This is a genomic window from Enterobacter sp. Bisph1 (assembly GCF_000814905.1).
Classification (GTDB): Bacteria; Pseudomonadota; Gammaproteobacteria; order Enterobacterales; family Enterobacteriaceae; genus Kosakonia.
Genome location: NZ_JXAG01000044.1, coordinates 1 through 56,926, shown reverse-complemented (window position 1 = coordinate 56,926; position 56,926 = coordinate 1). Strand labels below are relative to the sequence as shown.

Annotated in this window: 54 protein-coding genes, 3 tRNA genes, 1 pseudogene and 1 other annotated feature (1 of these 59 cut by a window edge); of the genes and pseudogenes, 31 read left to right on the top strand and 27 right to left on the bottom strand. The window is 53.6% G+C overall.

The window, feature by feature from the left end:
- Positions 1-1,974: the 5' portion of a carbon starvation CstA family protein gene (locus RW65_RS14940; RefSeq protein ID WP_039057573.1), read on the bottom strand. Its footprint begins 180 nt before the window's first position; the window shows 1,974 of its 2,154 coding nt (coding positions 1-1,974); its start codon is at positions 1,972-1,974; its stop codon lies beyond the left edge, outside the window.
- 347 nt (positions 1,975-2,321) lie between these two features.
- On the opposite strand from RW65_RS14940, the gene tsr reads away from it, so the two are divergent.
- On the top strand, positions 2,322-3,992 hold the full coding sequence (gene tsr, locus RW65_RS14935) for a methyl-accepting chemotaxis protein (protein ID WP_039057572.1): 1,671 nt from the start codon (positions 2,322-2,324) through the stop codon (positions 3,990-3,992).
- An 85-nt stretch (positions 3,993-4,077) separates the two neighbouring features.
- Positions 4,078-4,890 (top strand): GNAT family N-acetyltransferase, encoded by an 813-nt coding sequence (locus tag RW65_RS14930; protein WP_039057571.1) that lies wholly within the window; start codon positions 4,078-4,080, stop codon positions 4,888-4,890.
- A gap of 3 nt (positions 4,891-4,893) precedes the next feature.
- Here the strand turns inward: RW65_RS14930 and opgB are convergent, their stop codons facing one another.
- The 7 genes from opgB to hdeA all read right to left on the bottom strand — a co-directional run bounded on the left by opgB (position 4,894) and on the right by hdeA (position 12,252).
- Positions 4,894-7,182, bottom strand: coding sequence for a phosphatidylglycerol--membrane-oligosaccharide glycerophosphotransferase (opgB, locus tag RW65_RS14925; RefSeq protein WP_039057570.1), 2,289 nt, complete (start codon positions 7,180-7,182; stop codon positions 4,894-4,896).
- A 221-nt stretch (positions 7,183-7,403) separates the two neighbouring features.
- Entirely contained in the window at positions 7,404-7,901 is a 498-nt protein-coding gene (locus RW65_RS14920; protein WP_039057569.1) for a YjjA family protein, read from the bottom strand.
- A gap of 74 nt (positions 7,902-7,975) precedes the next feature.
- Positions 7,976-8,713, bottom strand: coding sequence for a replicative helicase loader DnaC (dnaC, locus tag RW65_RS14915; protein ID WP_039057568.1), 738 nt, complete (start codon positions 8,711-8,713; stop codon positions 7,976-7,978).
- Positions 8,714-8,715: 2 nt separating this feature from the next.
- Complete coding sequence (gene dnaT, locus RW65_RS14910) at positions 8,716-9,255, bottom strand: primosomal protein DnaT (protein WP_039057566.1); 540 nt, start codon at positions 9,253-9,255, stop codon at positions 8,716-8,718.
- A gap of 152 nt (positions 9,256-9,407) precedes the next feature.
- Complete coding sequence (adiC, locus tag RW65_RS14905) at positions 9,408-10,745, bottom strand: arginine/agmatine antiporter (protein ID WP_039057564.1); 1,338 nt, start codon at positions 10,743-10,745, stop codon at positions 9,408-9,410.
- A gap of 114 nt (positions 10,746-10,859) precedes the next feature.
- Positions 10,860-11,615 carry an AraC family transcriptional regulator gene (locus RW65_RS14900; RefSeq protein ID WP_039057563.1) on the bottom strand — a complete coding sequence of 252 codons (756 nt, stop codon included), beginning with the start codon at positions 11,613-11,615 and terminating at the stop codon, positions 10,860-10,862.
- Between the two features lie 322 nt (positions 11,616-11,937).
- On the bottom strand, positions 11,938-12,252 hold the full coding sequence (gene hdeA / locus RW65_RS14895; RefSeq protein ID WP_039057562.1) for an acid-activated periplasmic chaperone HdeA: 315 nt from the start codon (positions 12,250-12,252) through the stop codon (positions 11,938-11,940).
- 243 nt (positions 12,253-12,495) lie between these two features.
- Here hdeA and RW65_RS14890 point away from each other — a divergent pair, with 243 nt between their 5' ends.
- Positions 12,496-13,071, top strand: coding sequence for an HdeD family acid-resistance protein (locus RW65_RS14890; RefSeq protein ID WP_039057561.1), 576 nt, complete (start codon positions 12,496-12,498; stop codon positions 13,069-13,071).
- 42 nt (positions 13,072-13,113) lie between these two features.
- Here RW65_RS14890 and RW65_RS14885 read toward each other — a convergent pair whose 3' ends face one another.
- The 6 genes from RW65_RS14885 to RW65_RS14860 all read right to left on the bottom strand — a co-directional run bounded on the left by RW65_RS14885 (position 13,114) and on the right by RW65_RS14860 (position 18,756).
- Entirely contained in the window at positions 13,114-13,644 is a 531-nt protein-coding gene (locus RW65_RS14885; RefSeq protein WP_039057560.1) for a helix-turn-helix transcriptional regulator, read from the bottom strand.
- 273 nt (positions 13,645-13,917) lie between these two features.
- Positions 13,918-16,188 (bottom strand): arginine decarboxylase, encoded by a 2,271-nt coding sequence (gene adiA / locus RW65_RS14880; RefSeq protein ID WP_039057559.1) that lies wholly within the window; start codon positions 16,186-16,188, stop codon positions 13,918-13,920.
- A 174-nt stretch (positions 16,189-16,362) separates the two neighbouring features.
- Positions 16,363-16,791: an organic hydroperoxide resistance protein gene (locus tag RW65_RS14875; RefSeq protein ID WP_039057558.1), complete on the bottom strand. Its 429-nt coding sequence runs from the start codon at positions 16,789-16,791 to the stop codon at positions 16,363-16,365.
- An 81-nt stretch (positions 16,792-16,872) separates the two neighbouring features.
- Positions 16,873-17,328, bottom strand: coding sequence for a MarR family winged helix-turn-helix transcriptional regulator (locus RW65_RS14870; protein WP_039057557.1), 456 nt, complete (start codon positions 17,326-17,328; stop codon positions 16,873-16,875).
- A gap of 187 nt (positions 17,329-17,515) precedes the next feature.
- Complete coding sequence (locus RW65_RS14865) at positions 17,516-17,989, bottom strand: threonine/serine exporter (protein WP_039057556.1); 474 nt, start codon at positions 17,987-17,989, stop codon at positions 17,516-17,518.
- Positions 17,980-18,756, bottom strand: coding sequence for a threonine/serine exporter family protein (locus RW65_RS14860; RefSeq protein WP_039057555.1), 777 nt, complete (start codon positions 18,754-18,756; stop codon positions 17,980-17,982). The genes RW65_RS14865 and RW65_RS14860 overlap by 10 nt, the downstream gene beginning before the upstream one ends.
- A gap of 1,171 nt (positions 18,757-19,927) precedes the next feature.
- On the opposite strand from RW65_RS14860, the gene bglJ reads away from it, so the two are divergent.
- Entirely contained in the window at positions 19,928-20,542 is a 615-nt protein-coding gene (gene bglJ / locus RW65_RS14855) for a DNA-binding transcriptional activator BglJ (RefSeq protein ID WP_052250318.1), read from the top strand.
- A gap of 45 nt (positions 20,543-20,587) precedes the next feature.
- Here the strand turns inward: bglJ and RW65_RS14850 are convergent, their stop codons facing one another.
- Positions 20,588-21,046: a YbaK/EbsC family protein gene (locus RW65_RS14850; RefSeq protein WP_039057554.1), complete on the bottom strand. Its 459-nt coding sequence runs from the start codon at positions 21,044-21,046 to the stop codon at positions 20,588-20,590.
- A 338-nt stretch (positions 21,047-21,384) separates the two neighbouring features.
- Here RW65_RS14850 and RW65_RS14845 point away from each other — a divergent pair, with 338 nt between their 5' ends.
- A complete protein-coding gene (locus RW65_RS14845; RefSeq protein WP_039057553.1) occupies positions 21,385-22,725 on the top strand; it encodes a PTS sugar transporter subunit IIC in 1,341 nt (446 codons plus the stop codon).
- Positions 22,726-22,774: 49 nt separating this feature from the next.
- Here the strand turns inward: RW65_RS14845 and fhuF are convergent, their stop codons facing one another.
- Both fhuF and RW65_RS14835 read right to left on the bottom strand, forming a co-directional pair.
- Positions 22,775-23,563, bottom strand: a complete 789-nt coding sequence (fhuF, locus tag RW65_RS14840; protein ID WP_039057552.1) for a siderophore-iron reductase FhuF — start codon at positions 23,561-23,563, stop codon at positions 22,775-22,777.
- A gap of 102 nt (positions 23,564-23,665) precedes the next feature.
- On the bottom strand, positions 23,666-24,730 hold the full coding sequence (locus RW65_RS14835; RefSeq protein ID WP_039057551.1) for a GGDEF domain-containing protein: 1,065 nt from the start codon (positions 24,728-24,730) through the stop codon (positions 23,666-23,668).
- A 214-nt stretch (positions 24,731-24,944) separates the two neighbouring features.
- Here RW65_RS14835 and RW65_RS14830 point away from each other — a divergent pair, with 214 nt between their 5' ends.
- A complete protein-coding gene (locus tag RW65_RS14830) occupies positions 24,945-25,223 on the top strand; it encodes a DUF1435 domain-containing protein (RefSeq protein WP_039057588.1) in 279 nt (92 codons plus the stop codon).
- A 31-nt stretch (positions 25,224-25,254) separates the two neighbouring features.
- Here RW65_RS14830 and RW65_RS14825 read toward each other — a convergent pair.
- From RW65_RS14825 to rsmC, 4 genes are all read right to left on the bottom strand, one after another.
- Positions 25,255-25,341: transfer RNA gene (locus RW65_RS14825), tRNA-Leu, on the bottom strand.
- A gap of 29 nt (positions 25,342-25,370) precedes the next feature.
- Positions 25,371-25,457: transfer RNA gene (locus tag RW65_RS14820), tRNA-Leu, on the bottom strand.
- 28 nt (positions 25,458-25,485) lie between these two features.
- Positions 25,486-25,572: transfer RNA gene (locus RW65_RS14815), tRNA-Leu, on the bottom strand.
- A gap of 169 nt (positions 25,573-25,741) precedes the next feature.
- Complete coding sequence (gene rsmC, locus RW65_RS14810) at positions 25,742-26,770, bottom strand: 16S rRNA (guanine(1207)-N(2))-methyltransferase RsmC (protein ID WP_039057550.1); 1,029 nt, start codon at positions 26,768-26,770, stop codon at positions 25,742-25,744.
- Positions 26,771-26,904: 134 nt separating this feature from the next.
- Here rsmC and RW65_RS14805 point away from each other — a divergent pair, with 134 nt between their 5' ends.
- The 12 genes from RW65_RS14805 (at position 26,905) to deoD (ending at position 38,038) form a co-directional block, all read left to right on the top strand.
- Complete coding sequence (locus RW65_RS14805; protein WP_039057549.1) at positions 26,905-27,318, top strand: DNA polymerase III subunit psi; 414 nt, start codon at positions 26,905-26,907, stop codon at positions 27,316-27,318.
- The gene (gene rimI, locus RW65_RS14800; protein ID WP_039057548.1) at positions 27,287-27,727 is read left to right on the top strand and encodes a ribosomal protein S18-alanine N-acetyltransferase; all 441 of its coding nucleotides are present in this window, start codon (positions 27,287-27,289) and stop codon (positions 27,725-27,727) included. The genes RW65_RS14805 and rimI overlap by 32 nt, the downstream gene beginning before the upstream one ends.
- 12 nt (positions 27,728-27,739) lie before the next feature.
- Positions 27,740-28,417: a pyrimidine 5'-nucleotidase gene (yjjG, locus tag RW65_RS14795; RefSeq protein WP_039057547.1), complete on the top strand. Its 678-nt coding sequence runs from the start codon at positions 27,740-27,742 to the stop codon at positions 28,415-28,417.
- 91 nt (positions 28,418-28,508) lie between these two features.
- Positions 28,509-30,098 (top strand): peptide chain release factor 3, encoded by a 1,590-nt coding sequence (gene prfC, locus RW65_RS14790; RefSeq protein ID WP_039057546.1) that lies wholly within the window; start codon positions 28,509-28,511, stop codon positions 30,096-30,098.
- Positions 30,099-30,481: 383 nt separating this feature from the next.
- Positions 30,482-31,099: a molecular chaperone OsmY gene (gene osmY, locus RW65_RS14785; protein ID WP_039057545.1), complete on the top strand. Its 618-nt coding sequence runs from the start codon at positions 30,482-30,484 to the stop codon at positions 31,097-31,099.
- A gap of 128 nt (positions 31,100-31,227) precedes the next feature.
- A complete protein-coding gene (locus tag RW65_RS22070) occupies positions 31,228-31,389 on the top strand; it encodes a DUF1328 domain-containing protein (RefSeq protein WP_072037768.1) in 162 nt (53 codons plus the stop codon).
- Positions 31,390-31,509: 120 nt separating this feature from the next.
- Positions 31,510-32,580 carry a patatin-like phospholipase family protein gene (locus RW65_RS14780; RefSeq protein ID WP_039057544.1) on the top strand — a complete coding sequence of 357 codons (1,071 nt, stop codon included), beginning with the start codon at positions 31,510-31,512 and terminating at the stop codon, positions 32,578-32,580.
- Positions 32,577-33,353: a TatD family hydrolase gene (locus RW65_RS14775; RefSeq protein WP_039057543.1), complete on the top strand. Its 777-nt coding sequence runs from the start codon at positions 32,577-32,579 to the stop codon at positions 33,351-33,353. The genes RW65_RS14780 and RW65_RS14775 overlap by 4 nt, the downstream gene beginning before the upstream one ends.
- Positions 33,354-33,806: 453 nt before the next feature.
- On the top strand, positions 33,807-34,586 hold the full coding sequence (deoC, locus tag RW65_RS14770; RefSeq protein WP_039057542.1) for a deoxyribose-phosphate aldolase: 780 nt from the start codon (positions 33,807-33,809) through the stop codon (positions 34,584-34,586).
- Between the two features lie 70 nt (positions 34,587-34,656).
- Positions 34,657-35,979 (top strand): thymidine phosphorylase, encoded by a 1,323-nt coding sequence (deoA, locus tag RW65_RS14765; RefSeq protein ID WP_039057541.1) that lies wholly within the window; start codon positions 34,657-34,659, stop codon positions 35,977-35,979.
- A 51-nt stretch (positions 35,980-36,030) separates the two neighbouring features.
- Positions 36,031-37,254, top strand: a complete 1,224-nt coding sequence (gene deoB, locus RW65_RS14760; RefSeq protein WP_039057540.1) for a phosphopentomutase — start codon at positions 36,031-36,033, stop codon at positions 37,252-37,254.
- Positions 37,255-37,318: 64 nt separating this feature from the next.
- Complete coding sequence (deoD, locus tag RW65_RS14755; protein ID WP_039057539.1) at positions 37,319-38,038, top strand: purine-nucleoside phosphorylase; 720 nt, start codon at positions 37,319-37,321, stop codon at positions 38,036-38,038.
- A 90-nt stretch (positions 38,039-38,128) separates the two neighbouring features.
- Here deoD and lplA read toward each other — a convergent pair whose 3' ends face one another.
- Both lplA and RW65_RS14745 read right to left on the bottom strand, forming a co-directional pair.
- The gene (gene lplA / locus RW65_RS14750) at positions 38,129-39,145 is read right to left on the bottom strand and encodes a lipoate--protein ligase (RefSeq protein ID WP_039057538.1); all 1,017 of its coding nucleotides are present in this window, start codon (positions 39,143-39,145) and stop codon (positions 38,129-38,131) included.
- Positions 39,146-39,196: 51 nt separating this feature from the next.
- Positions 39,197-39,841, bottom strand: a complete 645-nt coding sequence (locus RW65_RS14745; RefSeq protein ID WP_039057537.1) for a YtjB family periplasmic protein — start codon at positions 39,839-39,841, stop codon at positions 39,197-39,199.
- A gap of 118 nt (positions 39,842-39,959) precedes the next feature.
- Between RW65_RS14745 and serB the strand changes: the two genes are divergently transcribed.
- From serB to nadR, 3 genes are read left to right on the top strand one after another with little or no spacing between them, the layout of a single operon-like run.
- A complete protein-coding gene (serB, locus tag RW65_RS14740) occupies positions 39,960-40,931 on the top strand; it encodes a phosphoserine phosphatase (protein ID WP_039057536.1) in 972 nt (323 codons plus the stop codon).
- 8 nt (positions 40,932-40,939) lie between these two features.
- On the top strand, positions 40,940-42,322 hold the full coding sequence (gene radA / locus RW65_RS14735) for a DNA repair protein RadA (RefSeq protein WP_039057587.1): 1,383 nt from the start codon (positions 40,940-40,942) through the stop codon (positions 42,320-42,322).
- A 30-nt stretch (positions 42,323-42,352) separates the two neighbouring features.
- Positions 42,353-43,579 carry a multifunctional transcriptional regulator/nicotinamide-nucleotide adenylyltransferase/ribosylnicotinamide kinase NadR gene (nadR, locus tag RW65_RS14730; RefSeq protein ID WP_039057535.1) on the top strand — a complete coding sequence of 409 codons (1,227 nt, stop codon included), beginning with the start codon at positions 42,353-42,355 and terminating at the stop codon, positions 43,577-43,579.
- 87 nt (positions 43,580-43,666) lie between these two features.
- Here nadR and ettA read toward each other — a convergent pair whose 3' ends face one another.
- Positions 43,667-45,334, bottom strand: a complete 1,668-nt coding sequence (gene ettA, locus RW65_RS14725) for an energy-dependent translational throttle protein EttA (protein WP_072037767.1) — start codon at positions 45,332-45,334, stop codon at positions 43,667-43,669.
- A gap of 213 nt (positions 45,335-45,547) precedes the next feature.
- Between ettA and sltY the strand changes: the two genes are divergently transcribed.
- Together sltY and trpR are read left to right on the top strand one after the other, a co-directional pair.
- Positions 45,548-47,488, top strand: a complete 1,941-nt coding sequence (sltY, locus tag RW65_RS14720; protein WP_039057533.1) for a murein transglycosylase — start codon at positions 45,548-45,550, stop codon at positions 47,486-47,488.
- A gap of 73 nt (positions 47,489-47,561) precedes the next feature.
- A complete protein-coding gene (gene trpR / locus RW65_RS14715; RefSeq protein WP_039057532.1) occupies positions 47,562-47,891 on the top strand; it encodes a trp operon repressor in 330 nt (109 codons plus the stop codon).
- Here trpR and yjjX read toward each other — a convergent pair.
- Positions 47,882-48,397 (bottom strand): inosine/xanthosine triphosphatase, encoded by a 516-nt coding sequence (yjjX, locus tag RW65_RS14710; RefSeq protein WP_039057531.1) that lies wholly within the window; start codon positions 48,395-48,397, stop codon positions 47,882-47,884. The genes trpR and yjjX overlap by 10 nt on opposite strands.
- 95 nt (positions 48,398-48,492) lie before the next feature.
- Here yjjX and gpmB point away from each other — a divergent pair, with 95 nt between their 5' ends.
- Positions 48,493-49,140 (top strand): 2,3-diphosphoglycerate-dependent phosphoglycerate mutase GpmB, encoded by a 648-nt coding sequence (gpmB, locus tag RW65_RS14705; RefSeq protein ID WP_039057530.1) that lies wholly within the window; start codon positions 48,493-48,495, stop codon positions 49,138-49,140.
- Here gpmB and robA read toward each other — a convergent pair.
- Entirely contained in the window at positions 49,137-50,012 is an 876-nt protein-coding gene (gene robA / locus RW65_RS14700) for an MDR efflux pump AcrAB transcriptional activator RobA (RefSeq protein WP_039057528.1), read from the bottom strand. The genes gpmB and robA overlap by 4 nt on opposite strands.
- A gap of 213 nt (positions 50,013-50,225) precedes the next feature.
- Between robA and creA the strand changes: the two genes are divergently transcribed.
- Positions 50,226-50,699 carry a protein CreA gene (creA, locus tag RW65_RS14695; RefSeq protein WP_039057527.1) on the top strand — a complete coding sequence of 158 codons (474 nt, stop codon included), beginning with the start codon at positions 50,226-50,228 and terminating at the stop codon, positions 50,697-50,699.
- A 62-nt stretch (positions 50,700-50,761) separates the two neighbouring features.
- Here the strand turns inward: creA and arcA are convergent, their stop codons facing one another.
- The gene (arcA, locus tag RW65_RS14690) at positions 50,762-51,478 is read right to left on the bottom strand and encodes a two-component system response regulator ArcA (protein ID WP_039057525.1); all 717 of its coding nucleotides are present in this window, start codon (positions 51,476-51,478) and stop codon (positions 50,762-50,764) included.
- Between the two features lie 94 nt (positions 51,479-51,572).
- Between arcA and yjjY the strand changes: the two genes are divergently transcribed.
- The 6 genes and pseudogenes from yjjY to RW65_RS14670 form a co-directional block, all read left to right on the top strand.
- A complete protein-coding gene (yjjY, locus tag RW65_RS22705) occupies positions 51,573-51,713 on the top strand; it encodes a YjjY family protein (RefSeq protein WP_156124008.1) in 141 nt (46 codons plus the stop codon).
- A 399-nt stretch (positions 51,714-52,112) separates the two neighbouring features.
- The gene (locus RW65_RS14685) at positions 52,113-52,799 is read left to right on the top strand and encodes a tRNA/rRNA methyltransferase (RefSeq protein ID WP_039057524.1); all 687 of its coding nucleotides are present in this window, start codon (positions 52,113-52,115) and stop codon (positions 52,797-52,799) included.
- A gap of 210 nt (positions 52,800-53,009) precedes the next feature.
- Positions 53,010-53,078: a thr operon leader peptide gene (gene thrL / locus RW65_RS22700; RefSeq protein ID WP_110093700.1), complete on the top strand. Its 69-nt coding sequence runs from the start codon at positions 53,010-53,012 to the stop codon at positions 53,076-53,078.
- Positions 53,017-53,134 (top strand) — a sequence feature (Thr leader region). (Overlaps the previous gene by 62 nt.)
- A gap of 24 nt (positions 53,135-53,158) precedes the next feature.
- Positions 53,159-55,621 (top strand): bifunctional aspartate kinase/homoserine dehydrogenase I, encoded by a 2,463-nt coding sequence (gene thrA / locus RW65_RS14680; RefSeq protein WP_039057523.1) that lies wholly within the window; start codon positions 53,159-53,161, stop codon positions 55,619-55,621.
- A 1-nt stretch (position 55,622) separates the two neighbouring features.
- On the top strand, positions 55,623-56,552 hold the full coding sequence (gene thrB / locus RW65_RS14675; RefSeq protein WP_039057522.1) for a homoserine kinase: 930 nt from the start codon (positions 55,623-55,625) through the stop codon (positions 56,550-56,552).
- A gap of 3 nt (positions 56,553-56,555) precedes the next feature.
- Positions 56,556-56,926, top strand: a pseudogene (locus RW65_RS14670) (threonine synthase); the annotation flags it as partial.

The window sequence follows — 56,926 nt, the reverse complement described above, 5'->3', positions numbered from 1 at the left end:
GATATGGTTCATATTCGCAATCTGCTGCGCGGTCAGCTCACCGCCGCCAGCGGCAATCTTCTCTTTGTACTGGTTAGCCATATACAGGAAGCCTTCCAGCTGCGGGTTGGTGCTGAACAGTTTCAGACCCAGCGCCCAGGTGGTGCACAGCAGCAGCCACATCGCCGGTACCACGGTGACCCAGATATATTTGGTGCGCTGCATTTTCACCAGCACTACCGTACCCAGCATCAGCGCCACGGCGGCCAGCATCTGGTTAGAGATACCGAACAGCGGCCACAGGCTCTTCACGCCGCCCAGCGGATCGACCACGCCCTGATACAGCAGGTAACCCCACAAGCCTACGCAGCCAGCGGTACCGATAATGCCTGCTACCAGCGAGTCGGTTTTCTTCAGGAACGGTACGAAATTACCGAGCAGATCCTGCAACATAAAGCGGCCTGCGCGGGTACCGGCATCCAGTGCCGTCAGGATAAACAGTGCTTCAAACAGAATACCGAAGTGGTACCAGAAGCCCATGTCTGCCATCGGCATGATTTTATGGAACACATGGGCAATACCCACCGCCAGGGTCGGTGCACCACCGGCGCGGTTCAGAACAGACGGCTCGCCAATATCTTTCGCGGTTTGCAGGATCTGTTCCGGCGTGATGACAAAGCCCCAGGAACTGACGGTCGCCGCCGCGTGGGCAGTGACATCTCTTAGCTGCGCCATAATCATCGGCGCGTTTTCGCCACCCAGCTCATGCAGGTTCGGCATGGTGATGCCAAGGGCCGCAGGCGGGGTATTCATCGCGAAGTAGAGGCCCGGTTCGATAATCGATGCGGCAACCAGCGCCATAATGGCGACAAAGGATTCCATCAGCATCGCGCCGTAACCAATCAGGCGTGCGTCGGTTTCGTTGGCCAGCAGTTTCGGCGTGGTGCCGGAAGCAATCAGCGCATGGAAGCCCGATACCGCGCCACAGGCGATGGTGATAAACAGGAACGGGAACAGCGCACCTTTCCACAGCGGACCGGTACCGTCGATGTACTGGGTTACCGCCGGCATTTTCAGTTCCGGGTTGAGGATAACAATCCCCAGCGCCAGACCGACGATCACGCCGATTTTCAGGAAGGTCGCCAGATAGTCGCGCGGGGCGAGGATCAGCCACACCGGCAGCAGGGCGGAGATAAAGGCATAGCCCACCAGCGCGAAGGTAATGGTGGTGTCTTTAAAGGTCAGCGCCGGGCCCCAGTAAGGATCGTGGGCGATAACGCCACCAAACCAGATGGAAGCCACCAGCAACACAATGCCGATAACTGAAATTTCACCCACGCGGCCAGGGCGCAGGAAGCGCATATAGATGCCCATAAACAGCGCAATCGGCACGGTAGAACAGACGGTAAAGACGCCCCACGGGCTTTCCGCCAGCGCTTTCACCACGATCAATGCCAGCACCGCGAGGATGATAATCATGATCAGGAAGCAGCCGAACAACGCAATGGTCCCCGGTACGCGTCCCATCTCCTCTTTGACCATCTCACCAAGAGAAGCGCCGTTACGGCGGGAAGAGATAAACAGCACCATAAAGTCCTGTACCGCACCGGCCAGCACGACGCCTGCCAGCAGCCACAGCGTACCCGGCAGGTAGCCCATCTGCGCGGCAAGCACCGGGCCCACCAGCGGGCCTGCGCCGGCGATAGCGGCAAAGTGGTGACCAAATAGTACATAGCGGTTGGTCGGCACATAGTTAAGGCCGTCGTTATTAATCACCGCCGGTGTTGCGCGGGTCGGATCGAGTTTCATCACCTTTTGGGCGATGTAGAGGCTGTAGTAGCGGTAAGCAACAAGATAAACAGAAACGGAAGCGACGACGATCCACAGGGCGCTAACGTGCTCGCCCCGACGTAATGCGACAACCGACAAACAGAAAGCACCGATAATCCCGAGGATCACCCAGGGTATGTGCTTGAAGAGCTTTTTAGTATCCATATCAAACCTGGTTTTGGCTAAAAAAGGGACGGAGTAAGAAACGTTGAAATGGTTGAAATGCTGGCAGCGATGATGACAAATTACGCGCGCGAATCGGTATTGATTTGCGTGAGTGGTTAGAAAACGACGCTAAGCGGTAACGGAGCCGCAATAAGCGGTTTTAGGCGCGGATGAGCGGGAAAAATTTGTGATGCCGGTCACTGTGACGCCTGTAATGACGCGGGATGCGAGAGAATTAGACCAGGCATAAAGCGATGGATAATTGATGAAAATTTAGCACGTTAAACCATAAAGTTTTGCCGGGGCAGGCCGAAAAACCAGTACCGACCTTTAGGGAAAGAGAAAAAATGTTGACTCGTATCAAACTTGTAACCAGCTTGTTGCTGGTATTGGTGTTATTTGGCTTATTACAACTCACATCTGGCGGTTTATTCTTCAACGCGCTGAAACACGACAAAGAAAACTTCACCGTTTTACAAACTATTCGTCAGCAGCAATCCACTTTGAACGGTAGCTGGGTGGCGCTGCTGCAAACCCGTAATACCCTCAACCGTGCGGGTATTCGCTACATGATGGATCAGAGCAATATCGGCAGCGGCGCGACGGTGAACGATCTGATGCAGATTGCCAGCACCTCGCTGAAACAGGCGGAAGTGAACTGGAATGCCTACCAGGCTCTGCCGCGCGATCCGCGCCAGAGCGAAGAAGCGGCGTCCGAGATCAAACGCAATTACGATATTTACCATAACGCTCTGGCGGAGCTGATCCAACTGCTGGGCGCAGGCAAGATCAATGATTTCTTCGATCAGCCGACGCAGCGCTATCAGGACGGTTTTGAGAAGCAGTACCTAAACTACTTGCAGCAAAACGATCATCTGTATGAAACCGCCGTGAATGACAGCGAAAGCTCTTACAGCTCCGCCGTATGGATCATTATCACCGTGCTGTTAGTGGTTCTGGCGGTGATCGTCTGCGTCTGGGTGGGTGTTAAAGCCGCGTTGATCAAACCCATCAATCACCTGGTCGATAATATTCGCCATATCGCCGGTGGCGATCTGGTACAGCGCATCGAGGTGCAGGGCGCGAGCGAAATGGGCGTGCTGGCAGAAAGCCTGCGTCATATGCAAAGCGAACTGGTGCGCACCGTCAGCGATGTACGTAACGGCGCAAACGCCATTTACAGCGGCGCGAGCGAAATTTCCGTCGGCAACAACGATCTCTCTTCGCGCACTGAGCAGCAGGCTGCCTCGCTGGAAGAGACCGCTGCCAGCATGGAAGAGCTGACAGCGACGGTGAAACAGAACGCTGAAAACGCCCGCCAGGCCAGCCATCTGGCGCTGAGCGCGTCGGAAACCGCGCAGAAAGGCGGTAAAGTGGTGGATAATGTCGTGCAAACGATGCGCGATATTACCTCCAGTTCGCAGAAAATCGCCGATATTATTAGCGTGATCGACGGTATTGCCTTCCAGACTAATATCCTGGCGCTCAACGCAGCCGTGGAAGCGGCGCGTGCGGGTGAGCAGGGACGCGGTTTTGCCGTGGTCGCGGGCGAAGTGCGTAACCTTGCCCAGCGCAGCGCGCAGGCGGCTCGTGAGATCAAAAGCCTGATTGAGGACTCCGTCAGCCGCGTTGAGGTAGGTTCTACGCTGGTGGAAAGCGCCGGTGAAACCATGGATGAGATCGTCAGCGCCGTCACCCGCGTGACCGATATCATGGGCGAAATCGCCTCGGCCTCTGATGAGCAGAGCCGCGGGATTGATCAGGTTGGGCTGGCGGTTTCCGAGATGGATCGCGTTACCCAGCAGAACGCCTCGCTGGTGGAAGAGTCGGCAGCCGCTGCTGCGGCGCTGGAAGAGCAGGCCAGTCGCCTGACGCAAGCCGTGGCGGTATTTCGCATTATGCAGGAACAGCGCAAAGGCACCAGCGCGAAGCCTGCAAGCCACGTGAAAGCTGAACCGTCAGCCGCGCAGCCGCGTAAAGCCGCGACCGACACCGGCGAAAACTGGGAAACCTTCTAACGGTTGTTTGCGCCCTGTCACGCAGGGCGCATTGCATCTGGCTTCTGCATGCTACTCTTAGTAGACACTCCCCTGGAGAAGCCCTATGAATCTCGTCGCTGTTCCTGCCATCCACTATAGTTGCGAAACCCTGGCCGCTATCGCCGCCGACTGTTTTGCTGGCTATAGCGTACCGTTTTCCCTGCCGCCCGCTGTTTTTGCCCAGCGCTTTCTGGCCGAAGATGTCAATCTGGTCGACTCCTGTGTCTGGCTGGAAAACGACGAGCCTGCCGCCGTGGCGCTGGTGGCCCGACGCGGTAATAGCGCCCGGCTGGCAGCGTTCGCCATTCGCCCGCAGTTTCGTGGCCAGGGCGCGGGCCGGCAGATCATGTTGTCGCTGATGGCGTCTTTGCGTGCCAAAGGGGTGAACGAAATGTGGCTGGAGGTCCTTAGCGATAATCAGGCCGCTTACGCCCTTTATCATGGGCTGGGCTTTACCACCGTTCAGCCGCTGTTGGGCTATCAGGGGGCCGCACAAGCCGGTGATGAGAGCTGCACCTTACAGCAGTGCGATCCGCTGGCGGTGGTGCGCAGCGCCATTGGCGAGAGCCATGAGCGGCTGCCGTGGCTGGTGGATCCGCTCTCTGCCGTCTCGTTACCGCTACAGGCTTTTGAGTACCGTAAACACGCCTATGGGCTGGTTTCCACCCTCGCCGACACGCCGCAGCTGCGCTTTATCTATGTCGAACCTGAGTACCGGCACAAAGGGTTTGGCCTCGAGCTGCTGCGGGCGCTGAACCAGCAGTTTCCAGCGCTTAGCACCACCGTGGCGGTGCCGGAGCGTTTCTCCCTGCTGTTCGAGCGCGCAGATTATGTCGCGCGGGCTCTCAGCCAGTATGAAATGAAAGCAACGTTTTAGCGTTTAGCCTGCGCCAGCGACCACTTTGATCTCTACCAGGCCAATGCCCAGTTTGCGCGGCGAATGGCCTAAAATATTGCCCTCGTTGGTCGACTGCGGCACCGGAGGCACAATCACCAGCCGTTTGCTGCGCGACGGGTTGCTAAAGTGCAGGGTGGTGGTTGTGAGTTCATTACCAAGCGTCAGGCTTTGCTGCGCATTGCCCACGCGCACCGGAATAGGTTGGCTGGCATTCGCGCCAAAGGCTTTGGCGGTGATCACCAGGTCGAACTGTTCCGGCAGCGGTTGGTTATATTCAATCGCCACTTCTTCGCCGAGATTGGCATTCGACCAGCGCCCCCAGCTTTCCGGGCGTGAGAGGCCGCTGAACTGTTTGACCTCTTCCGGCGCACCTGCGACGTTAAAGACAAAACTGTCGGCTTTGTAGCGAATGTTGTTATCGAGGATCTTCAGTTTATCGACGTTTTGTTGGTAGCGATCCGTGTCGATCACCGTCTGTTTAAAATCGGTTTTTCCTTTCCACTGCGCGGTATCTACATGCTGCACCTGCTGTGCGCCGCCCAGTTGCCCCTGGGACACGCACCAGTCGGTAGAGAGCGACAGGGCAGGCGACCATAAACGCGCCATTTTGTAGCAGCGATCGATCCACACGAAGTTATCGCGCGGGGCGAAGTCCGCTAACTGGAAACGCAGCGGCGCAGAATATTCACTTTCCGGCAGCGGTTCGACTTTATCCGCTACGCGCACCAGCAATGGCAGGCGGAACTGGCTGCCGGAGAAAGCCACCGTCTGTTTCGTCTGATCGATAGTGAACGCTTTCATCTCCTTCGGGAAATTCCACAGGCGAATAATGTCCGGCTTCCACGCCAGCACTTTGCTTTTCATATTGAGGAAAATTGCGGAAAGCGACTGCCCGGAAACGCTGCTGCGCCCGAGGCCGAGGAAATTATCGCCGCCGAGAATATCCAAAACCGTTGCGCCATTATCCAGCGTGCTGCGCTTGAGGCCGGAAATATCCTGCTGCGGTGCATCGCCGCGCAGCACAAAAAACAGATTGCTGCGATCGTGTTTATTCAGTTCATTCCAGGCGGTATTTTTCATCGCCAGGTGATCCGAGGAGACCACGATGACCGTATTTTTGAAGTATGGGGAGGCTTTGATCTTCTCGATAAGCTGCGCAATATGCTGCTGGCTGCAGCCGACGGCGCTAAAGGACTGATTAGCTTTGCCGTTAATGGCATAGCTTTTCCGCTGGCAACTGCGGGAGATAAACCCGTCCGGGTGATGGGTGTCGACCGTCAACGCAAACAGCGAGAAGCGTTTGCCGGAGCGGGAGAGCGCCTCGAATTTTTTCCAGGTTTCGTCCAGCACCGTATCGTCATAGAAGCCCCAGTCATTGCGATAAGCCGGGTCGGCAACGGTGGTTTTCAGCTCTTCGGCACCATACAAATGGTCGAAGCCGTGGGATTTAAGAAACACATCTTTACCGGCAAAGCGCAGATTGGCACCCTGCACAAAGTAGTTTTCGTAGCCGGAGTTTTTCAGGATATCGCCAAGACAGAGATTTTGCGGGAAAAAACTCGACATCGATGCCGACGCGTTGCCTTCAAAGGGCGCGAACAGCGGAATGCCGCACTGTGAAGCGACCATGCCGGCGATAGTGTAATCGGTGCCGGGCAGCTGTTCCGTATGGCTAAAATCGATCCCTTGTGCTTTTAACGCGCCAAGCTCCGGCGTCAGGCCGGGAAACGCCTGCACATTAAAATAGGTGCGCTCAAAGCTTTCGCCGTAGATATAAACCAGGTTCAGTTTGGGATGGGGGATCTGTTTTGCCGGGACTTTATAGTAAGTGGTGAAATCGGGATCGCCTTCGCGGGTTTGCGATTTGACCAGCTCGGTAATCTGGCGAAATGCCGGGCTGGCATCCACCGAACCGAGGGCCAGCGCCAGCGCCAGCAGGCTATAGCCGAAATGGTACGGCCGATGACGGCGGCGGCGCAGCACCCAGCCGAGGGCGCAAAACAGCACCACCAGCGCCAGAACCAGCCCGGCGCCGGGAAGCAGATATTTACCCAAGCCCGCGCCCGCCAGGCTATTGGTCAGGGTATATAACACCGCGTCGGTAATGCCATCGCCGGTAAAATAGTTACTGGCGAACAGGGTGATATTTAAAATGACAAACAGACCAAGCACCAGCAATGTGGCGCTAAACCACCAGCTATTGCGGCCCGCTTTGCAGGCGTAAATCACCACTGAGGCAAGAAACAGCGCGACAGAGAGCAACTCGGACAACCGTTATTCCTCATTATTGCCAGAATGCTGGCTAACTATGCACTTTTGTAACAAGGCGCATAATTTAATGGCGATGTCACATAGCTGCAATTGTAGTGACACTTTACGGTCGTTTATTCAGAATTGGTTTAGAAAGGCATATTAGTGATAGCCGTCGCATTCGCCGCGTCGCGCTTAGGGGGAGAGGGAACGCCGCGCTCTGAGCGAACGCGGCGCAGTCATCAAGAGAGGAAGTTTACGCCCTGTTTGAGAACGATATCGCAGGCTTTAGATTTCACTTTTTCCGCCAGCGGCGTATTACCGATATTGCTGAGGTTGAGCTGCTGTCCGTTTTTGGTGTTCAACATGCCCGTAATACCCTGCAGATAATTGGTGTCCTGCTTCTGCTGGCTCGCGCCGAGCCCCAGTTTATCCAGCACCTGGTTTTTCACATTTTCTGTATTGGTCAGGCTGGAGAGCTTGTTTTTCGCGCACCAGCTCATGACGCCCGCCGCATTGTTCATGGTATCGGCGCTCAGTGCCTGGTTACCGCCATTCAGCAGGCCCGTCAGGGAGGAGAGCGACAACCCGCCCTGCTGCGACGATGAACCGGCCGATTTCTGGCTCAGTTCACTGGCGGCGCTGGAAAGGGTATCTTGCCAGGAGGCGGCGTGAGCGAAACCGGTGAGAAACGCGCTACAAAGAGCGACACGGCAAAGCAGGCGTGGGGTGAATGTCATGGCGGCGGATCCTGATAGCGAAAAGAGAGGGGCATTATACACCCGGGCGCTGGCGCGCCACGGATGGAAAAATCTCAATACTCTTTGCCGGTAACGCGGCTGCGGTAACTGTCCCAGTTAAAGATAACCCACAGGCTGTTGCCAAGGCGCATCCTGTCCATTACCCGCTCTCCCAGCAGTTTGTTCATCTCTTCAACGTTGCTGTTGGTCAGCATTCCGGTTGGGCGTTTAGAGGACGAACGTCGGTCAACAATCTGATTAATAATCACTTTTTCGTAACGGGATTCGGTCTGCATCCCAATCTCGTCAATCACCAGCAGGTCAACGCTGCTTAAGTCATTAAGCAGCTGCTCTTCGCTGTTTTCCCGGTTGCCGAAGGTCTCTTTCATCGCCGACATAATGTCTGCAACGGTGATGATCAGTACCGATTTACCCCGCAGCAGCAGTTCGTTGCAAATGGCGGCGGCAAGGTGATTTTTGCCGGTTCCCGGTTTGCCGGAAAAGATAAAGCTGGCGATATTGCCGTCAAACTCTTCGACATATTGCCGCGCCTGGCTAAGGGCGCGCATCTGGCCTTCGCTTTCCACGCGATAATTATCGAAGGAGCAGTTTTGATGCAGGGGACGAATGCCGGAGCGGTTAAAGGTGCGCTGCATTTTCATGGCGCGGTTTTCGCGCTCCAGCGCCGCCGAACGGATTTCGCCTTGTTGCTTCTGCCAGGCCATCAGCTCTTCGCCCGTTTTAAACGCAGGCTGGGTGTTAGCAGGCATCATCTTTTGCAGTCGCTTCATCAATTCGCCGACGTTTTTCATCGTTATCCTCTAAAACCTGGTGGGATTTGATTATCCGGTTCAGACAGGGCATTGATATCCCGCTTCGCCGCGCCGTTCTGCGCGCTGCGGCCAATTTGCAGGCTGCGCGCCAGTTTCTGCTGCCATTGTACATGGTGAAAAACTTTGCCTTCAGCCTGCCAGTAAGCGACAAAGGCGGCAATCTCTTCAGCGGTAACAGGCTGCGCCAGCGCAATGCCCCACAGCCCCGCCAGCCGCTGAAAATCCGCATCAGGCTGCCAGCCCGCGTACATGGCGAATTTGCCCATCGGCACGGCAACCGGCGCGGCCGACGGCTCTTCGTAGAATTGCGTATCCAGCGTCACGTCGCTTGCCGGGCGCGACAGACGCGCCTCGATGTCCAAAAGCTGCGCCAGACGCGCCGGGGTAATGGCGTAAAACGCGGGGGCGTTATCGGCGAACACGGCAAGCGTGCCGCCTTCGGCGCTCGCCAGCACGCCGCGCGGATCGCTTATAAAGGCATCGATACCAGCAATGCTGGTCGTCAGGATTCTGCAGGACATAACACATTCTCTGATGGATAAGACAGGCGTACTTTGTCGCCTATGTTAGCACAGAGAAGATGGCGGGATCATGAGGGTTACTTATCACCCCGTTTACCTGAAACTTTTCACTGCTGCCGCCAGCGGCGGCGCAGTGAAAGGCGCTGGCAAGGTCAGACTTTCTTTTCAGGCGCATCAAGGGGGTAGGGATTTTTATGGATGCGGTTGTAGTTGAAGGTGTAGAGGGCAGTAATCACCATCAGCATGACGAACGACCACATCACCTCTTTCGCACCCGAGCCAATAACCGCCCAGATACAGTACAGAAAGGCGATAAAGATTATCACCAGGTACATCGTACGGGCATGCGCAAAGTGACCATGTCCGAGCAGCAGCAGCGCCGCACAGGTATAGAGGTAGGGCACCAGCGTAAAGATAACGGAAACGGAAGAAACCAGGCCAAACTCTTTCGCCGCGTTCGGCGAGATGCTGCTGAACTGGAAGATAGTCATTAAAACGCCAACGATAAGCAGCCCGGCAACGGGGGTGCCCGTTTTGTTGACGTGAGAAAAAATGGGTGGAAACAGGCCGTCGTCGGCCGCGGCTTTAGCGGTCTGGCCCGCAAGCAGCGTCCAGCCGCCCAGCGAACCCAGGCAGCCCGCCGCCGCACAGAACGAGACAATCGCTCCGGCGGTGTTCCCCAACGCCATGCGCGCCGCATCGCCAAAGGGGGAGGCTGAGACGCGCAAGGCGGCGTTGGGGATCATTCCCATAATAGCGGTGGTCGACAGCACGTAGCACACCGCGGCAATCAGGACCCCGCCGACAGTGGCGATGGGTACATTTCGTTGTGGATTTTTTACGACGCCCGCGGCAACCGAGGCGCTTTCAACGCCAATAAACGACCACAGCGTGACGCTCAGGGTGCTCTGGATAGCGCTAAAGGTGCCGAGCCCGCTGACGTTCCACGAGGCCATATAGGTTTCGCGATGAAACCAGAACCAGCCAAAAGCCGCTATCCCGACGATAGGCACCAGCGCCAGCACGGTGGCGACGGCCTGTACGCGGGTGATCATTTTCGGCCCGACAATATTCAGCAACACGAAGATCCACAGAAAGACCACGCAGGTTATGGTCAGCACCAGCGGATCTTTCAGAACGGGGAAAAAGTAGCTTAAGTAGCCGACCCCAATCACCACCATCGCAATATTCCCTATCCAGCAGGCGAGCCAGTACAGGACATTGGTCTGGTAGCCGAGAAACGGGCCAAAACAGCGGCGAGCGTAAGCGTAAGAACCGCCGGGACTGGGATCTAAGGACGACATTTTGGCGTACACCATCGACAGCGCAAGGGCGCCGATAATGGTGACAAGCCATCCGTAGATGGCAATCCCTCCGGTTGCCGCGAGGTTAGCCGGCAACAAAAACACCCCGGAGCCCATAATATTTCCTGAAACCATCAAGGTGACAGGAATAAGCCCCACTTTGTGCGCGTCAGCGTCCATTGCCATACTCTTTCTCCTTATTGTCCATTAAGGATCAATAATAACGCGCAACCTGCGGTTTATTCGGCGTCAAAGGGGGATATGGCTGTTGTCGCTACTAATAGAGCTAATGTTATAACCTTAGCGGGCCTCCCGATGTTGCACGACATAATGCAGCGGGGTAATACCGTACCAGGCTTTAAATACCGAGATAAAATAGGATGTACTGCGATAACCACATAACAGTGATACCTGCGAGATGTTTTTATCTTCGATTAACAGTTGATAAGCCGCGTAGCGCATCCGGCAATCGGTAACGATCTGGCTGTAGCTGGTCCCTTCATTCTTCAGCTTCTTTTTCAACAGGCTGGGGCTTAGATAAAGGGCGCTGGCGACCTTGCTTAAACTCCACTCCTTATTGATATCGCTCTGAATTATTTGATACACCCGGTCTTTTACGCTGCTGCGCAGCATATGCATCAGTAACGCAAGAAATCCATCCTGCTCGAGAAAATTGGAAAGTACGGTAAATAACAGCGCACGGGTTCGCTCAATTTCACAATTTTCTTTTGTTTTCATCACGCTCTGTAGCGCCGCCTGGCGGAAAACTTCAGGCGTTCGCCCAGGGCAGGCCAGGAGCGGCATTGCCTGGCGCGACCAGGGTGTAATGGTTGTCAGGTTTTTATTCAAAAACTGCAGGTAATCATTCAGTATTTCCCGGCTGGCATGGGCAACGAGCGAATTATTTAATGAGGTGAAATCAATGGCGTTATTATTACAGGCAATAATCGCAAGATAATTCGCCGGTAATCTATACGGGGGATGATCGTTGATTTTAATGTCGACATCCGTTTCTGTTAAAACTACGACGCAAGGTTCGCTGCTGCAAAGTCTCATACTCGCACTCCAGGAATATGAAAAGTGACTCGGGATAAGATAACTTGATTAAATATATTCGAGGTAATCGTCTGATGAAACCAAAGCAGTAAAAATTACACTGAAATACAATCATTTCAATTGGAAGAGAAAAATTAATTTTGTAAATAAAGCTTTGCAGAGATAGTACAAATAAAAATAAGGTGTTTTGCTGAATTGACATTAAATGGAAAATATACTCTATGTAAGCCTTTACCAGCAGGAGCAGCTGTTTACAGCGAACAAAAACCGCTCCTGTGGCGCAACCCGCCAGGCTTCGGGGGAATGACGTAAAGTATAACCATTACAGATGTGCTTTAAATTTGTCCCATTCGCCTGCTACTTTACTTTTAAAGCTGGCCGTTTTGTCTTCGGTACAGGCTTGTACAATCGCCGGTGTGACGGTTTCGATACCCTGCACATCGAGGACGGCATTTTCAGGTTTATCTTTATTATTCAACGCTTCCGCATAACCGATTGCCGTCGGCTGGAAAGTCGCGTTAAGTGCAAGAAAGTCTTCACAAGTCCAGCTATTAATGGGCTTCTGCATTTCTGTTGCCTGACTCATCACAGGGAGCAGTAATAAACTCGTGACAACAATGCCTGATATTTTCTTCATTTTTACTTCCTCGTTAATATTAAGTTATACGCCTGGTTGATTATATCACTATGTAATGAAGGGTACAGGAATTAGCAGAGTATCTGCTAAGGGCTATTTTGTTGGTAAATACAGATAAAACATTAAGATAAATCTTTTTCAGGAATTAAATATCAGAAACAGTTATTAAACTATTACTTATTGTAGCGGCGGTATTGAGCGTAAGTTTAGCGGGTGTTTTGACGAAACTTCTGGAGAGGTAAAATGTTAAATATCAGCCGTAATAGCGTTGCTAAACAGAATGTAAACGTAATAAGAAAACAGAAGAATCTTCTTGGCTTTATTGCTTGCCTTATGTTTATAAGCGGGATTCTGTTTATTGTGTTTCCTTTTTACTCAGAAGCCCTGCTGAGTGTTATTTTAGGCGGGGTATTGATATGCAGCAGTATTGCCTGGACAGCAATCATGTTGAAAAATCGCACGCATAATCTCTGGCCGGTCGTTTCCGGTGTGCTGGTCAGTATTGCCTATATGATGATGGGTTATTTTTTCATTACCTCCCCGGAGATAGGGATCTTTACTTTGGCAACCTTGCTGGCCGGTCTGTTTCTTATCGGCGGATTGATTCGTATTATGGCGTGGTTCAGGCAGCGTAAAGAGATGGGAAGAGAGATGCTACTTATCATTGGCGTGCTGGATCTGTTTATCGGCTGGTGTTTTATCAGCGCCACGCCGCAAGCATCGGTAGTGATGGTCTCATTTGTCGTGGGTATTGAGCTTATCGTCAGCGCCTGTAGCTGCTTTGCTCTGGCGCGGCAGTTAAGTAAATTGAGCGCCTGAAAAAAATGCCTGCCCAAACGGCAGGCATAAACAGGGAAGGGTTTAAAAATAGGGCGAGATATTCAGCGTGACGATATCACTCATTCGCCGCAGTTTAAGTTTGAACATAATATTAAACTTTTGGCTGCGTAAAGTCTGCTCGGTAATCTTCAACGCCGCAGCGATTTCATAGGGAAGTTCTTCATTAAGAAAATGGCTGACAATTTTAAACTGATTATGCGAAAACCCCATTCGCGGCTTGCGGTAAGGTATTTGTTTTTCCGTTAATAATGATAGCCAGCTTTCCATCGGCATCTTACGGTTGATGAAAAAAAGCGGCGAACGGTTTTTTAACTTACTGATATGAAACGGCGTCAAAACTATAATTGCCCCCACCTTTAACGTTTGCAGCGTGCTGACGGTAGCGTCATCAATCACATTATTATGATAAAGATCGATAATCACTTTCGTCGATGTATCGGTCGCGAGATGACTGATATCGGTTGTTTTCTCTATTTTTATTATATTTTCATCTTTTACCAGGCTGGTTATTCCAGACAAAAGGAACGTATCTTTGGTGACCATTAAAATCATGAACAGACTCCTTTCTGACACATATTATCTTGCCGAAAACCAATGAGTAGTATGGTAGGAGACGAAATAATAGCGCATGGACTTACAGCCTCTCTGCAACGGCTCGCCGATATGTCTTTTAATGATATTAATGTGGCTGATGTTGTAACCCCTGCTGTGCTTAGTAAGGGCAAAAAAAACGCGGGGGAGAAGCCCGCGAAAAGTATAAATCAAGGATATCAACTATTTAACTACGCCAAAGGTATTGCTCTTTGCCAGGGTAACAAATCCTGCTTACTCAGCCTTAATACACATAACGTGATACACGCCGTTAATAATCTCCGTGCCTTCGGTGTCGTGTTCGAAACCCGGAAACGCAAGATCCCAACACTGCAACGCGCGCAGGTAAGCAATGTGCGGACTGGTGCTGCCGCCGAAGTTTTCCCCCGATAACAACATCGGGATGCCTGGCGGGTAGGGGATTATAGAATTGGCGGCGATGCGGTTCTCTAGCCCATCGACAGCCACCATTTCAACATTATCTGCAACGATGGCCTGATATGCATCCCGCGGCGTCATCATCGCTTCCGGCAGGGAAGCATAGGCCGCATTCAGGCTGGCGCCCGGATGGTTGATTTTCAGCCAGCTAAACATGCTGTCGCCCAGGTCGCGAATGCCCATCCCGGCATAGATTTGCGGATAGCGGTTTGCCACCTCTGGCATCACCTGAAGCAACGGGGCGTTACTATCGTAATGACGTTTGAAAGAACACAATGTATTGAGCAACGTTCCCCATTTTCCGCGCGTAATGCCCATTGAAAAGAGAAACATTATCTGGAAATCTGTGGTACGCGTTGGCACGATGCCGTGCAGGCCAAGCCAGGCGGTGACCAGCGCGGCAGGTACGCCTTCAGGCAGCAAATTGCCGTCGTCGCCCATACCAGGGGTCAGAATGCTGACTTTAATCGGATCGAGCATGCTCCAGTTATCCGGCAGATCGGCAAATCCATGCCAGCTTTCGGCTGGACGCATGATCCAGCAATTCTGATCGTGCGTGAGCAGCTCGGCGGGCGCGTCGGCAAAGGCCCATTGCTGACCGCTTTGTGGGCACACCACGGTCTCTTTATTCCACGGTTTAAAGAACCAGTCGTTGTTAGTAGTAAATTCCCGATACAGGCGCGCTAACGCCTGACGAAAATCGACCGCTTCGTCAATCACTTCCTGGATCAGTGACTGGCCACTATTCCCGTCCATCATCGAAACTGCAATGTCATTGGAGGCGCAAATCGCGTACAGCGGCGAAGTAGTGGCATGCATCATATAGGCCTGGTTGAACCGGGAGAAATTGACCGCGCCGCGTCCGTCGCGAACATGAATATACGAGGCCTGCGAGAGCGCATTCAGCAGCTTGTGCGTGGAGTGGGTGGCAAATACCGTTGGTCCTGAACGATCGCCCGGATTGCCGCGCATAGCGTAGTGATCGGCATAGATCGGATTAAAACGCGCATAGCCATACCAGGCTTCGTCAAAATGGATACGGTCGCTGGTTTGTTCCAGCAGCGCCTGCGCATGTTTCGCGTTATAGCACACACCATCATAGGTGCAGTTGGTGACTACGCTGTAGGTGGGTTTATGGGCAGCCCGCTCGCGGGTCAGCGGGCTGGTATGAATTTTTTCCTGCAGCGTTGCCGGTTCCATCTCATGGGGATAGATAGGGCCGATAATGCCGTAGCGGTTACGGCTGGGCACCATATACACCGGTTTCGCGCCGGTGAGAATCAACCCTTGCTCAATCGATTTGTGGCAGTTTCGGTCAATGATCACCACGTCATTTTCGGTCATGCAGGCCTGCATAATGGTGCGGTTAGAGCCGGAGGTGCCAACAACGACGGACCAGGAACGATCTGCGCCGAACACCCGCGCCGCGTTCTTTTCGCTCTCGCCGAATGCGCCGGTGTGATCCAGCAGGGAACCTAACGATGCGCGTTCGATCCCCATATCGGTGCGAAACAAATTTTCGCCGTAGTAGTCATGATACAAACGACCCGCCGGCGTTTTGGTAAAGCCCACGCCGCCCTGATGGCCGGGTGCGGCCCAGGAGTATTCATGAATGCCATCATATTTCATCAGCGCCGAGAAGAGCGGCGGCAACATTTGCTGGCGGTAACGTTTCATCGTCGCCACCGCGCGACCGGCAATAAACTGTGCCGAGTCTTCAAGAATCCATGCGAACTCGTCGATAAGCTCCATCAACTGTAAATCGATCAGCGCCGTGGCCTTTTCGCGCTCTCCCAGCAAAAAAACGGGAACAGATTGTTGACGTTCATGAAGCTTATTAAGCAGTTGGCGCACGCGCAGATGCTCATCTTCCTCTTTCATCTGATAGCTGAACATCAGGCAATCAATGGCTTCGTTGGCGGCGACGATGGCGTATCCATCATCCAGAGAGGTGGACTGCAGCACCTCAATGTGCTGGCGACGAAGCGCTTCTGCCAGACGCGCAACCGCAGCGCCGACCCACGTGTCCTGGTGCAGAAATTCACTTTCTACAATAAGAATTTTCACGGGTTAATCCTCATAAATGGCGGCATGCGCTAAGTAATACGCCGCACGGCGAGGGGAGTAAATGGAGGGAGAAGCGTTATCGACAGAGGGGATATTTTTATGGCTGATCCTGATATCCATCAGGAAAACTCCCTCTACCCGCACGGGAAGAGGGAGCGATTATTCAGGTCGTTCTCAGGCAATAATATTCAGCGTGACATCGATATTGCCGCGGGTGGCGTTGGAGTAAGGGCAGACGATATGCGCGGCATCGACCAGTTTCTTAGCTTCAGCAGGATCCATACCTTCGACATGGATGTTCAGTTTCGCTTCAATACCGAAACCGGTCGGTAGCGGCCCGATGCCGACTTCGCCTTCAATAAATGCGTCTTTCGGCAGCGCGAATTTGTCGCGGCCAGCAACGAATTTCATGGCGCCGAGAAAACAGGCTGAATAGCCGGCTGCAAACAGCTGCTCCGGGTTGGTGGCTTCGCCGCCCGCGCCGCCCATCTCTTTCGGAACGCCCAGTTTCACGTCCAGAACGCCGTCGGATGAGGTTGCGCGGCCGTCACGGCCTCCGGTGGCTTTGGCTTTGGCAGTGTAGACAACTTTTTCTAAAGACATGGCAGGTTCCTTCTTATCTTGAGTGTATGCTATAAAATAGCGTGCTATTTTTATGGAGAATAAACGCCCCGCAAGGGGAGTTTATGCCCGATGAAACTGTTGGCGAAGCTGTTCCAGTTGCTGTTTGATATCGCCAAGGGTGGCGTTATCGCAGGCTATCGCACAGCGAATGGCTTCTGGAATCGTTGTTGCTTGCTGCTGCAACTCGCGACCGCTTGCGCTTAAGGTAATCACTACCTGACGTTCATCCTGCCTCGAACGCTGGCGATGGATAAGCCCGGCGCTCTCAAGACGCTTAAGCAGCGGCGTCAGGGTGGCAGAATCCAGGAACAGGCGCTCGCCAATTTCTGACACCGTAATATCGTCTTGCTCCCACAATACCAGCATCACCAGATATTGCGGGTAGGTGAGATTCATCGGCGCTAGCAGCTGCCGATAAAGCTTGTGCAGCGCCAGATTTGTTGAGTACAACGCAAAACAAAACTGGTTATCTAAGGCGAGCTGCGCATTCGCGGTTGGAGTCGATGTTTTCTTCATGAGATTGAATATAGGTAGTGCGCTATATTATTGCAAGCAATTTTTTAGGGAAGGGATAACATCGCATCCCTGCAGCGCTTTTGCCGGGCCATCAGATTGCGGTCTCTATCCCGACAGATCGGGCTGCCGGGAGGGCGTTAATCAGTGGCTTACAGCCGCTCTGTTAGCATCGTGGCAACACGCGTACTTAGACGCGCGGCCGTTTACGGTAGATCCACAGCCCCGGTATCGACAAACCGATAGAGAGCGCGCCGACAATCGATGATGCTTTGAGGAAATTGGTCAGCAGCAAAATCATCAGATCTTCGCTGTAGCCGAAGTGGCTGATTTTGACCGCTGAAATCATGGCGGTGTAGGCGGAGATGCCGGGAAACATCGGGATTACCGCCGCCACGGTAAATACTTTTGGATGCGCCAGATACCAGCGCGACCAGCGGATGCCCACGGAGCCGACCAGCATCGAGGCGGCAAACGTCGACCATTCAATATTGAAGCCCCAGTGCATCATCGCAAAGCGCGAACCGTGACCGATTGCGCCAAGCAGCGCGCACCACAAAAGCGCCCGCTGCGGGACGTTAAAGACCATCGCAAAGCCCACGGCGGGAATCGCCGCCAGCAGCATGTCCTGGATTAATGCCAGCATGAAATTAATCACATCCATCCGCGCAGCCCCCACAGCGTCATGGCCATCACTACGCCGATACAGGTGGCAAGGGTCAGTAAACTGGCCATTGCCCAGCGCGCAAGGCCGGTATTGATATGTCCTTTGAACATATCGGCGACGGCGTTAATCAGCGGAAAACCCGGCACTAAAAGCAACACGCTGGCGGCCATGGCGACGGTGGACGAGTGCACAAAGGTGGGCAGCGTGAGCAGTAAGCCGGACACGGTGGTAGCGACAAAGGCGGTAATGCAAAAGTTAATTTGCGGGTGCAGATGACGGCTTGCCAGCAACAGTCGCACATACATGGCGACGCTGCTGGCGCAAAAAGTAATAAAAGCGCCATCCCAGCCGCCATTATTAAGCTTACAAAAACAGGCGCAAGAGAGACCGACCATCAGCGTGACCAGCCAGCGCGGGTAACGCAACGGTTTAACCTGCGTAAAGCGTTTTTCAACGCCCTTCAAATCCAGCAGCTTATGTTCGGCGAGGATAACGATATGCTGTATTTCCGTCACTACATGCATATTGATGCCGCGATCGCTGTTTTTTCGCGTTGAGGTCAGGCAGGTGCCATCTTTAATGGTGGTCAGCACAATGGCGTTGGAAGAGATTAAGCTTTCAACACTGTCCATGCCTAGCGCCCGCCCCAGCCGCGTTGACAACTCTTCCACCAGCGCGCTCTCTGCACCGTGCTGTAACAAAAATAGGCCGCACTGAATACACAACCGTGTTATGGCCCGCTGTGATGACTGCTCTGTTTGCATGTTTACCCTGGCATGGTGACAACGACGCTCACAACAGTGGGAGCATAAAGCCTATTTTTAGCACAGGTGCAGGGCGGCATGGCGCTAAGGGAGATCAATAATTGTGCATTAAATCACGCTTACTCAGCGTAAAAACGCAATGATGCCCAACGTTAAGCCTCAGGTCCGCGCGTATGCGCACGCGTGAAAATTTTCCTTTTCATGGGAATTATTAATCTTAAATAAGATCTTAAATAGTATTTAAGATTATGCCGCTTATCTTACCGGGCCAGCCTTGAATTAGTATAAATTTCTTATTTTATTATTAATCCAGTACCACAGGGTTTAATGCGCACTATGCTATATTGACATGCTACCACCGAATATTATAATCCACCGCTATCGATTTAAGCACTATTTATAATTATATTATGACGATAATGGTCAAGGCAGAAAAACGTCCCAACGCGATATGTCTGGCGACAGAGACACTGCGAATAATAAAGGGCAGTTGAAAGCGCAAACGTAAGTGACGGTTTTAGGTTATTTCAAGGGACCGGACGGGGAGTGATTATCCAGAAAGCTCCCTTTACAGCTCCGGCTCTGGCCGAAAACTAAAGCGCATTTTCCAGAGGATGTCCGCAATTATTCTTCAGTACATAAAGCGGTTGCCCCTCTTACATTAAAAGGCATCCGTATCATAACCGCAGATTTACCCGGTGATCAGGGTTAGCTAACAGCAGGCTGCGATGTTTATCACTGCATGTGGCGATAGTGTGCGCGGGCAGCGGTGTGTCTCATGCACGCGCTGTGCTGGCTTTATAAATGTTGCCTGACGTGATGCCGTTTGCGAATGCAGGAACACCTGGCCGAGTAATGAGCTGGGTTATATACATCGGGCGTAAATATTGTCTAATAAATTAGCAAGCTGAGTAAATGTTTCGTGTTACGTCTTTTTGTAAAAGGTAATTAGCAAAATACTTACCGGGAAAAATGTAATCAAATACTCAGTGCGTAAAAGAAATTAAACGAAAGTAACGAGGCATTATCAGCGGCAGTAAATGCGTTTTGTTCACATCGTTTAATCGCGGCCAGGTAATGAAAAACGCGATTTTGATGCGGTAAACGGAGAAAATAATAAATGAAAAATAACAGCAAGAAAGCAAATATTGCTATTCTGGAAAAATGTGTAATGAGCGCGGCGGGGCTAAAATATTTATTTACTGAATCTGCGCTTAATCACTATTCTTTTCATTTTTTTAACGATCGTTATGCGTTTCGCCAGGCGCTGAAACAGACACCGTTTTTTTCCGTTATCTACTCCCTTTCCGGCCAGCGAAAAGAGCGGCTGGAATGCCTGATGGGGCTGCATCGGCTTTCCTTTTCCCATCCCGGCGTCCAGCGCATTGTGATAGCCGGTGACGATCGCGAAGCGCAGCTGGTAGGGCATCTCTCTCCTTCACGGTTTCATGGCATCCTGAGTAAACAGTCGCCCCTCGATACCCTCTTGCAGGAACTGGTTACGCTGTTTGGCGAGACGCGGCGCATCAACGAAAACATGATTAACCATTGGTATGTCAGCCAGTGTCGTATGCTCAGCCCGACAGAGCGGGAAATTTTAAACTATATGACGCAGGGCTTTTCGATGGCTGAGATCGCGTGCCAGCTGGACAGAAATGTCAAAACGATTCGCGCACATAAATTTAACGCGATGATCAAGCTGGGCGTGAGATCGGATGTCGGTCTGCTGGATGCGGCGGATATTTTGACCTGGACTTCCCCCCGCATCGAACCGTGTATTATTTGATGCCGTAAGGCGCAGCGGCAGGCAATGGCCGGTGCTGCATACCCCTCACAGGCACACATCAATCCATGTCGCGCGGGTCAGCTCGGCCATTCGTTCAGGAGAAATACGCACCGCACTGTGGATAGCGCCGGCCGCGGGCAATACTTCCTGATAATGTTTTAGCGAAACGTCGCAATACACTTTTAACGGATTTTCCAGCCCGAACGGGCACACGCCGCCAACCGGATGCCCGGTAATGGTCACCACTTCATCGCTGCTTAACATGCGGGCTTTAGCGCCAAAGGTTTTTTTAAGTTTTTGGTTATCCAGACGCGCGTCACCTTTCGCTACCACTAAAATCACTTCGTTCTGCACTTTTAACGACAGGGTTTTCGCGATTTGCCCCGGCTCGACATGATGCGCGGCGGCGGCAAGCTGCACGGTGGCCGTACTTTGATTTAATTCTATAATCCCGATGTCAGGGGCGTTGTCGGCAAAGAATTGCCGCACGGACTGCAAACTCATGATGTTCTCCTGCGAATGACCGCCATTAATCTGTCACAAGCCTGTTATCGCTGTAAATAACCCACCTGATAAACATTACGCAGCCAGATCCTGGATCCTCTTCACAATCGCGGAAACCGGTTACAGTAACCGGTTGCAGTGTTATCACACCGGGTTAATACTCATTTGGACATTTCCCTCTGTCCATAAAATTAAAAAAGAGCCTTCTATGAAACCTACTCAACGTCACTGTAATGTTGGTTCTCGTACCCGCATGGTTTCACCGCAAAAAAAAGGAACGACGCGCGGCATAACGGTTGCTGATGCGCTTACTCTGCTTGTCTGCACGGAGACTGACTATGTCTGCTAACCATGCTGCCTTTAACCTGATTTTCCGTTTTATCGAAAACTACGTCAGCCCCATCGCCGGACGTATCTCTTCCCAGCGTCATGTGATGGCGATTCGCGACGGATTTATCTCTGCGATGCCGTTTATGATTGTGGGCTCTTTCTTACTGGTATTTGCTTATCCGCCCTTCGCGCCGGATACCACCTGGGGCTTTGCCCGCGCGTGGCTGGATTTGGCGAAGCAGTATGAAGGGCGGATCCTGACGCCTTTTGATATGACGATGGGCATTATGTCTATCTATATCTGTGCGGCGATTGCTTACAACTTAGGCAAACACTATGTGAAGTCGCATCAGTTAGATCCCTTTATGTGCGCGATGCTGTCGCTGATGGCGTTTTTACTCGTGGCCGCGCCGAAAACTAACGGCACATTACCGGTGCATAGCCTCGGTGGCACCGGCATATTTACCGCTATCCTGGTCGCCATTTACTGCGTGGAGATGATGCGTTTCCTGAAGGCGCACAATATTGGCATCCGCTTGCCGGACCAGGTGCCGCCGATGATCAAAAACTCGTTTGATTTGCTGATCCCGGTATTGGTGGTGGTGCTAACGCTCTATCCGCTGAGTCTGTTCATCCAGACGCAATTTAATATGCTGATTCCGCAGGCGATTATGGCGCTGTTTAAACCGCTGGTTGCCGCCGCCGATTCTTTACCCGCCATTTTACTGGCGGTGATCATCGGGCATTTACTGTGGTTTGCGGGGATTCACGGCGCGGCGATCGTTTCCGGCATGCTGCAAATGTTCTGGCTAACCAATCTCGGTCTTAACCAGAGCGCGCTGGCGCAGTCCGCGCCGCTACCGCATATCTTTATGGAAGCGTTCTGGACCTTCTTTATCGTTATCGGCGGCTCAGGGGCGACGATGGGGCTGGTGATTTGCTATCTGCGCAGCCGATCGGTTCACTTGCGTTCGATTGGCCGGCTGAGCGTGGTGCCAAGCCTGTTCAACATTAACGAACCAGTCATTTTCGGCACGCCCATCGTGATGAACCCGGTCTTTTTTATCCCCTTCCTGCTGGCACCGACGCTTAATGCGATTATCGCCTGGGCGGCGATGAAGCTGGATCTGATTGGGCGGGTCATCTCTGTGGTGCCCTGGACGGCCCCCGCGCCGATTGGTGCTGCATGGGCATTGGGCTGGGATTTCCGTGCGGCGATCCTGGTAGTGATACTGGCCTGCGTTTCCGCAGTCATTTATTACCCGTTTTTCAAAGTGTATGAAAAACAGCTGCTGGAGCAGGAAGCGGAAGAGGCGCTGCGTGCGGGAGAGGAGAAACAGGTTGCCTAAAGCCGTGCAGGTCGTTTAAACGAGAAGAGGGCGCTTAGGCGCTCTCTTCTTATTTCAGCGTGCAGTCGCCGCACTGCTGAACATCCGGCAGGCGATAGCGTTGACAGCAGGTACGACGCACCAGCAGGCCGTCGCGCAGCACTACCGTACGCCACAGGGGATTGTCGCAGCCGTCGGCGAGTTGTTTTTCAAAAAAGCAGATTTGGCGCAGCGCAGCGACGCGCGTTTCCCCGAGCGTTGGTATCAGCTCGCCGAGATACCAGTTAATCAAGTAGCCCGTATTGCTCCAGATAAGCTTGCCGTTGATCTCGCCCGTCGCTTCCAGCGCCTGCACCACCGGCAGCATCGCCTGCGTTGTCAGGGCGCAGATGCGCTGCGCATCACCAACGGGCGTGAGCTGCCAATCCTGCTGAACATCAATCCAGAAACAGGCGGCACGACCCGTTTCATGAAATTCGACATGAAAATGTTCCGGCGACAGGTCGATAGCGCTTTTTTGCGTCAGCAACGTCAGCAACAGCGGCGGCACCAGTAACCCGAGATACCACTGCGCCCACAGCGAAAGCAGCGGTTTGTTTTCCCGCGGCTGAGTCGGCTGGTTACGGTAGATATGATCGGAATAGGTGGCAACAAGCGATGTAAATGCCGCAGGGCGCGACCATTCTGCCAGCGTCATCGCCCGCAACGGCGCGGGTTCGTTCAGCCGCAGGAAGTCGAGCAGATACTCGCGCGTGCTGGCGATAGTTTCCCGCATAGCATTCGCCAGCGAATCGCCATCCTCAACGGGGCGGCCTCGCCAGATAATGTTTTCAGTGATCGTTGCGTTACGGTAAGTCATCGCGCCAGCTAAAGTGGAATCTAAATGATAATGATTGCCAATCCTAGCCAGAGGTAAAATCGATAGCAAGATTTTTATCGTAAAGTGAGGGCTGAGCGTAAATCAGGCGACCTGCAGCTCGCCGCTCACTAAAATGTGGTTACGCCCTAAATGCTTGGCTTCATATAATGCGCTGTCGGCGAGGGAAAGGGCGGCTTCGATATCGCCATCGATAAAGGGCGCAATACCGATGCTAATAGTGACGTTGGTGGCGACGCTCTCATTGAACATATGCGGGATTTTTAAATCGTACACTTTCTGGCGGATCTGCTCGGCGATAACGCGCGCCTCTTCGACATTGACGTTATTCAGCAGGATCATAAATTCCTCGCCGCCAAAACGCGCGACGATATCACGGGAACGCACGGCGTCGCGTAGCGCGGCGGAGACGCGAATAAGCGCCTGATCGCCCATCATATGGCCGTAATGATCGTTATACGCTTTGAAGTGATCGATATCGAGCAACAGAACGAAACGCGAACTTTCATCCACCGCCAGCAGGTGCTGAAGCTTATGCTGTAAACCGCGCCGATTATATAAGCCGGTTAAGGGATCGAGCATGCTGAGATCGTTGAGGGTTTTACGCTCCTGAATCAGACGGTTCATCAGCGCCTGGGCAAAATTATCATTACGTCGTTGAATTACGTGCTGGATAGATATTCCCAGCACCGGCAGGGCGAACGTACATATCAGCCGCATACTGCTCTCTTCGCCGTTAAGCCACACACAGGTGGCAAATACGGGCAATGAGTGGACTAAAAAGGCGACAATATTATTTGAAAAGGCGATCGAGCCGATAAACAGAACGCTTAACAGAGCAATCAGCAAGAAACTTGCCGCATCGCCATCAAGGAGGCGGAATTTGTCGATCACATGCCACGCCCACAGGGAACCAAATATCAATGAAATGAATATGATATTGATTTTTACTTTTGGATAAAAACGTTGGATAAGCGGAAGCACAACGCTTAATACGACAATAAAGCAGATGGGAAGCGTAAACGCGCCCTGATTTCTCAGCGGCAGAATAATAGAGAACAAGGCTGAGAAAGCGTTGAGCAGTAAAAAGAGGCGTAGGGATAATCGATATCTCTTATTACAAAGAGATTGCCAGGTTTGTAATGTCATACCTTTAAATCTTTATTTATCCGCACGAGATCGCTGCGCTATGAGTCAAAAGAAAAAAGTAACGCAATGAAACTGTCACTGCGAAAAATTAGCGTTTTAGATTTTAATTTAAGCGACGCTTAATTTATCACCTTACTGAATGCCTGTCATTAGATGATGAGTAATGTTCATACGACGAGGCGGCGGAGTGCTGACAATTGAGAAAAGATATCATATGATATTGGTTATCATTATCACTATAAGAGATGAAACCATGTTGCGGCGAGCGTTGGAGAGTGGCTGGGGAATCGTGGTGCCGGGAATCATTGTTGCTGTATTGTCGCTGGCGGATTTGTCGGTTGATGCATGGCGAGGTGTGATTGTTCTGGGTCTGCTTTTAACACCGGTTATGCTCTACCACAAACGCTGGCGGCATTTTGTCTTATTGCCTTCGGGCGTCGCGCTGGTAGGCGCAATGATGTTAATGCTGGTGAATTTGAAAATGATGCTGTAGCACGAGAGAAGCAGGGAGAGAATAAGATATCTGGTGCGAGGGGGGGGACTTGAACCCCCACGTCCGTAAGGACACTAACACCTGAAGCTAGCGCGTCTACCAATTCCGCCACCTTCGCACAGTCATCTTAATTTGATATCGCCTCGTTGGTGCGAGGGGGGGGACTTGAACCCCCACGTCCGTAAGAACACTAACACCTGAAGCTAGCGCGTCTACCAATTCCGCCACCTTCGCACAGTGCGAGCGATATCTGCGTGGTTTATGGTGCGAGGGGGGGGACTTGAACCCCCACGTCCGTAAGGACACTAACACCTGAAGCTAGCGCGTCTACCAATTCCGCCACCTTCGCATACCATCGATACAGTTTAAGTATCGTTACCACGGAGGCGCATTCTAGATGTTTTCAACATTTCGTCAATAGTTAATTGCAGGGACGTAGGCTGATTGCTGTAAAAATGGGCGCAGTGTTGCAAGGCTGGGGAGTGAACCCGGTGCAGGATGTCCACCGGGTTTGGCGATTACTTCAACGCCTGGCGCGTCATTACCGTACGGTAGACTTTAAAGCGGCCGGTTTGGGCGATCACTTCATGGAAACCAAACGTTTGATCCAGCACGGCGGGATAAGGCAGAAAGGCGTTGGCAACAATGCGCAACTCGCCGCCGCTGTTCAGATGGCGTACCGCACCGCGAATCAGGGTTTGCGCAGCTTCAAGGCTGGTTTGTAAGCCATCGTGGAACGGGGGATTAGAGATAATCATATCAAAGCGCCCGCTCACTTCTGAGAAGACGTTGCTGGCGAAAACCTCCCCTTCAAAGCCGTTCGCCGCAAGGGTGGCGCGGCTGGCTTCTACCGCCGGTGCGGAGACATCGCACAGCGTCAGGCGTACTTTTGGTGAGTGGCTCGCCAGCACCGCCGCGAGCACGCCCGCGCCGCAGCCAACATCCAGCACTTTGCCTTTGGTATGCGGCGTCAGGGTGGAGAGCAGCAGCTGACTGCCCACGTCCAGGCCATCGCGGCTAAATACCCCCGGCAGGGTTTTGATGCTCAGATTACCCAGCGCGTACTCGCCCCAGAAACTGTTGGCATCAAACGCAGGTTGCTTGTCCAGACGGCCGTGATACAGACCGCAGCGGCGCGCGCTGTCGACTTTATTCAGCGTGCAAAACTCCGCCAGCATCTGCTCGGCGCTGCGTACACCGCTGCGGTTTTCGCCGACAACAAAAATATCGCTACCCACCGGCAGCAGCGACAGCAAGTTCATTAACTGGAACTGCGCTTCCGGTTTGTTCTTCGGCCAGTAGTAGATAAGCGTGTCGCAGTCGCCAATCATGGCGCTATCCGCCACCAGGCTGTAATGGGCGCGCTCGCCCATTTGCTGGTTTAAGGTTTGCCACTGGTGGAGCTGCTGTGTCCAGGCGCGGCTGTCGGCCGTCTCCAGACGCGCGGGCAGGTCATCCTGCAAATCACCGGCAAAGAAAATACGGTTGGGTTCGAAATCGTCACTGTGGCGCAGCAAGACTTCACTTGCCGGGGTAAAAGCAGACATGATGGGTTCCTCTTTAAACTAAGGCGGCGATTATACACATAATCGTGCGAACTGCCTCGTGCTTGCCTGCGTGTTGATGGCGCATTTTCGTCGAGTTTGCTATATTTGCGCGCCTGATACAGGAGTGTTTCACGATGACTTCCCGACGCGACTGGCAATTACAACAGCTGGGCATTACCCAGTGGGCTCTGCGGCGCCCTGCGGCATTGCAGGGTGAAATTGCTATTTCGCTACCCGCGCATATTCGGCTGGTGATGGTTGCGCCCACGCTGCCTGCTCTTAGCGACCCGCTGGTGAGCGATGTGCTGCATGCCTTAACGGTGACGGAAGACCAGGTGCTGCAGCTCACGCCAGATCGTGTCCCGATGCTGCCGCCCGAAAGCCACTGCAACAGCTGGTGGCTGGGTGTTGAAACGCAGGCGGCACTGACGGGCGCACAGGTGACTACCCCGGCGGTTGACGAACTGCGCGCAAACCCTGCGGCTCGCGCCGCGCTATGGCGACAAATTTGCGAACATGAACACGATTTCTTCCCTCAGCACGACTGATTTAGCCCGCGCTTATGACATCGAAACCCGCGCGCACGCCTTTCCCTGGAGCGAAAAAACGCTGGTCAGCAATCAGGGCGAACGCTATCTCAACTACCGCTTGATGGTGGGGGATGAAATGGCCGCTTTTGCCATTACCCAGGTGGTGCTCGACGAAGCCACCCTCTTTAATATCGCCGTCGATCCGCGTTGGCAGCGAAAAGGGCTGGGGCGCCAGTTGCTGGAACATCTGATTGCTGAACTGGAAAAGCGTGATGTGCTCACGCTGTGGCTGGAAGTGCGCGCCTCCAATCGTGGCGCTATCGCACTGTATGAAAGTTTAGGCTTTAACGAAGCCACGATCCGCCGTAACTACTATCCCACCGCTGGCGGGCGTGAAGATGCGATCGTGATGGCTTTATCAATTTAAAAAGGTGATGTAATGAAATGGGACTGGATACTCTTTGATGCTGACGAAACGCTGTTTACCTTTGATGCGTTTGGCGGCTTACAACGGATGTTTCTTGACTATAGCGTGACATTCACCGATCAGGATTTCTTAGAATATCAATCCGTTAATAAACCGCTGTGGGTCGATTACCAGAACGGTGCCATCAGCGCATTGCAGTTGCAGACGCAGCGCTTTCAGAGCTGGTCCGAGCGCCTGAAGGTGCCCGCAGGTTCGCTAAATGAAGCGTTTCTCAACGCGATGGCGGAAATTTGCGCGCCGCTGCCGGGTGCGGTCTCTTTGCTGAATAGCCTTAAGGGCAAAGTGAAAATCGGCATCATTACCAACGGCTTTACCGCTTTGCAGCAAATTCGCCTGGAGCGTACCGGCCTTCGCGACTATTTTGATCTGTTAGTGATTTCTGAACAGGTTGGCGTTGCGAAGCCCGACGCGAGAATTTTTGATTATGCGCTGCGTCAGGCCGGTAATCCGGATCGCGCTCGCGTGCTGATGGTGGGTGACACGGCGGAATCCGATATTCTCGGCGGCAATAACGCCGGAATAGCCACCTGCTGGCTGAACGCGCACGGTCGTGCGCTGCCGGAGGGGATTAACCCCACCTGGACCGTTACCTCCCTGAACGAACTGGAGCAACTCCTGTGTAAACATTGATTGTCTGCACTCAGCCGTTGAGTACAATAGCCGCATTTTTCGTATTTCATCGCGAGGCATCTGGCCGCGCAATTACACAGAAGATTTGATTATGACGTTGTCTCCTTATTACCAAGAGGTAGCGAAGCGCCGCACGTTCGCTATTATCTCGCACCCCGATGCCGGTAAAACCACCATCACCGAGAAGGTGCTGCTGTTCGGACAGGCTATTCAGACCGCCGGTACGGTAAAAGGCCGCGGCTCCAACCAGCATGCAAAATCCGACTGGATGGAGATGGAAAAGCAGCGCGGTATTTCTATTACTACTTCCGTGATGCAGTTCCCGTACCGTGAAAGCCTGGTCAACCTGCTGGATACCCCGGGGCACGAAGACTTCTCTGAAGATACTTATCGTACCCTTACCGCCGTTGACTGCTGTTTGATGGTTATCGATGCGGCAAAAGGTGTTGAAGACCGCACGCGCAAGCTGATGGAAGTGACTCGTCTGCGCGATACGCCGATCCTCACCTTTATGAACAAACTCGACCGTGATATCCGCGATCCGATGGAGCTGCTGGATGAAGTGGAAAACGAGCTGAAAATTGCCTGTGCGCCGATTACCTGGCCGATTGGCTGCGGTAAATTGTTCAAGGGCGTTTACCACCTGTATAAAGATGAAACCTACCTGTATCAAACGGGCAAGGGCCACACCATTCAGGAAGTGCGCATCGTTAAAGGGCTGCAGAATCCCGATCTGGACAGCGCCGTAGGCGAAGATCTGGCCCAGCAACTGCGTGATGAGCTGGAGCTGGTGCAGGGCGCGTCGAACGAGTTCGATCAAGAGCTATTCCTTGGCGGCGAACTGACGCCGGTGTTCTTTGGTACCGCGCTGGGTAACTTTGGCGTCGATCATATGCTCGATGGCCTGGTGGAGTGGGCGCCTGCGCCGATGCCGCGTAAAACCGATACCCGTGAAGTGAAAGCGGATGATGAGAAATTCACCGGCTTCGTCTTTAAGATCCAGGCCAACATGGATCCGAAACACCGTGACCGCGTGGCGTTTATGCGTGTGGTCTCCGGTAAATATGAGAAAGGCATGAAGCTGCGCCAGGTGCGTACCGGCAAAGATGTGGTGATTTCTGATGCGCTGACCTTTATGGCCGGCGACCGTTCTCATGTGGAAGAAGCCTACCCAGGCGATATTATTGGTCTGCACAACCACGGCACGATTCAGATTGGCGACACCTTCACGCAGGGTGAGATGATGAAGTTTACCGGCATCCCGAACTTTGCACCGGAACTGTTTCGCCGCATTCGCCTGCGCGATCCGCTGAAGCAGAAACAGCTATTAAAAGGGCTGGTTCAGCTTTCGGAAGAGGGGGCTGTTCAGGTGTTTCGCCCAATAGCGAACAACGACCTGATTGTTGGCGCGGTGGGCGTGCTGCAGTTTGACGTGGTGGTTTCGCGTTTGAAGAGCGAGTACAACGTCGAAGCCGTGTATGAGTCCGTCAACGTGGCGACGGCGCGCTGGGTTGAAAGCAAGGACGTGAAGAAATTCGAAGAGTTCAAGCGTAAGAATGAGATGCAGCTGGCCCTTGATGGCGGGGATAACCTTACCTACATCGCGCCGACGATGGTAAATCTCAACCTCACGCAAGAACGCTACCCGGAAGTCACTTTCCACAAAACTCGCGAGCACTAATCTTCTCAGAAGCCCGGTAACCGCCGGGCTTCGTCACTTTTCCTGTCTTATTAGCCCCTTGCGGAATGTTCTTAAAACCCGCCTTTCCACCTCCATTTGTTCGTTTTTTACCCGTTCAGCGATGATCTTTATCGAATGTGATCTATATTTAACAAAGTGATGACAAGTCGGGTGCGTAAAAGTCCTGTTCAATGCGTGAAATGTGGTCTTTTATCCACCCATCTCTTCACTGAGTAATATTAATAACTGCTTCAGCACGATGGGCGACGGGATTGTAAACACGCTTTCAACGGCTGAATTAGGTGGTTTTCATCACAGCAGTAGAGCGGTACATGTTGCCGCTTGTCGCCCTAATTGTGGGCAAACTTACAGGAAGAACATCGATGACTATGAAAAAACAGACGATTTCCAAAACTCTGCTGGCCGTCATGCTGGGCTCCGTCCTGGCAAGTGGTTCCGTTATCGCTGCGGAGACGACGACTGACAAGGCGCAAAATGCGGCTTCCAGCGCTGGAAACTCAATTGATAGCTCAATGAACAAAGTCGGTGGTTTCATGGATGACAGCTCCATCACGGCGAAAGTGAAAGCGGCGCTGGTGGATCATGACAACATTAAAAGCACTGATATTTCCGTAAAAACAGACAAAAAAGTGGTTACGCTGAGCGGCTTTGTTGAAAGCCAGGCGCAGGCGGAACAGGCTGTTTCCGTGGCGAAAAGCGTAGAGGGCGTAGCTTCCGTAAGCGATAAGCTCCACGTCCGTGACGGTAAAGATAAAACCATGAAAGGTTATGCGGGTGATACCGCGACAACCAGTGAAATCAAAGCAAAACTGCTGGCCGATGATATTGTCCCTTCCCGCAAGGTGAAAGTGGAAACCACCGATGGCGTGGTGCAGTTGTCCGGTACGGTAGAGTCTAAGGCTCAAAGTGAGCGCGCTGAAAGTATCGCCAAAGCAATCGACGGCGTTAAAAGCGTGAAGAACGATCTTAAAGTGAAGTAAAGATCCTGAAAACGTCACCACCCGGCATGAGCCGGGTATGACAAGTACGTACCAGGAAAACATCGCCGGTGGGCAACCTGAGCGCTCACCTTAAGCGGTCGACATTAACTATGGTAAAGGAGAGTTTTATGTTTCGTTGGGGCATTATATTTCTGGTTATCGCGTTAATTGCCGCCGCGCTGGGCTTCGGTGGTCTTGCGGGTACGGCAGCATGGGCCGCGAAAATTGTGTTTATCGTCGGTATCATCCTGTTCCTCGTCAGCCTGTTTATGGGCCGTCGACGTCCGTAGCGCAATACTGCCTTAAATTTCGCTTACATTAAAGCCAGTCTTCGTGACTGGCTTTGCTGTTTCGGCTACGGAAAAATTGCGTTACTTTGAAAGACTAAACGCATCTATAAGGAAAGTAGGGTGGGACAGCATATTCCCGTTACGCTCGGCAACATAGCGCCGCTGGCGCTTAAACCATTCCGTGCAGGCCGTCTGGCGTTAGTCTGCGAGGGCGGAGGCCAGCGCGGCATTTTCACCGCCGGGGTGCTGGACGAGTTTATGCGCGCGCAATTCAACCCTTTTGATCTCTACTTCGGTACTTCTGCCGGAGCGCAAAACCTTTCCGCTTACCTTTGTAACCAGCCGGGCTATGCGCGCAAAGTCATTATGCGCTACACCACGTCGGGTGAATTTTTTAACCCGCTGCGCTTTGTGCGCGGCGGGAACCTTATCGATCTCGACTGGCTGGTGACATCCACCGCCAACGAGATGCCGTTGGCAATGGACTACGCGGCGCGTGTATTCGAGACGGGTAAAGAGTTTTATATCTGCGCCTGTCGGCAGGATGATTACTCCGCGGCCTATTTTGCGCCTACCCATCAGACCTGGCTTGATTTGATCCGCGCGTCCAGTGCGATTCCCGGTTTTTACCGTCCCGGCGTTCAGCTTGAGGGTATTAATTATCTTGACGGCGGCGTGAGCGATGCGATTCCGGTACAGGAAGCGGCAAAACGCGGCGCGGATACGATTGTGGTGATTCGCACCGTGCCGTCGCAGATGTACTATACGCCGCAGTGGTTTAAACGTATGGAGCGCTGGTTGGGCGAGAGCAGCCTGCAAACGCTGGTCAATTTGGTGCAGCACCATGAAAAAAGCTACATGGCTATCCAGCACTTTATTGAATCCCCGCCGGGTAACCTGCGGATCTTTGAAATTTACCCACCGAAGCTGTTAAAAAGCATGGCGCTCGGCAGCCGCGTACCGGCCCTGCGCGAAGATTATAAAATCGGCCGTTTGTGCGGCCGCTACTTCCTGGCAACGGTGGGCAAACTGCTGGCGGAAACCCCGCCTTTGCTGCGCCATTCGCCGATTATCACCCCTGCAACGCGGGTGGTTCCACCGGCACCCGTCGCTAACGATGCGCTGGATACGCCGCTGGTAAACGCCGTGCAGGCGAACGACTTACCCATAAATAAAGAGGATACGGCGTGAGTTGGCGCTTTATCGATACCCACTGTCATTTTGATTTCCCTCCCTTTGCCGGTGATGAAGTGGCAAGCATCGCCCGCGCTGCGGATGCCGGTGTTGAGGGCATTATTGTCCCGGCGATTGCCGCCCGCTACTTTGATCGCGTGTGTGATTTAGCGCAACAGCATGGTGCGCTGTACGCGGCGCTGGGGCTGCATCCCATCGTGATTGAAGAGCACGCTGACGAGAGCCTGCAGCAGCTTGAGCGCGCGCTTGCCGCCCGGCCGGAAAAAGTGGTGGCGATAGGCGAAATTGGTCTCGATCTCTATCGGGAAGATCCCCAATTTGATCGTCAGCAGTGGCTGCTTGATGCGCAGTTAGCGCTGGCGAAACGCTTTAACCTGCCGGTTATCCTCCATTCGCGCCGCACCCATGACACACTGGCGATGCACCTGAAAAGGCACGATTTACCGCGTCGCGGCGTGGTCCACGGTTTCGCCGGTAGCCTGCAACAGGCGCAGCGCTTTGTGGAGCTGGGCTACTGCATCGGCGTTGGGGGCACTATCACCTATCCGCGCGCCAGTAAAACCCGCAATGTGATGGCGCAGCTGCCACTTTCTGCTTTGCTTTTGGAAACGGATGCGCCGGATATGCCGCTAAACGGTTTTCAGGGGCAGCCCAATCGCCCGGAGCGGGCGGCGCAGGTTTTCGAAACCCTGTGCGAGCTGCGTCCGGAAGCGCCGGAAGCCATTGCCGGGGCGCTGCTGGAAAATACCCGACGGTTGTTCGCACTGTAACATTCGGGCAGTATGCTTTTCACTTCACTTATCCTTAATACCAGCGCCTCTTTGGCGCGGCTTTACCCACGCACCAGCACGTTTTTGCGCCTAATAATTTCTCATTGTGTTAGAATTTTCACATATACAGGCGGTTTTTTTAGCCATCTTGCCGTATCGCCCCGCTCTTGATGTTACTTACGGAGCAAAGCGACAGAGAATGGGGCGAACAGAGCGCGAAGCTTTGGATAACGCCGCCGTTGCTGCATTACCTGCGCTTAAGGCGAACGCCGCCGCTGCGTACACAATCGTAACGGCTCTGTATACAAAAGTTTGATTAATGTCTCATTACGGTTCTGCAATCATGAATTTAGTTTTCAGTAACTGTGATGAGTGTCGAAGTGTGAAAGCGGGTTGATGTTAAAATAGTAACAAGCCCGAACAGAGAACCGGCATTACGCCGTCGGAGAGAATATGAGTGATTTAACTGCCAGCAGCCTGCGTGCGCTGAAACTGATGGATCTGACCACCCTGAACGAGGATGACACCAACGAGAAAGTCATCGCCTTGTGCCATCAGGCGAAGACCCCGGTTGGTAATACCGCCGCTATCTGCATCTATCCGCGTTTTATCCCGATTGCGCGTAAAACCCTTAACGCCCAGGGCACACCGGATGTGCGTATTGCCACGGTAACCAACTTCCCGCACGGTAACGATGATATCGATATCGCCCTGGCCGAAACCCGTGCCGCCATCGCTTACGGTGCGGATGAAGTGGATGTGGTATTCCCGTATCGCGCGCTGATCGCTGGTAACGAGCAGGTAGGTTTTGAACTGGTTAAAGCCTGTAAAGAGGCCTGTGCCGCGGCGAACGTTCTGCTGAAAGTGATTATCGAAACCGGGGAATTGAAAGAGGAAGCGCTGATCCGTAAAGCGTCTGAAATCGCCATTAAAGCCGGTGCAGATTTTATCAAAACCTCAACCGGTAAAGTGCCGGTAAACGCCACGCCGGAAAGCGCGCGCATTATGCTGGAAGTGATCCGCGATATGGGCGTAGAAAAAACCGTTGGCTTTAAACCGGCGGGCGGCGTGCGCAGCGCGGAAGATGCGCAACAGTATCTGGCCATTGCCGATGAACTGTTTGGCGCCGACTGGGCCGATGCTCGCCACTACCGTTTTGGCGCGTCCAGCCTGCTGGCAAGCCTGCTGAAAGCGCTGGGTCACGGCGACGGTAAGAGCGCCAGCAGCTATTAATCTGTTATTGCCGGGCGGCGATCGTCGCCCGGTTCACTGGAATGTCTGGCGTTAATCCTCAGGGGGTACCATGTTTCTCGCTCAAGAAATTATTCGAAAAAAACGCGATGGTCTCGCGCTGAGTGATGAAGAAATCCGTTTCTTTATCAACGGAATACGTGATAACACCATCTCAGAAGGTCAGATTGCCGCGCTGGCGATGACCATTTTCTTTCATGATATGACGATGCCGGAGCGCGTTTCGCTGACTATGGCGATGCGGGATTCCGGAACCGTTCTCGACTGGCAGCAGCTCGATCTTAACGGCCCGGTAGTCGATAAACATTCGACCGGCGGTGTAGGGGATGTCACTTCGCTAATGCTTGGCCCGATGGTGGCGGCCTGCGGCGGGTATATTCCGATGATTTCCGGGCGCGGCCTGGGTCATACCGGCGGCACCCTCGACAAACTGGAAGCGATTCCGGGATTTGATATCTATCCTGCGGATAGCCGCTTCCGTGACATTATTAAAGATGTCGGCGTGGCGATTATCGGCCAGACCAACTCCCTTGCCCCGGCGGATAAGCGCTTCTATGCCACCCGCGATATTACGGCGACGGTGGACTCTATACCGCTTATCACCGCCTCGATCCTTGCCAAAAAACTGGCGGAAGGCCTCGATGCGCTGGTCATGGATGTCAAAGTGGGTAGCGGTGCGTTTATGCCGACCTATGCCCTTTCTGAACAGCTGGCGGAAGCGATTGTTGGCGTCGCCAACGGCGCGGGCGTGCGCACCACCGCGCTGCTGACGGATATGAATCAGGTGCTGGCCTCCAGCGCAGGTAACGCGGTGGAAGTGCGCGAAGCGGTGCAGTTCCTGACGGGGGAATACCGCAACCCACGTCTATTTGAAGTGACGATGGCGCTGTGCGTAGAGATGTTAATCTCCGGCAAACTGGCGACCGATGACGCCGACGCGCGGGCGAAGCTGCAAGCGGTGCTCGACAACGGCAAAGCGGCTGAGATCTTTGGCCGCATGGTGGCGGCGCAAAAAGGGCCGACGGATTTTGTGGAAAATTACGCGCACTACCTGCCGACGGCGACGCTGAGTAAGGCGGTGTATGCCGATGATGAAGGGTTTATCACCGCGATGGATACCCGCGCGCTGGGCATGGCGGTGGTCTCGATGGGCGGCGGTCGTCGCCAGGCTTCGGACAATATCGATTACAGCGTCGGCTTAACCGATATGGTACGCCTCGGTGACAGCGTTGATGGACAACGCCCGTTGGCGGTGATCCACGCCAAAGATGAAGCCAGCTGGCAAGAAGCCGCGCAGGCGGTGAAAGCGGCCATTACCATGGGCGACAGCGCACCAAAAGAGACACCGACCGTCTATCGCCGCATTACTGAATAGCGGTATACTGATCTGATCGCTTTTTTACAAAGCACAAGGTACGGAGAATATATGAAACGTGCATTTATTATGGTGCTGGACTCTTTTGGCATCGGCGCGACCGAAGACGCGGAGCGCTTTGGCGACGTCGGTTCCGATACCCTCGGCCACATCGCTGAAGCCTGTGCGAAAGGCGAAGCCGATAACGGGCGTAAAGGCCCGCTGAATTTACCCAATCTGACCCGTCTGGGTCTGGCAAAGGCTCATGAAGGCGCAACCGGCGCTATTCCAGCCGGGATGGACGCTAATGCGGAAATCACCGGCGCTTACGCATGGGCCCATGAACTCTCTTCCGGGAAAGATACGCCGTCAGGACACTGGGAAATCGCCGGTGTGCCGGTGCTGTTTGACTGGGGTTACTTTAGCGATACCGAAAACAGCTTCCCGCAGGAATTGCTGGATAAGCTGGTTAAGCGCGCCAATCTGCCCGGCTATCTCGGCAACTGCCACTCTTCCGGCACGGTGATCCTCGACCAACTCGGCGAAGAGCATATGAAAACCGGCAAGCCGATTTTCTATACCTCGGCGGACTCGGTGTTCCAGATTGCCTGTCATGAAGAGACCTTTGGTCTGGACAAGCTCTATGAGCTGTGCGAAATCGCCCGTGAAGAGCTGACGGAAGGCGGTTATAACATCGGTCGCGTTATCGCCCGTCCGTTTGTCGGTGATAAGGCGGGTAACTTCCAGCGTACCGGTAACCGCCACGATCTGGCCGTTGAACCGCCGTCAGCCACCGTGTTGCAAAAGCTGGTGGAAGAGAAGGACGGTCACGTTGTTTCGGTGGGTAAAATCGCCGATATCTACGCTAACTGCGGCATCACCAAAAAAGTCAAAGCAACCGGGCTGGATGCGCTGTTTGACGCCACGGTAAAAGAGATGAAAGAAGCCGGTGATAAGACCATCGTCTTTACCAACTTCGTCGACTTTGACTCCTCCTGGGGCCATCGCCGCGATGTGGCCGGTTATGCCGCCGGGCTTGAGCTGTTCGATCGCCGTCTGCCGGAGCTGATGGAACTGGTCGGCGAAGATGACATTCTGATCCTCACCGCCGATCACGGCTGCGATCCGACCTGGAAAGGCACCGATCATACCCGTGAGCACATTCCGGTACTGGTTTACGGCCCGAAAGTGAAACCGGGTTCTCTTGGCCACCGTGATACCTTCGCGGATATTGGTCAGACGATCGCGAAGTACTTCGGCGTCTCTGATATGGAATATGGCAAGGCCATGTTTTGATGAATTTGGGCGGGATTTTCCCGCCCTTGCTGTTCTAACGACAACGACATGAAAGGAACTGACGATGGCAACCCCACATATTAATGCAGAAATGGGCGATTTCGCTGACGTAGTGTTGATGCCGGGCGATCCGCTGCGTGCTAAACACATTGCGGAAACCTTCCTCGAAGATTATCGCGAAGTGAACAATGTGCGCGGCATGCTGGGCTACACCGGCACCTATAAAGGCCGCAAAATTTCTGTGATGGGTCACGGTATGGGGATCCCGTCCTGCTCCATTTACACCAAAGAGCTGATCACCGATTTCGGCGTGAAGAAAATCATCCGCGTCGGTTCCTGCGGTGCGGTACGGATGGACGTACAGCTGCGCGACATCGTTATCGGCATGGGCGCGTGCACCGACTCCAAAGTCAACCGCATGCGTTTTAAAGATCATGATTTCGCGGCGATTGCGGATTTTGAGATGGTGCGTAACGCCGTTGACGCAGCGAAAGCGCTGGGCGTTGATGCGCGCGTAGGTAACCTCTTCTCCGCCGATCTGTTCTACTCCCCGGACGGTGAGATGTTCGATGTGATGGAAAAATACGGCATTCTCGGCGTGGAAATGGAAGCGGCGGGGATTTATGGCGTGGCGGCGGAATTTGGTGCGAAAGCGCTGACCATCTGCACCGTTTCCGACCATATTCGTACCCACGAACAGACCACCTCTGCTGAGCGTCAAACGACCTTCAACGATATGATCAAAATCGCGCTGGAATCTGTTCTGCTGGGCGATAAGGCGTAACCAACGCTGTTTTATCTCAAAGGGCAGCTTCGCTGCCCTTATGCCGTTTTAAAACCTTTAACGCTTTGATACATAGAGCCTGCGCTCACCTCAGCGCACCGCCCCGGCAATCCACGCCGAAAGCTCGCGTAACTCTTGTTCCTGCGCCGGAAAATCCGCGATTAACGCCTCGCATACTTGCGCCAGCGCGTCCGCGCGATATAGGCAACCCTGCAGGCGCGCCGCCAGCGTTTCCAGCGGAGTGGGGTTCAGGCTGTCGGTAAAGACCTGGCAGCGGGTGATATGCCCCTTTTCCACATCAAAATGCAGCTCCACGCCGCCCCAGGTAAAACGCTCATCCAGTAAATGGCTAAAGGCGGGAGCCTGACCGAAGTTCCACTCCCAACTGCTTTGACGGGCAAAAGTCTCGGCAAAATTGGGCAGATCCGGCGTCTTATCCGGTGAAATCACTTCAGCGGCGACGCCCTCGCCGTAATGGGCAAAAAAGGCTTCCGTTACCGCGTCGCAAATTTGTTGATGGGTAATGCCCGGCAGCAGATCCACCAGGTTTGCCACGCGCCCGCGCACCGAGGTGATCCCTTTGGCCTGCAGCTTTTTCTTATCCGGGTTGAGGTAATTAGCCAGCCGGCTGAGATCGGCGTTTAACAGCAGCGTGCCATGATGGAAACCGCGATCCGGCGTTTCACGGTAGGCGGAACCGGAGACTTTACGGTCGCCGTCAGCGGTTTTCACCACCAGATCGTTACGCCCGGAGGCTTCTGCCGTGACGCCAAGGGCGTTGAGGGCGTTAAGCACAATGGCGGTGGAGACGGTTTTATCGTACTCCGGTTTTCCGGCCATAAAGGTAAAGCAGGTATTACCGAGATCGTGAAATACCGCGCCGCCGCCGCTGCTGCGTCGTGCCAGCCGCACATTGTCTTCTTCCATGCGGCGGGTATTGCACTCTTTCCACGGGTTTTGCGCCCGTCCAATTACCACCGTATCGGCGTTGCGCCATAAAAACAGCACGCGCTGGGTAGCGGGCATCTGGCGAAAAATAGACTCTTCCACCGCCAGATTGAACCACGGATCGTAAGAGTCAGAGATAAGCAGACGAAGCGTCGACATAGCGGATTTCCTTGCTAAAACCTGAAGATATCGTACCGGGAGCGGCAAGCGTTACTCTCTCTTTTCGTGCTCTTCTTCTTCCGGTACGGATTTATTGGCCGTCAGCAAAAACGGCGACTGCTGCCAGCGCGTACGCTTGCCTTGCAGCAGGGTGCGCGTTAGGACTACGCCAATCGCCAGCGACAGCAGCAGCATCAGGCGCAAAATATTGGTGGTGTTATCCACCTGTTTGGCTTCCGTCGCCAGCGTATGGGTATCCAGCGTCATGCGCAGATAGCCCAGCGGACCGCTTTTACCCTGGATAGGCTCAACGACTTGCTGGTTGAAATAACCGCCCGCTTTTTTGCCATCCAGCGCCAGTCGGTCGCGCACATCTATGCTTTCCCCGGATCGCGCAATTAAGTTGCCCTGCGCGTCGTAGACCCCGGCATCGAGAATGCGGCTCTCTTCCGTCAGCTGCTGGAGAACCACCGTGATGCGTTTCTCATCCGGGGTTTCTGTGCGCATCAGCGGTGTCAGATTGAGCGTGACCTGCCGCGCCAGCGTTCTTGCCAGTTCTTCAAACTGCGGATTGCGCTGGCGCTGATGGTTTTGGCTGAACCAGGATGCGCCCTGCATCAGCGCGACCAATAAGGCCAGACAGATAAGCACGATTACAGCGCGATGCAGCCGAAATTTAAGTTTTGCGCGAGCCATATTCCACCTGTTGAAAATTTGAAGCTTAATGTTGCCAGAAGCGCTGGATACAAGGTAGCCTCATGCGTTATTTTCCCCTCCGATGTTTTCAGGCGCCAACGTTTTTACAGGAGCTGTAATGCCTAATAGTCTGACCTGGTGCGATCTGCCCGATGATGTTTCTCAGTGGCCAGGATTGCCGCTCTCTTTAAGTGGTGATGAGGTGATGCCTCTGGACTATCACGCCGGCCGCAGCGGCTGGTTGCTGTATGCACGCAATCTCGATAAACAGCGTTTGACCACCTATCAGCGCAAACTCGGCGCGGCGATGGTGATTGTCTCGGCGTGGAGCGTGGATGAGTACCAGGTGATTCGTCTTGCGGGTTCGTTGACGCCGCGCGCGACGCGTCTGGCCCATGATGAAGGCATGGATGTCGCGCCGCTGGGGAAAATCCCGCATCTGCGCTCGCCGGGGCTGCTGGTGATGGATATGGACTCCACCGCCATTCAGATTGAGTGTATTGATGAGATAGCCAAACTTGCCGGCACCGGCGACATGGTTGCGGAAGTGACCGAGCGCGCGATGCGCGGCGAACTCGATTTTACCGCCAGCCTGCGCAGCCGCGTGGCGACGCTGGAAGGGGCCGATGCCAATATCCTGCTGCAGGTACGGGAGAAGCTGCCGTTAATGCCAGGGCTGGTGCAGCTGGTATTGAAGCTGGAAACCCTCGGCTGGAAAGTGGCGATTGCCTCCGGCGGCTTTACCTTTTTTGCCGATTATCTGCGTGAAAAACTGCATCTGACGGCGGCGGTCGCCAACGAGCTGGAGATCATGGATGGTAAATTCACCGGCAAGGTGCTGGGCGATATCGTCGATGCGCAGTTCAAAGCCAGTACCCTTAAGCAACTGGCTGAAAAATATGAGATCCCCATCGCGCAAACCGTAGCGATTGGCGATGGTGCGAACGATTTACCGATGATCAAAGCCGCCGGGCTGGGCATCGCGTTTCATGCAAAACCGAAAGTGAACGAGAAGGCGGAAGTCACCATTCGCCATGCCGATTTAATGGGCGTATTTTGTATTCTTTCTGGCAGCATTAATAAGAAGTAGAGGTGATTGTGGCGAAAGCTCCCAAACGTGCGTTTGTCTGTAATGAATGCGGCGCGGATTATCCGCGCTGGCAGGGGCAGTGCAGCGCCTGTCACGCATGGAATACCATTACTGAAGTGCGCGTTGCCGCTTCGCCGACCGTGGCGCGTAACGAGCGCCTTGCGGGTTACGCGGGCAGCGCAGGCGTGTCGAAAGTGCAGAAGCTTGCGGATATCAGCCTCGAAGAGCTGCCCCGTTTTTCCACCGGTTTTAAAGAGTTTGACCGCGTTCTCGGCGGCGGTGTCGTTCCCGGCAGCGCCATTCTGATAGGCGGTAACCCCGGTGCCGGGAAATCCACGCTGCTGCTGCAAACCCTGTGTAAGCTCGCCGAGCAGATGAAAACGCTCTACGTTACCGGCGAAGAGTCATTACAGCAGGTGGCTATGCGCGCCCATCGGCTGGGGCTGCCGACGGCGAATCTCAATATGCTGTCGGAAACCAGCATCGAGCAAATCTGCATGATTGCCGATGAGGAGCAGCCGAGGCTGATGGTGATCGACTCGATTCAGGTCATGCATATGGCCGATATTCAGTCGTCGCCCGGCAGCGTAGCGCAGGTGCGCGAAACGGCGGCCTATTTGACGCGGTTTGCCAAAACCCGCGGCGTAGCGATTGTGATGGTCGGCCACGTAACGAAAGACGGTTCGCTGGCGGGGCCGAAAGTGCTTGAACACTGTATTGACTGTTCGGTACTGCTTGACGGCGATGCGGATTCCCGTTTCCGCACCCTGCGCAGCCATAAAAACCGTTTCGGCGCGGTGAACGAGCTTGGCGTGTTCGCGATGACCGAGCAGGGGCTGCGGGAAGTGAGCAACCCCTCGGCCATTTTCCTTAGCCGCGGCGATGAAGTCACCTCCGGCAGTTCGGTGATGGTGGTGTGGGAAGGGACGCGCCCGCTGTTAGTCGAAATTCAGGCGCTGGTGGATCACTCAATGATGTCTAACCCGCGCCGCGTGGCGGTGGGGCTTGAGCAGAACCGTCTGGCGATTTTACTGGCGGTGCTGCATCGCCACGGCGGCTTGCAGATGGCGGATCAGGATGTGTTCGTCAACGTCGTCGGCGGGGTAAAAGTGACCGAAACCAGCGCCGATTTGGCGCTGATGATGGCGATGGTCTCCAGCCTGCGCGACAGGCCGCTGCCGCAGGATTTAGTGGTCTTTGGCGAAGTGGGGCTGGCCGGTGAGATTCGCCCGGTACCGAGCGGCCAGGAGCGCATTTCGGAAGCGGCGAAGCATGGCTTTCGTCGCGCCATTGTCCCGGCGGCGAACGTGCCGAAAAAAGTGCCGGAAGGAATGCAGATTTTTGGCGTGAAGAAGCTCGCAGATGCGCTAAACGTCTTTGACGACTTATAATTGGCAAATGATTTTTTGCAGGAGGCAACAATGTCGTCGTTCGACTACTTAAAAACCGCCATTCGCCAGAAAGGCTGTACCTTACAGCAGGTGGCGGATGCCAGCGGGATGACTAAAGGCTATTTGAGCCAGCTGCTGAATGCCAAAATTAAAAGCCCCAGCGCGCAAAAGCTGGAGGCGCTGCATCGCTTTCTCGATCTTGAGTTTCCCCGTCGGCAGAAGAGTATTGGCGTGGTGTTCGGTAAGTTTTATCCACTGCACACCGGCCATATTTATCTGATTCAGCGCGCCTGTAGCCAGGTTGACGAGCTGCATATCATTCTCGGCTATGACGAGACGCGCGACCGCGCACTGTTTGAAGATAGCGCGATGTCGCAGCAGCCAACGGTCAGCGATCGGCTGCGCTGGCTGCTGCAAACCTTTAAGTATCAGAAAAATATCCGTATTCATGCCTTTAATGAAGAGGGCATGGAACCCTATCCCCACGGCTGGGATGTGTGGAGTAAAGGCATCAAAGCCTTTATGACGGAAAAAGGCATCACTCCGGACTGGATTTACACCTCTGAAGAGAGCGATGCGCCGCAGTACCGGCAACATCTTGGCATTGACGCGGTGCTGGTGGATCCTAAGCGTACCTTTATGAATATCAGCGGTACGCAAATCCGTGAAAACCCCTTTCGCTACTGGGATTATATTCCAACGGAAGTGAAGCCCTTTTTTGTGCGCACGGTAGCGATCCTCGGCGGGGAATCCAGCGGTAAATCAACGCTGGTAAATAAGCTCGCCAATATTTTTAATACCACCAGCGCATGGGAATTTGGCCGTGATTATGTCTTTTCCCATCTCGGCGGCGACGAAATGGCCCTGCAATATTCCGACTATGACAAAATTGCCCTTGGTCATGCGCAATATATTGATTTCGCCGTGAAGTACGCCAATAAAGTGGCCTTTATCGACACCGATTTTGTGACAACCCAGGCGTTTTGCAAAAAATATGAAGGGCGTGAACACCCCTTTGTGCAGGCGCTGATTGACGAATATCGTTTTGACCTGGTGATTCTGCTGGAAAATAACACGCCGTGGGTGAACGATGGCCTGCGAAGCCTTGGCAGCTCCGTCGATCGCAAAGAGTTTCAGGACTTATTAGTCTCGATGCTGGATGAGAACAAGATTGAGTATGTGCGTGTGGAAGAGGCGGATTATGATGCGCGGTTTTTACAGTGCGTTGAGCTGGTGAAACAGCTGATGGGGCCGTAGGCCGCAGCCATTTATCTTCGTCATCACCCCATAACAGGCAGCTTTGCCGGTAAAGCGAATGGGTTTCCCCATTCGCTTTGGTAGCGCTTATTTAGTAATACGTTTGTACTTAATCCGTTTCGGCTCCAGCGCATCGGCGCCCAGCGTACGTTTCTTATACTCTTCGTATTCCGTAAAGTTACCTTCGAAGAACTCCACTTTACCTTCATCCTGATAATCCAGAATGTGCGTGGCGATACGGTCGAGGAACCAGCGGTCGTGCGAGATAACCATCGCGCAGCCCGGGAACTCCAGCAGGGCGTTTTCCAGCGCGCGCAGGGTTTCGATATCCAGGTCGTTGGTCGGTTCATCGAGCAGCAGCATGTTGCCGCCAACCTGCAGCAGCTTCGCCAGGTGCAGACGACCGCGTTCACCGCCGGAGAGTTCGCCGACGCGTTTACCCTGATCGGTGCCTTTAAAGTTAAAGCGGCCAACGTAGGCGCGGCTTGGCATTTCGGTGTTGCCGATACGCATAATATCCAGCCCGCCGGAAACTTCTTCCCACACGGTTTTGCTGTTATCCATTGCGTCACGGAACTGATCGACGGAAGCCAGTTTTACCGTTTCACCCAGCGTAATGGTGCCGCCATCGGGCTGCTCCTGACCAGACATCATGCGGAACAGGGTGGATTTACCCGCGCCGTTCGGACCGATAATGCCGACAATCGCGCCTTTCGGCACCGAGAAGGAGAGACCATCAATCAGCTGGCGATCGCCGTAAGCTTTGCTGAGATTGCTGACTTCAACCACTTTATCGCCCAGGCGAGGTCCTGGCGGAATAAACAGTTCGTTGGTTTCATTACGTTTCTGGTATTCGGTGCTGTTAAGCTCTTCAAAGCGCGCCAGACGGGCTTTACCTTTTGACTGACGGCCTTTAGCGCCCTGGCGAACCCACTCCAGCTCTTTCTCAATGGATTTACGGCGAGCCGCTTCCTGAGAGGCTTCCTGCGCCAGACGCTGATCTTTCTGCTCCAGCCACGAGGAGTAGTTGCCTTCCCACGGAATACCTTCACCACGGTCAAGCTCAAGGATCCAACCGGCGACGTTATCGAGGAAGTAACGGTCGTGGGTAATCGCCACCACGGTGCCTTCGAAGTCGTGCAGGAAGCGTTCCAGCCAGGCCACGGACTCGGCGTCCAGGTGGTTCGTCGGTTCGTCGAGCAGCAGCATGTCCGGTTTTTCCAGCAGCAGACGGCACAGCGCGACGCGGCGGCGTTCACCCCCGGAAAGATTAGCGATCTTCGCATCCCAGTCCGGCAGACGCAGCGCATCGGCGGCGCGTTCCAGCTGCACATTCAGGTTATGACCGTCATGAGCCTGGATAATCTCTTCCAGCTTGCCTTGTTCCGCCGCCAGCTTGTCAAAATCTGCATCAGGATCGGCATACAGGGCGTACACTTCATCCAGACGTTTCAGGGCACCCACCACTTCGGCGACCGCTTCTTCAACGGATTCGCGAACGGTTTGCTCCGGATTAAGCTGCGGTTCCTGCGGCAGGTAACCTATTTTGATGCCGGGCTGCGGACGGGCTTCACCTTCGATATCTGTATCGATGCCGGCCATAATGCGCAGCAAGGTAGACTTACCGGCACCGTTAAGGCCCAGCACGCCGATTTTTGCGCCCGGGAAGAAGCTTAGCGAGATATTTTTCAAAATATGGCGTTTCGGCGGGACAACTTTGCCGACACGATGCATGGTATATACGAATTGAGCCACGTTGGACTTCGCCTCTTTGTAATGAGAGTAGTATTCAACAGCCGAGTTTAGCCGTTTTCGCTGCTTAATCCCAGCCAGCCGCGCCCGGTGAATTAAATCTCGGCAGAAAGGTAAAAAAGTGTGCGCAACGTGGCGCATTAGGGGATGCCCGGTTAGCATTAACCCATTACGCGGCATGACGCTGCAAAATGTGACCGATAAGAGGAAAGAGCTGTGCAGAGAGCTAAACATGCCGCCTGGCGATTCGCGGCGGCCTGCGTGTGTTTGCTGTCCCTCAGCAATGTGGCGCGAGCGGATTCACTGGACGAACAACGCAATCGCTACGCGCAAATCAAAAGCGCGTGGGACAATAACCAAATGGATGTGGTGCAGCAGTTGCTGCCCACGTTACAAACCTATCCGCTTTATCCTTACCTGGAATACCGGCAGATAACCGACGATTTGATGAATCAGCCTGCCCTGACGGTGACGAATTTTGTGCAGGCTAACCCGACGCTACCGGCGGCGCGCACCCTTAAATCCCGCTTCGTGAATGAGCTGGCCCGTCGACAAGACTGGCGCGGTTTGCTGGCGTTTAGCCCGGATAAACCCGCCGCCACCGAAGCGCAATGTAACTACTACTTTGCAAAATTTAATACCGGTCAGGCCGATGAAGCCTGGGAAGGAGCGAAAGAGCTGTGGCTAACGGGTAAGAATCAGCCGAACGCTTGCGATCAGCTGTTTGGTGCCTGGCGCGCGTCCGGCAAGCAGGATCCGCTGGCGTTTCTGGAGCGTATTCGCCTCGCGATGAAAGCGGGCAATACCAAACTGGTCACGCTGTTGGCCGGACAGATGCCGTCTGATTACCAGACCATTTCGGCAGCCATTATCTCCCTTGCCAATAATCCTGCGAGCGTGATGACCTTTGCCACCACCACGGGCGCGACGGATTTCACCCGCCAGATGGCGGCGGAAGCCTTTGAAAGCGTGGCGCGTCAGGATGTGGAAAACGCGCGTCTGATGATCCCGTCGCTGGCGCAGGCGCAGCAGTTGAATGAAGAGCAAACCCAGACGCTGCGCGATATTGTCGCCTGGCGCTTGATGGGCAATGACGTCACCAGCGATCAGGCGCGCTGGCGCGACGATGCGATCATGCGTTCGCAATCCCTCTCTTTGCTGGAGCGCCGGGTGCGCATGGCCATTGGTTCTGGCGATCGTCACGGGCTCAATACCTGGCTTTCCCGCTTGCCGATGGAAGCGAAAGAGAAAGATGAGTGGCGCTACTGGCAGGCTGATTTGTTGCTCGAGCGCGGGCGTGAAGATGAGGGTAAAACGATCCTGCGGGCGCTGATGCGCCAGCGTGGTTTTTATCCGATGGTTGCCGCTCAGCGCCTCGGTGAGGATTACCCGTTACAGATTGATAAAGCGTCGGGCAATGTTTCCCCTTTACTGACACAGGGGCCTGAAATGGCGCGCGTGCGCGAACTGATGTACTGGGGGATGGACAATACTGCCCGCAGCGAATGGGCCAATCTGGTGACCAGCCGCACGCAGCAAGAGCAGGCGCAGCTGGCGCGCTATGCTTTTGATAACCACTGGTGGGATCTGAGCGTACAGGCGACGATTGCCGGCAAGCTGTGGGATCAGCTGCAGGAGCGTTTCCCGCTGGCCTATAGCGATCTTTACTCCCGCTATACCCGTGGTAAGGGGATTTCGCAAAGCTATGCGATGGCGATTTCGCGCCAGGAAAGCGCCTGGAACCCGACGGCGCGCTCTCCCGTTGGCGCAGCCGGTTTAATGCAAATAATGCCCGCTACGGCAACCCATACGGTGAAAATGTTTGCTATTCCGGGCTACAGTAATTCCGGGCAACTGTTTGATCCGGAAACTAATATCAACATCGGTACCAGCTATCTACAGTATGTTTATCAGCAGTTCGGCAACAACCGTATTTTCTCCTCGGCGGCCTACAATGCCGGGCCGGGACGGGTGCGCAACTGGCTCAATAACAGCGGTGGCAAACTCGATGCGGTGGCGTTTATCGAGAGCATCCCGTTCTCGGAAACGCGCAGTTACGTGAAAAATGTGCTGGCGTACGATGCTTACTACCGTTATTTCCTCAACGGTGATAAGCCGGTGGTATTAAGCGATGCTGAATGGCAGCGCCGTTATTGATTTCCGCGGTTTATGCTATGATGCGTACTCGCTAAAGAGTACGCATCTTTAACCCTGAACATGGCGGCTAACTATGAACCAGCAATCTCCCTATTCGGCAGCGATGGCCGAACAGCGCGACCAGGAGTGGCAACGCTTCGTTGAACTGGTCCGGCAATCTTTTGAAAAGGATCTGCACATTCCGCTGCTTAACCTGATGCTGACGCCGGATGAGCGCGAGTCGCTGGGCACCAGAGTGCGCATTATCGAAGAGCTGCTGCGCGGCGAGATGAGCCAGCGCGAGTTAAAAAGCGAGCTTGGCGCTGGCATTGCCACCATTACGCGTGGCTCAAACAGCCTTAAAGCCGCACCGGCCGATCTGCGTTTGTGGCTGGAAGAGACGCTGCTGAACAATCAGCCATAAATGGCGTTGTGAAACGGGCTGAGGGCCAGAATCACCGCCTGGTGATAAACGCTTTCACGGGTCAGTTTTCCGGCGGTAAAGATGCCAATTGCACCCTCTTTGCGGCCGATCTCATCAATTCCACTGTAGTGCGACATCACCGGTCCGAGCGCTTCACCGGCGCGTACACGCTGCAAAATAACCTCCGGTAGCGGCAGCGTCGCCGAGCGGGCTTCCCCTTTACGCTGGTGATTTTCAATGACTACCCAGCTAAAGGTACTGCCTTCGTCGATACCGGCTTCTATCGCCACCCAAAAGTCTGCTTCAGGATGCGCTTGACGGGCATTGAGCACACGATTTCGTGCGCCAGCACGCGTTTCTTCACTGCCAAGAGGCTGTTCCGGTACGCCGCTCTCGACGGAAACGGCGTCAATATGGCAGGATCCTTCGCCAAAGATGGCGCTAAAAGCGTGCAGAATTGCCCGAATTTTAGCGGGATTGGTGGTAGCACAGACAACATGATGCATAATCAATAGCGGTATGTTTGGGCGATGCGTACCAGGCCCCGAACAGTGACCTTCCTCAGATAATAAATTCATCGCAGTATAATGGATAAAAAAGCATGTTACAGGTATACCTTGTTCGCCACGGTGAAACGCAGTGGAACGCCGAGCGTCGTATTCAAGGCCAGTCAGACAGTCCGTTAACCGAAAAAGGTGAGAAACAGGCGTGGCAGGTGGCTGAGCGCGCCAAAGCGCTGGGCATTACCCATGTTATTGCCAGCGACCTGGGACGTACCCGCCGGACGGCTGAGATCATCGCCGACGTCTGTGGTTGCGACATTACTTTTGAGCCGCGCCTGCGCGAGCTGGATATGGGCGTGCTTGAGCGCCGACATATCGATTCCCTGACCGAAGAAGAAGAGAGCTGGCGTCGCCAGTTGGTGAATGGCACGGCCGATGGCCGCATTCCGGATGGGGAATCTATGCAGGAGCTAAGCGACCGAATGCATGCGGCGCTGGCAACCTGCCTTGAACTCCCCGAGGGAAGCCGTCCGCTGCTGGTGAGCCACGGGATGGCGCTGGGCTGCCTGGTCAGTACCATCCTCGGGCTTCCGGCCTATGCAGAGCGTCGCCTGCGTTTACGCAACTGTTCAATCTCCCGCATCGATTACCAGCATAGCCCGTGGCTGGCGTCGGGATGGGTGGTGGAAACCGCAGGCGACGTCTCGCATCTGGACGCGCCGGCGTTGGATGAACTGCAGCGTTAACGGCGCAGGGGAACCAGATACTCGCAGCGGATATGGGTGGGCGGCTCATTGTCGTCGCGCACGTTTTCATGCTGCGGGTAAAAATGCTCGATATCCTGGCCTTTACGACGCGTAAGGTTCAACATGGGCATGCAGGTTCCGTAAACGGTCAGGATGAAATCCTGAAAGCCATGCGGTGAGCCTTCGTAGAAGAAAGCGACGTAGTCGCCGCCTTCCAGCAGCACCGGCTGCGCGTTACTCACATAGCCGTTCGCCATCTCCGGTGTCAGCGCGGTGGTGTAAAAGACTTCCTGCTCGTCATCTTTTTCGAGGCTTGGGCGCGGTTCATTCAGGCCGTAGATTTCCGGCGGGATCTTCGGCGAATTACTTAAAAACTCGCGCCAGAACTGAATACGCATCTGGTTACGGAAATCCGAGATCTCCTCCAGCGAGCAGGTGTAGCTTTGGGTCGTGCCGACAAGGCGCAGGGGCGGCAGCGTGACAAACTCATATTTTGGCATTTTAAATTCGCCCAGGCGCAACGGCGGACGAATGCCAAAGGCGCTCCAGTCAGGCGAGCGACGATAGAGCGCCGGGGTCACCGTAAACTGTTTTTTGAACGCGCGGGTGAAGGTTTGCTGCGAATCGAAGCGGTATTGCAGCGCAATATCCAGAATCGGCCGGGCGGTAAGGCGCAGCGCAACGGCGGATTTCGATAGACGGCGGGCGCGAATATAAGCACCGATAGCGTGGCCAGTGACGTCTTTGAACATCCTTTGCAGATGCCACTTGGAATAACCCGCTTTTGCCGCCACATTGTCCAAAGAGAGCGGTTGATCCAGATGGCCTTCCAGCCAGGAAAGTAGGTCGCGAATGATCCCAGCCTGATCCATATAATGTCCTCTTCCTTAAAACTACATTAACGCCGATACCAGGCAACGGATAATAACGGGTTTTGTGGTGTTTGGCATTCGGTAGTTTTTTTGTGCGCAAATCAGCATTGTGCCTGATTTTCATAATAAAATTTGTAAATAAGTGATCTGCAAACATTTTCTCATTAGAAAGGTGAATAGTTACTAAACGTAATATTCAAAAATGGTAACAATATGAAATATACAAAGTTAATCCTTCCGATGCTCATGCTGGCGGCTTACGGCTCGGCGCAGGCAGAAGAAATAGGTTCAGTCGATACAGTGTTCAAAATGTTTGGCCCGGATCACAAAATTGTGGTGGAAGCTTTTGATGATCCAGACGTAAAAAACGTGACCTGTTATATCAGCCGGGCGAAAACCGGCGGTATCAAAGGTGGGTTAGGCCTGGCAGAGGATACCTCCGACGCTGCCATCTCTTGTCAGCAGGTAGGACCGGTTGAGCTAAGCGACAAGATTAAAAACGGTAAAGCGCAGGGCGATGTCGTTTTTCAGAAACGGACCTCGTTAGTGTTTAAGAAATTGCAGGTGGTGCGCTTCTATGATGCGAAACGTAATACTCTCGCCTACTTAGCTTATTCCGATAAAGTGGTCGAAGGATCGCCCAAAAACGCCTTAAGCGCGGTGCCCATTATTCCCTGGAGTAAATAAACCGGGTTGGGCAGGCATAAAAAAAGCGGCGCTGAGCGCCGCTTTTTTAGCAATATGCGGGGTTATTCCTGCAAATCACCGCAGAAACGGTAACCTTCGCCGTGGATGGTGGCGATGATTTCCGGCGTGTCCGGCGTCGATTCGAAATGCTTACGGATACGACGAATAGTCACGTCGACGGTACGGTCATGGGGCTTCAGCTCGCGACCGGTCATCTTCTTCAGCAGTTCAGCACGAGACTGGATTTTGCCTGGGTTTTCGCAGAAGTGCAGCATCGCGCGAAATTCGCTACGCGGCAGCTTATACTGATCGCCGTTCGGGCTAATCAGCGAGCGGCTATTGATATCCAGTTCCCAGCCGTTGAACTTGTAGCTATCAACGCTACGGCGTTCTTCGCTTACCGTACCCAGATTCATGGTACGTGACAGCAGGTTACGCGCACGGATAGTCAATTCACGCGGATTAAACGGCTTGGTGATATAGTCATCAGCGCCGATTTCGAGGCCCAGAATCTTATCGACTTCGTTATCACGACCGGTTAAAAACATGAGCGCGACATCCGCCTGTTCGCGTAATTCACGCGCCAGCAAAAGACCGTTTTTACCCGGCAGATTGATATCCATGATCACCAGATTGATGTCATTATCAGACAGGATCTGATGCATTTCAGCGCCATCAGTCGCTTCAAAGACATCGTAGCCTTCTGCTTCGAAAATGCTTTTTAACGTGTTGCGTGTTACCAACTCGTCTTCAACAATAAGAATGTGCGGGGTCTGCATGTTTGCTACCTAAATTGCCAACTAAATCGAAACAGGAAGTACAAAAGTCCCTGACCAGCCTGGTACATGTGGAAAATTAACATGACGGCGTAACATGACTAAAGTACGTAATTGCGTTCTTGATGCACCTTCCATCAACGTCAACAACATCATTAGCTTGGTCGTGGGCACTTTCCCTCTGAACCCGACAGTGTCAAAAACGGCTGTCATCCTAACCATTTTAACAGCAACATAACAGGCTAAGACGTAAGTGACACCCAATAAAACTACGCTTCGTTGACATATATCAAGTTCAATTGTAGCACGTTAACAGTTTGGCGAAATCTTGATAGCCAAATGCTATCGTTTATTACAATTTTTCAATAAACCAACTAGTTGCGCATATTAATTGATAAACACGGTGAATCCAATACGCAGAGCCGATTATCAGTTAAAATACCATGATTAAACATAGGGATAAGCCCCGGTTGATTGCTTATACCCTGGTAATATTACTGATAAACAGTTTAGCTTTTTTTAAGCGTTCCCAAAGGCTAAATCAGTGAAGCGTGTTACATAATTGTAAATTCGCACCGCGTAGTATGATGACAAGGTTCACATTTCTGCGCAGTGTCTGTTGAGATGAGAAAGTAAAATGCATTTGGCTGTTGTACTTGTTTCCCCCGCCCGCGCGGAGAATGTTGGCGCCGCTGCTCGCGCGATGAAAACCATGGGATTTAGCGATTTGCGCATAGTCGATAGCGACGCGCATTTGCAGGAGGGCGCGCGGCGGGTTGCGCACGGCTCCGGAGATATCCTTGATAATATTAAAACTTATGCCACCCTCGCCGAGGCGCTGGCGGATATTCCCTTTACCATCGCCACCACAGCGCGCAGCCGGGCGAAATTCCATTATTACGCCACCCCCGCTGAACTGGTGCCGCTGTTAGAAGAGAAAAGCACATGGCTGAGCGGCGCGGCGTTAGTGTTTGGCCGTGAAGATTCCGGCTTAACTAACGAGGAACTGGCGCTGGCGGATATTTTAACCGGCGTGCCGATGGCGGCGGATTACCCTTCGCTGAATCTCGGCCAGGCGGTGATGGTTTTCTGCTATCAATTAGCATCATTAATGCAACACGCGTCGCAGACAGCCGCCCCGGTTGATGATAATCAACTGCGCGCATTGCGTTTGCGCGCGCGTGGATTACTGGAAAAATTAGGCGTCGCTGACGACATTAAAATGGCCGACTGGCTGGATCAGCGTCTTGGGCTGCTGGAACAACGCGATACCGCCATGTTGCATCGTTTGCTGCACGATATCGAAAAAAAACTCACCGAGTAATTCGCTTTCATACTATATTTTTATAGTTAAAGTGACTGCTATTCAGGGTTTATATGACCCTGAACGGTGGAAAAAGCAAGGGGTTTTAGCGCAGCCGGGAAGAAGAGTAAAAGCGCGAAAAACAAAAATAAATTGACTTGCGTGGTCAGATACTTTAACCAATATAGGCATACAGCACAGACAGATAATAATACAGAGCACACAACATCCATGAAACGCATCAGCACCATTACCACTATTACAACCATCACCATTACCACAGGTAACGGTGCGGGCTGACGCGTACAGGAAACACAGAAAAAAGCCCGCACCTGAACAGTGCGGGCTTTTTTTTCGACCAGAGATTAAGGGGTAAAAACATGCGAGTGTTGAAGTTCGGCGGTACATCAGTGGCAAATGCGGAGCGTTTTCTGCGCGTTGCCGACATCCTGGAAAGTAATGCCAGGCAGGGGCAGGTGGCCACCGTGCTCTCTGCCCCGGCGAAAATCACCAACCATTTGGTGGCGATGATCGAAAAAACGATTGGTGGTCAGGATGCACTCCCGAACATTAGCGACGCCGAGCGTATTTTTACCGAACTACTGCAAGGCCTTGCCGACGCACAGCCGGGTTTCCCCCTCGCACAGTTAAAAACCGTTGTTGAGCAAGAGTTCGCCCAGATCAAACATGTGCTGCACGGTATCAGCCTGCTTGGACAATGCCCGGACAGCATCAACGCCGCGTTAATCTGCCGTGGTGAAAAATTATCTATCGCCATCATGGCGGGCCTGCTGGAAGCGCGTGGACACAAAGTCAGCGTCATTGATCCGGTAGAAAAACTGCTTGCCGTCGGCCATTACCTTGAATCCACCGTTGATATCGCAGAATCTACTCGCCGTATCGCCGCCAGCCGCATTCCGCAGGATCATATGGTGCTGATGGCCGGTTTTACTGCCGGCAACGAGAAGGGCGAACTGGTGGTGCTTGGGCGTAACGGTTCTGACTATTCTGCGGCGGTTTTAGCTGCCTGCTTACGCGCCGATTGCTGTGAAATCTGGACCGATGTCGACGGCGTTTATACCTGCGATCCGCGCCAGGTGCCTGACGCCAGGCTTTTGAAATCGATGTCTTATCAGGAAGCGATGGAGCTCTCCTACTTCGGTGCCAAAGTTCTCCATCCGCGTACCATTACCCCTATCGCTCAGTTTCAAATCCCTTGTCTGATTAAAAATACCGGCAACCCGCAAGCGCCGGGTACGCTGATTGGCGCGACGTCTGATGAAGATGGCCTGCCGGTAAAAGGCATTTCGAATCTGAATAATATGGCGATGTTCAGCGTCTCCGGTCCGGGGATGAAGGGGATGGTTGGCATGGCAGCCCGCGTGTTTGCCACCATGTCGCGCTCCGGTATATCGGTGGTGCTGATTACTCAATCCTCGTCTGAATACAGCATCAGTTTCTGTGTGCCGCAGTCCGATTGTCAGCGTGCCCAGCGCGCCATGAACGATGAGTTCTATCTGGAATTAAAAGAGGGGCTTCTGGAGCCGCTGGCGGTGATGGAACGTCTGGCGATTATCTCCGTTGTCGGCGATGGTATGCGTACGCTGCGCGGGATCTCGGCGAAGTTCTTTGCCGCGCTGGCGCGGGCGAATATCAATATCGTCGCCATTGCGCAGGGTTCTTCTGAACGTTCGATCTCGGTCGTGGTGAGTAACGATGATGCCACCACCGGCGTGCGCGTCACCCACCAGATGCTGTTTAACACCGATCAGGTGATCGAAGTCTTCTTGATAGGCATTGGCGGCGTTGGCGGCGCGCTGCTGGAGCAGCTCAAGCGCCAGCAGACCTGGCTGAAAAAGAAACATATTGATCTGCGCGTTTGTGGCGTAGCGAACTCAAAAGCCTTAATGACCAACGTGCACGGTTTGAATCTCGATAACTGGCAAGATGAACTGGCGCAGGCTAAAGAGCCGTTTAATCTCGGGCGCTTGATTCGGCTGGTAAAAGAGTATCATCTGCTGAATCCGGTGATTGTGGATTGTACCTCCAGCCAGGCGGTGGCCGATCAGTACGCCGATTTCCTGCGTGAAGGTTTTCACGTCGTGACGCCGAATAAAAAAGCCAACACCTCGACGATGGATTATTACCATCAGCTGCGTCGCGCGGCAGAAAAATCGCGGCGTAAATTCCTCTACGACACCAACGTCGGTGCCGGGTTGCCGGTGATAGAAAACCTGCAAAACTTGCTCAATGCAGGGGATGAACTGCAGCAATTCTCAGGTATTCTTTCAGGCTCGCTGTCCTATATCTTCGGCAAGCTGGAGGAGGGGATGAGCCTGTCGGCCGCGACCAGACAGGCCCGTGAAATGGGCTATACCGAGCCGGATCCCCGGGACGATCTCTCCGGTCAGGATGTTGCGCGTAAACTGCTGATTCTGGCACGCGAAACAGGACGTGAACTGGAGCTTGCGGATATCGTTATCGAACCGGTGCTGCCGGCGGGCTTTGACGCTACCGGGGATGTTGAGAGCTTTATGGCACGTCTGCCGCAGCTGGATGATGCCTTTGCCGCACGCGTCGCAAAAGCCCGTGATGAGGGAAAAGTCCTGCGCTATGTCGGTAATATTGAAGAAGATGGCGTCTGCCGGGTAAAAATTGCCGAAGTTGACGGCAACGATCCGTTATATAAAGTGAAAAACGGTGAGAACGCGCTGGCGTTCTACAGCCACTATTATCAGCCGTTACCGCTGGTGCTGCGCGGCTATGGCGCGGGTAATGATGTGACGGCGGCGGGCGTGTTTGCCGATCTGTTACGTACCCTGTCCTGGAAGTTGGGAGTCTAAGATGGTGAAGGTGTATGCTCCGGCCTCCAGTGCCAATATGAGCGTAGGTTTTGATGTGCTTGGCGCGGCGGTCACGCCGGTGGACGGCACATTGTTAGGCGACAATGTTTCAGTGGAAGCCGCTGACAAATTCAGCCTGAATAATATCGGCCGTTTTGCCAGTAAATTACCCGCCGAGCCGAAGGAAAATATCGTTTATCAATGCTGGGAGCTGTTCTGCCAGGAGATTGGCAAGCAGGTGCCGGTGGCGATGACGCTGGAAAAAAATATGCCGATTGGTTCCGGGCTTGGCTCCAGCGCCTGCTCGGTGGTTGCGGCACTGGTGGCGATGAATGAGTTCTGCCATAAACCGCTGAGTGAATCACGCATGCTGGCACTGATGGGCGAGCTGGAAGGGCGCATTTCCGGCAGCGTGCATTACGATAACGTTGCCCCTTGCTACCTCGGCGGTATGCAGCTGATGATTGAAGAAAGCGGCATTATCAGCCAGCAGGTGCCAGGCTTTGATGAGTGGCTGTGGGTGCTGGCGTACCCGGGCATTAAAGTCTCCACGGCGGAAGCACGGGCGATTTTACCGGCGCAGTATCGCCGCCAGGATTGCATTGCGCACGGTCGCCATTTAGCAGGCTTTATTCATGCCTGCTATACCCGTCAGCCTGCGCTGGCGGCAAAATTAATGAAAGACGTGATTGCCGAACCGTACCGCATGAAGCTGTTACCTGGCTTTGCTGATGCACGTAAGGCGGTGGCCGATATTGGCGCGCTGTCCTGTGGGATTTCCGGTTCCGGGCCAACGCTGTTTGCGTTGTGTGACAAGCCGGAAACCGCCCAGCGTGTTGCCGACTGGCTCGAAAAACACTATCTGCAAAATCAGGAAGGCTTTGTTCATATTTGCCGGCTGGACACGGCGGGCGCACGCGTAGTGGGATAACCAATGAAACTGTATAACTTAAAAGATCATAACGAACAGGTCAGCTTCGCGCAGGCCGTGACCCAGGGGCTGGGGAAAAATCAGGGGCTGTTCTTTCCGCACGATCTGCCGGAATTCAGCCTGACGGAAATCGACGACATGCTGGCGCAGGATTTCGTTACCCGCAGCGCGAAAATTCTCGCGGCTTATATCGGCGATGAAATTCCACAGGAGGCACTTGAAGCCCGTGTGCGTGCCGCTTTTGCCTTTCCGGCACCGGTAAAACCGGTGGAAAGCAATATCGGCTGCCTTGAGTTGTTCCACGGGCCAACGCTGGCGTTTAAAGATTTCGGCGGGCGTTTTATGGCGCAGATGCTGAGTGCAATCAGCGGCGA

Bases quoted from the DNA above. Each gene is read 5' to 3' on its own strand.
- tsr (WP_039057572.1), top strand. From the start codon at position 2,322: ATGTTGACTCGTATCAAACTTGTAACCAGCTTGTTGCTGGTATTGGTG.
- RW65_RS14930 (WP_039057571.1), top strand. From the start codon at position 4,078: ATGAATCTCGTCGCTGTTCCTGCCATCCACTATAGTTGCGAAACCCTG.
- RW65_RS14920 (WP_039057569.1), bottom strand. From the start codon at position 7,901: ATGACATTCACCCCACGCCTGCTTTGCCGTGTCGCTCTTTGTAGCGCG.
- dnaC (WP_039057568.1), bottom strand. From the start codon at position 8,713: ATGAAAAACGTCGGCGAATTGATGAAGCGACTGCAAAAGATGATGCCT.
- dnaT (WP_039057566.1), bottom strand. From the start codon at position 9,255: ATGTCCTGCAGAATCCTGACGACCAGCATTGCTGGTATCGATGCCTTT.
- adiC (WP_039057564.1), bottom strand. From the start codon at position 10,745: ATGGCAATGGACGCTGACGCGCACAAAGTGGGGCTTATTCCTGTCACC.
- RW65_RS14900 (WP_039057563.1), bottom strand. From the start codon at position 11,615: ATGAGACTTTGCAGCAGCGAACCTTGCGTCGTAGTTTTAACAGAAACG.
- hdeA (WP_039057562.1), bottom strand. From the start codon at position 12,252: ATGAAGAAAATATCAGGCATTGTTGTCACGAGTTTATTACTGCTCCCT.
- RW65_RS14890 (WP_039057561.1), top strand. From the start codon at position 12,496: ATGTTAAATATCAGCCGTAATAGCGTTGCTAAACAGAATGTAAACGTA.
- RW65_RS14885 (WP_039057560.1), bottom strand. From the start codon at position 13,644: ATGATTTTAATGGTCACCAAAGATACGTTCCTTTTGTCTGGAATAACC.
- RW65_RS14875 (WP_039057558.1), bottom strand. From the start codon at position 16,791: ATGTCTTTAGAAAAAGTTGTCTACACTGCCAAAGCCAAAGCCACCGGA.
- RW65_RS14870 (WP_039057557.1), bottom strand. From the start codon at position 17,328: ATGAAGAAAACATCGACTCCAACCGCGAATGCGCAGCTCGCCTTAGAT.
- RW65_RS14865 (WP_039057556.1), bottom strand. From the start codon at position 17,989: ATGGATGTGATTAATTTCATGCTGGCATTAATCCAGGACATGCTGCTG.
- RW65_RS14860 (WP_039057555.1), bottom strand. From the start codon at position 18,756: ATGCAAACAGAGCAGTCATCACAGCGGGCCATAACACGGTTGTGTATT.
- bglJ (WP_052250318.1), top strand. From the start codon at position 19,928: ATGAGCGCGGCGGGGCTAAAATATTTATTTACTGAATCTGCGCTTAAT.
- RW65_RS14850 (WP_039057554.1), bottom strand. From the start codon at position 21,046: ATGAGTTTGCAGTCCGTGCGGCAATTCTTTGCCGACAACGCCCCTGAC.
- RW65_RS14845 (WP_039057553.1), top strand. From the start codon at position 21,385: ATGTCTGCTAACCATGCTGCCTTTAACCTGATTTTCCGTTTTATCGAA.
- fhuF (WP_039057552.1), bottom strand. From the start codon at position 23,563: ATGACTTACCGTAACGCAACGATCACTGAAAACATTATCTGGCGAGGC.
- RW65_RS14835 (WP_039057551.1), bottom strand. From the start codon at position 24,730: ATGACATTACAAACCTGGCAATCTCTTTGTAATAAGAGATATCGATTA.
- RW65_RS14830 (WP_039057588.1), top strand. From the start codon at position 24,945: ATGATATTGGTTATCATTATCACTATAAGAGATGAAACCATGTTGCGG.
- rsmC (WP_039057550.1), bottom strand. From the start codon at position 26,770: ATGTCTGCTTTTACCCCGGCAAGTGAAGTCTTGCTGCGCCACAGTGAC.
- RW65_RS14805 (WP_039057549.1), top strand. From the start codon at position 26,905: ATGACTTCCCGACGCGACTGGCAATTACAACAGCTGGGCATTACCCAG.
- rimI (WP_039057548.1), top strand. From the start codon at position 27,287: ATGAACACGATTTCTTCCCTCAGCACGACTGATTTAGCCCGCGCTTAT.
- yjjG (WP_039057547.1), top strand. From the start codon at position 27,740: ATGAAATGGGACTGGATACTCTTTGATGCTGACGAAACGCTGTTTACC.
- prfC (WP_039057546.1), top strand. From the start codon at position 28,509: ATGACGTTGTCTCCTTATTACCAAGAGGTAGCGAAGCGCCGCACGTTC.
- osmY (WP_039057545.1), top strand. From the start codon at position 30,482: ATGACTATGAAAAAACAGACGATTTCCAAAACTCTGCTGGCCGTCATG.
- RW65_RS22070 (WP_072037768.1), top strand. From the start codon at position 31,228: ATGTTTCGTTGGGGCATTATATTTCTGGTTATCGCGTTAATTGCCGCC.
- deoC (WP_039057542.1), top strand. From the start codon at position 33,807: ATGAGTGATTTAACTGCCAGCAGCCTGCGTGCGCTGAAACTGATGGAT.
- deoA (WP_039057541.1), top strand. From the start codon at position 34,657: ATGTTTCTCGCTCAAGAAATTATTCGAAAAAAACGCGATGGTCTCGCG.
- deoB (WP_039057540.1), top strand. From the start codon at position 36,031: ATGAAACGTGCATTTATTATGGTGCTGGACTCTTTTGGCATCGGCGCG.
- deoD (WP_039057539.1), top strand. From the start codon at position 37,319: ATGGCAACCCCACATATTAATGCAGAAATGGGCGATTTCGCTGACGTA.
- lplA (WP_039057538.1), bottom strand. From the start codon at position 39,145: ATGTCGACGCTTCGTCTGCTTATCTCTGACTCTTACGATCCGTGGTTC.
- RW65_RS14745 (WP_039057537.1), bottom strand. From the start codon at position 39,841: ATGGCTCGCGCAAAACTTAAATTTCGGCTGCATCGCGCTGTAATCGTG.
- serB (WP_039057536.1), top strand. From the start codon at position 39,960: ATGCCTAATAGTCTGACCTGGTGCGATCTGCCCGATGATGTTTCTCAG.
- nadR (WP_039057535.1), top strand. From the start codon at position 42,353: ATGTCGTCGTTCGACTACTTAAAAACCGCCATTCGCCAGAAAGGCTGT.
- trpR (WP_039057532.1), top strand. From the start codon at position 47,562: ATGAACCAGCAATCTCCCTATTCGGCAGCGATGGCCGAACAGCGCGAC.
- yjjX (WP_039057531.1), bottom strand. From the start codon at position 48,397: ATGCATCATGTTGTCTGTGCTACCACCAATCCCGCTAAAATTCGGGCA.
- gpmB (WP_039057530.1), top strand. From the start codon at position 48,493: ATGTTACAGGTATACCTTGTTCGCCACGGTGAAACGCAGTGGAACGCC.
- robA (WP_039057528.1), bottom strand. From the start codon at position 50,012: ATGGATCAGGCTGGGATCATTCGCGACCTACTTTCCTGGCTGGAAGGC.
- creA (WP_039057527.1), top strand. From the start codon at position 50,226: ATGAAATATACAAAGTTAATCCTTCCGATGCTCATGCTGGCGGCTTAC.
- arcA (WP_039057525.1), bottom strand. From the start codon at position 51,478: ATGCAGACCCCGCACATTCTTATTGTTGAAGACGAGTTGGTAACACGC.
- yjjY (WP_156124008.1), top strand. From the start codon at position 51,573: ATGACTAAAGTACGTAATTGCGTTCTTGATGCACCTTCCATCAACGTC.
- RW65_RS14685 (WP_039057524.1), top strand. From the start codon at position 52,113: ATGCATTTGGCTGTTGTACTTGTTTCCCCCGCCCGCGCGGAGAATGTT.
- thrA (WP_039057523.1), top strand. From the start codon at position 53,159: ATGCGAGTGTTGAAGTTCGGCGGTACATCAGTGGCAAATGCGGAGCGT.
- thrB (WP_039057522.1), top strand. From the start codon at position 55,623: ATGGTGAAGGTGTATGCTCCGGCCTCCAGTGCCAATATGAGCGTAGGT.